49 protein-coding genes (2 of these 49 running past the window's edge) are annotated in these 57,671 nt (G+C 52.4%); 18 read left to right on the forward strand and 31 right to left on the reverse strand.

Annotated features, from left to right (window positions below; genetic code table 11):
* Positions 1-666 carry the end of an ATP-dependent DNA helicase DinG gene (gene dinG / locus Kalk_RS18330; protein ID WP_101895629.1) on the forward strand. The gene continues 1,470 nt to the left of window position 1, outside the view, so 666 of the gene's 2,136 nt are visible here — the last part of the coding sequence; its start codon lies beyond the left edge, outside the window; the stop codon is at positions 664-666.
* Between the two features lie 15 nt (positions 667-681).
* Here the strand turns inward: dinG and Kalk_RS18335 are convergent, their stop codons facing one another.
* Both Kalk_RS18335 and Kalk_RS18340 read right to left on the reverse strand, forming a co-directional pair.
* The gene (locus Kalk_RS18335) at positions 682-1,380 is read right to left on the reverse strand and encodes a hypothetical protein (protein WP_101895630.1); all 699 of its coding nucleotides are present in this window, start codon (positions 1,378-1,380) and stop codon (positions 682-684) included.
* Positions 1,381-1,760: 380 nt separating this feature from the next.
* The gene (locus Kalk_RS18340) at positions 1,761-2,084 is read right to left on the reverse strand and encodes a PilZ domain-containing protein (RefSeq protein WP_101895631.1); all 324 of its coding nucleotides are present in this window, start codon (positions 2,082-2,084) and stop codon (positions 1,761-1,763) included.
* Between the two features lie 134 nt (positions 2,085-2,218).
* Here Kalk_RS18340 and Kalk_RS18345 point away from each other — a divergent pair, with 134 nt between their 5' ends.
* Positions 2,219-4,138 carry a sensor domain-containing diguanylate cyclase gene (locus Kalk_RS18345; protein WP_101895632.1) on the forward strand — a complete coding sequence of 640 codons (1,920 nt, stop codon included), beginning with the start codon at positions 2,219-2,221 and terminating at the stop codon, positions 4,136-4,138.
* A 3-nt stretch (positions 4,139-4,141) separates the two neighbouring features.
* Here the strand turns inward: Kalk_RS18345 and Kalk_RS18350 are convergent, their stop codons facing one another.
* The 9 genes from Kalk_RS18350 to Kalk_RS18390 form a co-directional block, all read right to left on the reverse strand.
* The gene (locus Kalk_RS18350; protein WP_101895633.1) at positions 4,142-4,330 is read right to left on the reverse strand and encodes a hypothetical protein; all 189 of its coding nucleotides are present in this window, start codon (positions 4,328-4,330) and stop codon (positions 4,142-4,144) included.
* 153 nt (positions 4,331-4,483) lie between these two features.
* Entirely contained in the window at positions 4,484-5,065 is a 582-nt protein-coding gene (locus Kalk_RS18355) for a TetR/AcrR family transcriptional regulator (RefSeq protein ID WP_101895634.1), read from the reverse strand.
* Positions 5,062-6,024 carry an alpha-L-glutamate ligase-like protein gene (locus Kalk_RS18360; RefSeq protein WP_101895635.1) on the reverse strand — a complete coding sequence of 321 codons (963 nt, stop codon included), beginning with the start codon at positions 6,022-6,024 and terminating at the stop codon, positions 5,062-5,064. Before Kalk_RS18360 ends, Kalk_RS18355 begins: the two co-directional genes overlap by 4 nt.
* The gene (locus Kalk_RS18365) at positions 6,021-7,559 is read right to left on the reverse strand and encodes an inactive transglutaminase family protein (protein ID WP_101895636.1); all 1,539 of its coding nucleotides are present in this window, start codon (positions 7,557-7,559) and stop codon (positions 6,021-6,023) included. Before Kalk_RS18365 ends, Kalk_RS18360 begins: the two co-directional genes overlap by 4 nt.
* Positions 7,556-8,227 (reverse strand): ATP-dependent zinc protease family protein, encoded by a 672-nt coding sequence (locus tag Kalk_RS18370; protein ID WP_158643574.1) that lies wholly within the window; start codon positions 8,225-8,227, stop codon positions 7,556-7,558. Before Kalk_RS18370 ends, Kalk_RS18365 begins: the two co-directional genes overlap by 4 nt.
* Before the next feature lie 83 nt (positions 8,228-8,310).
* On the reverse strand, positions 8,311-8,955 hold the full coding sequence (locus Kalk_RS18375) for an alpha-ketoglutarate-dependent dioxygenase AlkB family protein (protein WP_101895638.1): 645 nt from the start codon (positions 8,953-8,955) through the stop codon (positions 8,311-8,313).
* A 63-nt stretch (positions 8,956-9,018) separates the two neighbouring features.
* Positions 9,019-9,642, reverse strand: a complete 624-nt coding sequence (locus Kalk_RS18380) for a pseudouridine synthase (RefSeq protein ID WP_101895639.1) — start codon at positions 9,640-9,642, stop codon at positions 9,019-9,021.
* Positions 9,639-12,491, reverse strand: a complete 2,853-nt coding sequence (rapA, locus tag Kalk_RS18385; RefSeq protein WP_101895640.1) for an RNA polymerase-associated protein RapA — start codon at positions 12,489-12,491, stop codon at positions 9,639-9,641. Before rapA ends, Kalk_RS18380 begins: the two co-directional genes overlap by 4 nt.
* Before the next feature lie 74 nt (positions 12,492-12,565).
* Positions 12,566-14,104 carry a carboxylesterase/lipase family protein gene (locus tag Kalk_RS18390; protein ID WP_101895641.1) on the reverse strand — a complete coding sequence of 513 codons (1,539 nt, stop codon included), beginning with the start codon at positions 14,102-14,104 and terminating at the stop codon, positions 12,566-12,568.
* A gap of 163 nt (positions 14,105-14,267) precedes the next feature.
* Here Kalk_RS18390 and Kalk_RS18395 point away from each other — a divergent pair, with 163 nt between their 5' ends.
* Entirely contained in the window at positions 14,268-15,398 is a 1,131-nt protein-coding gene (locus Kalk_RS18395) for an NADH:flavin oxidoreductase (protein ID WP_101895642.1), read from the forward strand.
* Between the two features lie 95 nt (positions 15,399-15,493).
* Here the strand turns inward: Kalk_RS18395 and Kalk_RS18400 are convergent, their stop codons facing one another.
* From Kalk_RS18400 to Kalk_RS18415, 4 genes are all read right to left on the reverse strand, one after another.
* Positions 15,494-17,080, reverse strand: coding sequence for a sensor histidine kinase (locus Kalk_RS18400; protein WP_101895643.1), 1,587 nt, complete (start codon positions 17,078-17,080; stop codon positions 15,494-15,496).
* Entirely contained in the window at positions 17,073-17,585 is a 513-nt protein-coding gene (locus Kalk_RS18405) for a hypothetical protein (protein ID WP_101895644.1), read from the reverse strand. Before Kalk_RS18405 ends, Kalk_RS18400 begins: the two co-directional genes overlap by 8 nt.
* 89 nt (positions 17,586-17,674) lie before the next feature.
* On the reverse strand, positions 17,675-19,747 hold the full coding sequence (locus tag Kalk_RS18410; RefSeq protein ID WP_101895645.1) for a TonB-dependent receptor plug domain-containing protein: 2,073 nt from the start codon (positions 19,745-19,747) through the stop codon (positions 17,675-17,677).
* Between the two features lie 36 nt (positions 19,748-19,783).
* The gene (locus Kalk_RS18415) at positions 19,784-20,728 is read right to left on the reverse strand and encodes a GGDEF domain-containing response regulator (protein ID WP_199767961.1); all 945 of its coding nucleotides are present in this window, start codon (positions 20,726-20,728) and stop codon (positions 19,784-19,786) included.
* Positions 20,729-20,932: 204 nt separating this feature from the next.
* Between Kalk_RS18415 and Kalk_RS18420 the strand changes: the two genes are divergently transcribed.
* From Kalk_RS18420 to Kalk_RS18430, 3 genes are all read left to right on the forward strand, one after another.
* The gene (locus Kalk_RS18420) at positions 20,933-22,504 is read left to right on the forward strand and encodes a sigma-54-dependent transcriptional regulator (RefSeq protein ID WP_101895646.1); all 1,572 of its coding nucleotides are present in this window, start codon (positions 20,933-20,935) and stop codon (positions 22,502-22,504) included.
* Positions 22,505-22,690: 186 nt separating this feature from the next.
* A complete protein-coding gene (locus Kalk_RS18425; protein WP_101895647.1) occupies positions 22,691-24,835 on the forward strand; it encodes a YHYH protein in 2,145 nt (714 codons plus the stop codon).
* A gap of 17 nt (positions 24,836-24,852) precedes the next feature.
* A complete protein-coding gene (locus Kalk_RS18430) occupies positions 24,853-25,338 on the forward strand; it encodes a hypothetical protein (RefSeq protein WP_101895648.1) in 486 nt (161 codons plus the stop codon).
* Positions 25,339-25,389: 51 nt separating this feature from the next.
* Here Kalk_RS18430 and Kalk_RS18435 read toward each other — a convergent pair whose 3' ends face one another.
* Positions 25,390-27,024: a phytoene desaturase family protein gene (locus Kalk_RS18435; RefSeq protein WP_101895649.1), complete on the reverse strand. Its 1,635-nt coding sequence runs from the start codon at positions 27,022-27,024 to the stop codon at positions 25,390-25,392.
* 114 nt (positions 27,025-27,138) lie between these two features.
* Between Kalk_RS18435 and Kalk_RS18440 the strand changes: the two genes are divergently transcribed.
* A complete protein-coding gene (locus tag Kalk_RS18440) occupies positions 27,139-27,696 on the forward strand; it encodes a PadR family transcriptional regulator (protein ID WP_158643575.1) in 558 nt (185 codons plus the stop codon).
* Positions 27,697-27,822: 126 nt separating this feature from the next.
* On the forward strand, positions 27,823-29,097 hold the full coding sequence (locus tag Kalk_RS18445; protein ID WP_101895651.1) for an MORN repeat-containing protein: 1,275 nt from the start codon (positions 27,823-27,825) through the stop codon (positions 29,095-29,097).
* A gap of 86 nt (positions 29,098-29,183) precedes the next feature.
* Here Kalk_RS18445 and Kalk_RS18450 read toward each other — a convergent pair whose 3' ends face one another.
* Together Kalk_RS18450 and Kalk_RS18455 are read right to left on the reverse strand one after the other, a co-directional pair.
* Positions 29,184-30,407 (reverse strand): HDOD domain-containing protein, encoded by a 1,224-nt coding sequence (locus tag Kalk_RS18450; RefSeq protein WP_101895652.1) that lies wholly within the window; start codon positions 30,405-30,407, stop codon positions 29,184-29,186.
* Between the two features lie 228 nt (positions 30,408-30,635).
* Positions 30,636-32,021 (reverse strand): ABC1 kinase family protein, encoded by a 1,386-nt coding sequence (locus tag Kalk_RS18455; protein WP_101895653.1) that lies wholly within the window; start codon positions 32,019-32,021, stop codon positions 30,636-30,638.
* 228 nt (positions 32,022-32,249) lie between these two features.
* Here Kalk_RS18455 and Kalk_RS21275 point away from each other — a divergent pair, with 228 nt between their 5' ends.
* Positions 32,250-32,426 carry a hypothetical protein gene (locus Kalk_RS21275; RefSeq protein ID WP_158643576.1) on the forward strand — a complete coding sequence of 59 codons (177 nt, stop codon included), beginning with the start codon at positions 32,250-32,252 and terminating at the stop codon, positions 32,424-32,426.
* Positions 32,427-32,428: 2 nt separating this feature from the next.
* Here the strand turns inward: Kalk_RS21275 and Kalk_RS18460 are convergent, their stop codons facing one another.
* A complete protein-coding gene (locus Kalk_RS18460; protein ID WP_101895654.1) occupies positions 32,429-33,268 on the reverse strand; it encodes an MBL fold metallo-hydrolase in 840 nt (279 codons plus the stop codon).
* 33 nt (positions 33,269-33,301) lie between these two features.
* Positions 33,302-33,913, reverse strand: coding sequence for an NUDIX hydrolase (locus tag Kalk_RS18465; protein ID WP_233716709.1), 612 nt, complete (start codon positions 33,911-33,913; stop codon positions 33,302-33,304).
* Between the two features lie 27 nt (positions 33,914-33,940).
* Between Kalk_RS18465 and Kalk_RS18470 the strand changes: the two genes are divergently transcribed.
* The 3 genes from Kalk_RS18470 to Kalk_RS18480 all read left to right on the forward strand — a co-directional run bounded on the left by Kalk_RS18470 (position 33,941) and on the right by Kalk_RS18480 (position 38,232).
* On the forward strand, positions 33,941-35,521 hold the full coding sequence (locus Kalk_RS18470) for an ATP-binding protein (RefSeq protein ID WP_158643578.1): 1,581 nt from the start codon (positions 33,941-33,943) through the stop codon (positions 35,519-35,521).
* A gap of 126 nt (positions 35,522-35,647) precedes the next feature.
* Positions 35,648-37,132 carry an ATP-binding protein gene (locus Kalk_RS18475; protein WP_101895657.1) on the forward strand — a complete coding sequence of 495 codons (1,485 nt, stop codon included), beginning with the start codon at positions 35,648-35,650 and terminating at the stop codon, positions 37,130-37,132.
* Between the two features lie 119 nt (positions 37,133-37,251).
* Complete coding sequence (locus Kalk_RS18480) at positions 37,252-38,232, forward strand: GGDEF domain-containing protein (RefSeq protein WP_101895658.1); 981 nt, start codon at positions 37,252-37,254, stop codon at positions 38,230-38,232.
* 46 nt (positions 38,233-38,278) lie between these two features.
* On the opposite strand, the gene Kalk_RS18485 is transcribed toward Kalk_RS18480, so the two are convergent.
* The gene (locus Kalk_RS18485) at positions 38,279-39,064 is read right to left on the reverse strand and encodes an SDR family NAD(P)-dependent oxidoreductase (RefSeq protein WP_101895659.1); all 786 of its coding nucleotides are present in this window, start codon (positions 39,062-39,064) and stop codon (positions 38,279-38,281) included.
* 116 nt (positions 39,065-39,180) lie between these two features.
* On the reverse strand, positions 39,181-39,957 hold the full coding sequence (locus Kalk_RS18490) for a crotonase/enoyl-CoA hydratase family protein (RefSeq protein ID WP_101895660.1): 777 nt from the start codon (positions 39,955-39,957) through the stop codon (positions 39,181-39,183).
* Positions 39,958-40,154: 197 nt separating this feature from the next.
* Here Kalk_RS18490 and Kalk_RS18495 point away from each other — a divergent pair, with 197 nt between their 5' ends.
* The 5 genes from Kalk_RS18495 to Kalk_RS18515 all read left to right on the forward strand — a co-directional run bounded on the left by Kalk_RS18495 (position 40,155) and on the right by Kalk_RS18515 (position 46,263).
* A complete protein-coding gene (locus tag Kalk_RS18495) occupies positions 40,155-40,496 on the forward strand; it encodes a hypothetical protein (protein WP_101895661.1) in 342 nt (113 codons plus the stop codon).
* A gap of 186 nt (positions 40,497-40,682) precedes the next feature.
* Entirely contained in the window at positions 40,683-42,197 is a 1,515-nt protein-coding gene (locus tag Kalk_RS18500) for a 4-hydroxyphenylacetate 3-hydroxylase family protein (RefSeq protein ID WP_233716710.1), read from the forward strand.
* 130 nt (positions 42,198-42,327) lie between these two features.
* Positions 42,328-43,434, forward strand: a complete 1,107-nt coding sequence (locus Kalk_RS18505) for an OmpA family protein (protein ID WP_101895662.1) — start codon at positions 42,328-42,330, stop codon at positions 43,432-43,434.
* Positions 43,435-43,496: 62 nt separating this feature from the next.
* The gene (locus tag Kalk_RS18510; protein ID WP_101895663.1) at positions 43,497-44,240 is read left to right on the forward strand and encodes a DUF481 domain-containing protein; all 744 of its coding nucleotides are present in this window, start codon (positions 43,497-43,499) and stop codon (positions 44,238-44,240) included.
* Positions 44,241-44,544: 304 nt separating this feature from the next.
* Entirely contained in the window at positions 44,545-46,263 is a 1,719-nt protein-coding gene (locus tag Kalk_RS18515) for a 7TMR-DISM family protein (protein WP_101895664.1), read from the forward strand.
* A gap of 14 nt (positions 46,264-46,277) precedes the next feature.
* On the opposite strand, the gene Kalk_RS18520 is transcribed toward Kalk_RS18515, so the two are convergent.
* The 9 genes from Kalk_RS18520 to Kalk_RS18560 all read right to left on the reverse strand — a co-directional run bounded on the left by Kalk_RS18520 (position 46,278) and on the right by Kalk_RS18560 (position 57,087).
* Positions 46,278-46,838, reverse strand: a complete 561-nt coding sequence (locus Kalk_RS18520; protein WP_233716712.1) for an HNH endonuclease — start codon at positions 46,836-46,838, stop codon at positions 46,278-46,280.
* A 207-nt stretch (positions 46,839-47,045) separates the two neighbouring features.
* The gene (locus tag Kalk_RS18525; RefSeq protein WP_101895665.1) at positions 47,046-47,792 is read right to left on the reverse strand and encodes an SIR2 family NAD-dependent protein deacylase; all 747 of its coding nucleotides are present in this window, start codon (positions 47,790-47,792) and stop codon (positions 47,046-47,048) included.
* A gap of 68 nt (positions 47,793-47,860) precedes the next feature.
* Positions 47,861-48,709, reverse strand: coding sequence for a metal-dependent hydrolase (locus Kalk_RS18530; protein WP_158643579.1), 849 nt, complete (start codon positions 48,707-48,709; stop codon positions 47,861-47,863).
* 133 nt (positions 48,710-48,842) lie between these two features.
* Complete coding sequence (locus Kalk_RS18535; protein ID WP_101895667.1) at positions 48,843-50,123, reverse strand: response regulator; 1,281 nt, start codon at positions 50,121-50,123, stop codon at positions 48,843-48,845.
* 56 nt (positions 50,124-50,179) lie between these two features.
* A complete protein-coding gene (gene murI / locus Kalk_RS18540; RefSeq protein WP_158643580.1) occupies positions 50,180-51,022 on the reverse strand; it encodes a glutamate racemase in 843 nt (280 codons plus the stop codon).
* 15 nt (positions 51,023-51,037) lie between these two features.
* Positions 51,038-53,320, reverse strand: a complete 2,283-nt coding sequence (locus Kalk_RS18545; RefSeq protein ID WP_101895669.1) for an ATP-dependent DNA helicase — start codon at positions 53,318-53,320, stop codon at positions 51,038-51,040.
* The gene (locus Kalk_RS18550) at positions 53,317-54,969 is read right to left on the reverse strand and encodes a VRR-NUC domain-containing protein (RefSeq protein WP_101895670.1); all 1,653 of its coding nucleotides are present in this window, start codon (positions 54,967-54,969) and stop codon (positions 53,317-53,319) included. Before Kalk_RS18550 ends, Kalk_RS18545 begins: the two co-directional genes overlap by 4 nt.
* Positions 54,956-56,122: a cation:proton antiporter gene (locus Kalk_RS18555; RefSeq protein WP_101895671.1), complete on the reverse strand. Its 1,167-nt coding sequence runs from the start codon at positions 56,120-56,122 to the stop codon at positions 54,956-54,958. The genes Kalk_RS18550 and Kalk_RS18555 overlap by 14 nt, the downstream gene beginning before the upstream one ends.
* Positions 56,123-56,226: 104 nt before the next feature.
* Positions 56,227-57,087 carry a MaoC family dehydratase gene (locus tag Kalk_RS18560; RefSeq protein WP_233716714.1) on the reverse strand — a complete coding sequence of 287 codons (861 nt, stop codon included), beginning with the start codon at positions 57,085-57,087 and terminating at the stop codon, positions 56,227-56,229.
* Between the two features lie 252 nt (positions 57,088-57,339).
* Here Kalk_RS18560 and Kalk_RS18565 point away from each other — a divergent pair, with 252 nt between their 5' ends.
* Positions 57,340-57,671: the start of an AraC family transcriptional regulator gene (locus Kalk_RS18565; protein WP_101895673.1), read on the forward strand. It continues 667 nt past the right edge of the window; only the first 332 of its 999 coding nucleotides appear in the window; its start codon is at positions 57,340-57,342; its stop codon lies off the right edge, out of view.

Raw genomic sequence — 57,671 nt, forward strand, 5'->3', positions numbered from 1 at the left:
CGTTTCCGTTTTCGTTCCGGCGTATTGCCTACCAGCCATTTCAGCGTGGTGCCGAGCCCCTTTGATTATCAGGCCAGCGGCCGCATTGTGGTGCCTGATCTGGCCTGTGATCCCAGTAATGGCGTACAGCATACGGATCATCTGGTGTCGTATATTCAGCGTATCTGGCAGCAGCAGTTGGGCACTTTGGTGCTGTTCAGCTCCCGTCGCCAGATGGAAGAGGTGTGTGAGCTGTTGCCTGCCGACGTGCAGGATCGAGTGCTGGCACAGGGGCGGCTGGGCAAGGCGGAAATGGTTCGGCGTCATAAAGAGGCTGTGGATGCAGGGGAGCACAGTGTGCTGTTCGGCTTGGCCAGTTTTGCTGAGGGGGTGGATTTACCAGGGGCCTATTGCAGTTGTGTGTTGATTGCCCGGCTGCCGTTCTCGGTGCCGGAAGACCCGGTGGATGCCACATTGGCGGAGTGGATTCAGAAACGGGGTGGCAACCCTTTCATGCAGATTGCGGTGCCCGATGCCGCTATCCGGCTGAAGCAGGCGGCGGGGCGCTTGTTGCGTACGGAGTCCGATCGCGGCGAGATCGTTATATTCGATCGCCGCATTATTGATAAGCGCTACGGCAAGCTCCTGTTGCAGAGCCTGCCGCCATTCCCCTTGATCAAAGAGTGATCTTGGTCGATGGGGTTAGTTCAGTGCCGCGCGCAGATAGAACTGACTGGTGAAGTCGACATAGGTGCCCAGTTGCTGGGGCTCCAGCTTTTTCACAACCTTGTGGATGACGGCATTTGAGGCCTGTTTGACCCCATCGATCCCAAGATGGAGTAGTTTGCGGGTCACTGCACCTAATTTGACCGATTCTGCCGGGCGCAAGAAGAATCCGTCGATAATGGTTTCAATCAAACGTTCATAACGCCGCATTATGCTTTCGATATCTGTGGGGGAGAAGTGAGCCTGATCGCCTTTCTCGCTTAGGATATCGTCCAGATCTTTTGCCAGCGATGAATCAATTGGCTGTGCGAGATACCAATCACCGGAACGATCTGGCTGAGTGTTCTTGATCATGTTCTGCCACAGTGTGGCTACTTTTTGCATATCAGACGTGCTGGCCTTTTTGTAGATCTTGGCAGACAGCATCGCCGAGGCCTTGTTGCTGGTGCTGGCGCACATGTTGATGACTTTCTGACCAACGCTGTTGACCTGGGCTATTTCGGCAGTTTGTACCAGCAGGTAATCAATCACTTCATCCGTTAGCTGTAAGATCACCTTATAGAAGTATTCACCAGACTTGGCGTGACTGTCGGCAGCGGCCTCTAGAAACTGGTTGGAGAGTGATTGCAACTTTGGGCTGAACGGAAAGCCAATATGGGGAGTCACAGAGGTCATTGGGAAGCCTTGTTTTAGTTTTGAATGGTGTTTGTTCTACGGGATTGGAGATTACCTGCGTTTGTTTGGTAGCACAATATTTTCACTTGGCAAGTTTTTTAGTTTTCCACAGATGTTGTGGATAACTTTGTGAATAAACACTTTAAAAGTTCACTCAGAAGGCATGAATTCATGGGTGCCAACATTTTGCATAAGAATTATACAAAAAACACCTATTTATAATAAAAACAACAACTTAATAAAAGTTCGGGGTGGGTAATTTTTTTTTGGCGGCTTTTTGACGTGATGTTTAAGGGGAAAGCGTCAGCTTGTTAGTAAGCGTCTCTGCCCCGCTCTTAAATGGGGCAAAGGCGCACTCAGGCAGGAGTTACAGAGGAGGCTTACTGATATGATTCCAGCATATCGTGCATGCGGGATGAGGGGTTGATCAGGCGGAACCCGGCATCAAACAACTCATCTGAGCCATCACCCTGGCACCAGCGGCACTCTACTTGCACGTCTACGGTGGAAAGATCGTCGAGACTGGAGACATCCTCAATTTCCAGGATGTACTGGCTGTTCTTCTCCATGGGTTTATCGCTGGTAATCAGCAGGCCGTTGGCAGATATATCCACAACGTGACCAAACAGATTATGGGTTTCGGGTTCATATACACGCAGGTAATAGATCAGGTGGGTGCGGTGTTCTTTGCGTTGGTCGTCCATGGCGTTCTCTCCTAACTGGCTTCTTCACTTGCGTCACGGTTGAACTCGAATTGGTTTAAAAATAGCCTTATGTCAGGTTGGGGTCAAATTGTCTTGAAGTGTCTTGTCAGTCAAGGGGAGACTGTATACATTGCTTGGTTCAAATTTTACAACCTATCGCTCAGTGGATTCAGGAGTTTACCGGCTTGAAGAATAATGTGGGCCGTTTTTGGCTGCTCGCATGGATTGGGGTATTTTTGCCCGTGTTGGCCATTGGCGGCCAGCATAGCGCCCGCGTGATGGACGTAGCGGCATTGGACGGTCATGCCACGGTGTCAGACCATTTGGTCTATGTGGAGCAGACGCAGCAGGTTTATACCGTCGAGGATTTGCTGGCCGATCAGGTTGCTGGGGATATTCCCTGGATTGGCAATCATTCAGACACCCCTGGCTTTGGATTCGATACTAATACCTTTTGGTTTCGTCTGCTGGTGAATAACAGTGGTCAGCAGCCCTTATCCCGCCTGTTGGAGATCAATAACCCAGTGCTGGATGAGGTGCTGTTCTATCAGGTGGGCGAAGACGGTTATATCGTCAACGTATCCAAAACCGGAGATCGCAATCCGTCTTCTGACCGGCCTTTCTTTCACCACAACCTGGTATTGCCGTTTCAGATTCCCGCAGGGGAAACCCACTATCTGTATTTTCGCGTCACCACATCCGGTTCGTTGGAGTTTCCCTTGGAAATGTGGGAGCCGGAGGCGTTTCAGAATCGTGATCAGGTAAAGCTGCTGTTTTTTGGTGCCCTGTTTGGCATTTTGGTGGTGATGGGGGTGTACAACTTCTTCATTTATACCCTGTTCCGGGACAAGAGCATGGTGTACTACGCCGCCTTCTCCATTGGTTTGATGCTGTTTCTTTCGACAATGCATGGGTTCACCAACCAGTTCCTCTGGTCGGACAGCCCATGGCTGCGGGAGAACGCGTTGGTGGTCGTGATTCCTTTGACCTTGTTCTTCTCGCTGATGTTCTCCCGGCATTTTTTGCAGCTGGAACAATCCTACCCCCGTTTGAATCAGATGATTATGGTGCTGGCGTCATTGTGTTTGATGCTGGCATTGGCGGCACCGTTCGCCCGATATTCGGAGCTGATCCGGCTTAATGCTGCGATGGTGATTCCGATTTGTCTGGGGGGGATTGTGGTGGGCTTTTCCCGCTGGGTTGGGGGGTACAAGCCAGCCCGATATTTTGTAATTGCCTGGACTGCGTTCCTGTTTGCCATTGCTTTCTATTCCCTGTCCAAGTTTGGGCTGTTCTCCCGCAGCGGGCTCAGTGAATACTCAGTGCAGCTGGGTGCGGTGGCCGAAGCGGTGCTGTTTGCGTTTGCGCTGGCAGATCGCATGAACACCCAGCGTAAGGCCTTTATTAAGGCTCAGGCAAAAGCGCTGGAGCTGCAGAAAATCGCGAATGAACGCCTGGAGGCCCGCGTGACGGAGCGGACTCAAGAGTTGCAGGGGGCGATGTCTGATCTGGAAAATGCCAATCAGCGCTTGCAGGCGCTCACGATGCAGGATGGTTTAACCGGTATTCGCAACCGTCGCTATTTTGATGAAAAGCTGGAGCGGGAATGGCATCGGGCTATTCGCAGCCAGGATTCAATTGCCATGTTGTTAATAGATATTGATTTCTTTAAGGCGTTTAACGATAAGTACGGCCATTTGGCTGGGGATGAGTGCTTAAAAGCCGTGGCCCAGCTGATCGAAAAGACCCTTACCCGTCCTTCGGATTCGGTGGCCCGTTACGGGGGGGAGGAGTTTGCGGTGATTCTGCCGGAAACCGATGTGGATGGCGCAGTGCATGTGGCGGAAAATATTCGGCTGGCTGTGGAGCAGCAGAGTATTCCCGTTGATGGGGGTTCCGTGCACGTGACCGTCAGTATCGGTGCTGCGGCGAAGAAACCCCAGCCCCAGAACGAACAGCAGGAGCTGATTGCCGTGGCAGATCAGTCCCTGTACATCGCTAAGTCAGCAGGCCGTAATTGCACTCGCACGCCTGGTTCAGAGGCGAACAAATAGCAATCAGTTATAGCCCAGCTCGAATGATCGGCTCAGCTCTTTCTCTACCGCTTCCACCGCTCGAATATAACGCTGTTTTGACTTTGCGAAGTGCCCTAAACCATAGCCGTATTTGCGTCGGGCTTGTTCCGGATTGTCGCTTGGTTGCGTTTGATTTGGATGTGATGCTTTGTTCGCAGTTGTGTCTGTCATGTTTGTCTCCTGGACTGGATAGCTCCTTCCCACCCGACCCCTAACTTGATTGCGTTATTATTATTCCCTTGCTTTAAATATCGCGCAAAGCACTCGGGTAGGCAATTAGCTATACGTAACAAGATGCGACAAAACGGTAATATTCGTATCGTTTTACTTTGATTCTGTACCTTTTTTCCACAAATCAAACAGCTGTTCCACTTCACTGCGCAGATCCTGCTCTTTATTCAGTGTCCAGGAATAGACGGTACCAATGGTGAGGTTCATCAGCAGGTTAAGCAAAATCTGATTAGGAATGTTGGGAAGAGCGCCTTCGCTTTTCATGGCGTCGAAGAACGCATCGGCGAAGGCCTGATTGGCGAACACGACTTCCTGATGCAGGCGCTGGATTTCTGGCATGAACTCGCCGGCTTCGCTGATCAGCACTTTGGAGAAGTTGCGATTGTGATCCAGATAATTGGCGATGGCCAGGCAGGTATTTTCGAACCGCTGTAAGGGGTGGCCAGCACCGACCAGGTGGGTGAGAGCGATGTCGCGGATGGCCTGGAGATCGGCCTGCACCACAGACAGCAGTAGATCTTCTTTGCTGTCAAAATGTTTGTAGATGGTGGCCTTGCCCACGCCTGCCAGGGTGGCAATGGTTTTTACTTCGGCGTTGCGGAAGCCTTCTTTGGCGAACACTTCCCGTGCGGCTAACAGAATTCGTTGGCGACGTTCGGCTTTGTGATCGCTCATAAACCCTCTTTGGAAAATTTGCGCCGGATATTTTTGCCGACTTTAACCCGTTTGGCGGCGGAGGCGGGGATACTGCCCAGCAGTTGAGCGTATTTTAGAATCGGCTCCAGCCCTTGGCCGTTGGCGATTTGAATGGCCAGGCCGGGGCGGGCGTTCAGTTCCAGCATCATGGGGCCAAGCTGCTTGTCCAGCACGATATCGACCCCAAGATAACCCAGTGGCGCAAGGTCATAGCAGTTGGCGGCCATTTCCAGAATACGATCCCACTGGGGGATTTGAATGCCTGAGATGGCGCAGCCGGTATCCGGGTGTTGGGTCACGGGGCGTGAGTGCATAACGCCGAAGTTGGTGATGCCGCTGCAGATGTCTATGCCTGCTCCCACCGCTCCTTGATGCAGATTGGCACGGCCATCGGACTGGCGAGTGGGCAGGCGGATCATGCCAAACAGGGGGATCCCCCGAAACACGATCAGCCGCACGTCTGGAACGCCTTTGAAGCAGACGTCTTCGAAGCAGGGATCAAATTGCACCCGGTATTCAATAATGGCGCTGTCGTTGTCTCCACCGAGACTGTACATGCCGCTCAGTATATTGGATATGTGGTGCTTGATTTCGTCCAGGTGCACCACGCTGTCATTGGCTTTGCGGAAGTGGCCATTTGAAGTCTTGCCTGCGATGACCATAATGCCGTTGCCGCCGCTGCCATTGGCGGGTTTGATGACGAACTCGTTGTGGTTTGCCAGCAGTGAGGCCAGGTGGGCGGTCTGGTGCTCCAGCTCAATGTGACCATAGAGCTTGGGGACTGGGATGTGGTGTTCCTGTGCCCGCTGCTTGGTGATGATTTTGTTATCCACCAAGGGGTAAAAGCGGCGTTCGTTATAGGGCATGATGAATTCGGCATTACGCTGGTTCATGCCGACAATGCCCAGTTCCCGCAAACGGGTCCACGGCATTTTCATGGCTTGTCGGCCTCTTTAATCAGGCCGCGGAAGCGCCACAATTCCAGCAGGCGATAGCCTGTGTATCGGCCCAATATCAGCGTGATGGCCAGCACGATAAGCAGGGTTTCGGGAAAGACGAAGATGATGTGACCGAGCCATTCATCGGTCATGACTAAATACCCGAGGATGGCAGCGACCATGCTGCCCGTGCCCAGTTTAAAGGCCTCATGTGAGCCGTTTTCTTCCAGTACGATGGACATGCGCTCTATGGTCATGGCCAGTATGACCACGGGGAACAGGGCTACCGACAGGCCACGCTCCAGCTCCAGTTGCACGCTTATGATGCTGAATACGGCAATCAGCATGATGACGATGGTGAGTACAGCGGCCAGTCGAGGCACCAGCAGTAATTTGAGTTTCTCCAGGTACAGGCGCAAAGCCAGCCCCACAATCACCAGCATGGTGAACATGATGATTCCCCACACCAATGAGGTTTCACGGAACGCCAAGGCGATCAGCACTGGCATGAAGGTGCCGAACGTGGCCAGTCCAACCAGGTTGCGCAACATCACGATGACCAAGGCACCCAACGGCACCATCAGGATGATGCGATACACGTTTTGGGTTTGTACCGGCAGGGCAAATAACGAAAAATCCATCAGGCGGGATTCGGTTTGTCTTGCCCACTGTTCGGCGATTGAAACCTGGGACAAGGCATGACGAGAGATGGAGAAGTCCACTTCTGCGGGTTGGCCACCGGAAATGGTCACCAGTGGGTCATCTCCGGTACGCCATACCAGAACATCCTCACGGAAACCCTGGCGGCCGCTGACGGGATCGAAGGCAATCCATTCAAAATCGTTGTGTACTTCGATCCAGGGGATGAGGGTGCCGTGCTTTACCAGATCCTGCAGCGGCAATACGTAGACGATGCGGGCGGGAATGCGGGCACCTGCCAGTATGTCAACCAGCTGTCGTACCCACTCCACCGAGCCATGGCCGGTTTTATTGATCAGGGATATGTTCTGATCAGGTTTGGGGTCGTTAAGCTCCAGCAAGAGTTCCCGGGTGAAGGTGATGACGTCGGCTGAATGGGAGCGCACTTCTTTAAGCAGCGCTCTGACGGCGGAGCCAAGTGGCTCTTCGTAATCAGGCACCTGCGGATAGCTGGGCTTGGGAGCCGTTCTGGGTTTGGTGCTGCTGTTGTCCCGCGTGAACTCCATGCGGTAGTACAGAACCTGTTTGCCTTTGGCTCTGCGTACGGCCCACAAGGCTTCGCGGTTAACTTCATCCTTTTCTGTGGCGAGGCCATAGTTGCTGGAGATGTAATCTTCATTGAGTTTGATGAAGCCGGGCGGATCGCGGGGTATGTAGAAGTTGGCCTTGGCCGGGCCGCCGTTGGCTTTGAATTGCAGTTTGGCTTCTACGGTCCAGACCTCCGACTGCTCTGCCGGTTTTAGCGGTAAGCCCAGCTTTTCGTGTTTGTAGTATACGGCGCTCAGGGCAATGGCGATCAATATCAACGCGACGACGTTGATTCTTTGGTTTTTCATTGGGCTATGTCGGCCTTTTCATTTTTGTTTTGGGTCGGGCTGGCGGTGCTGTTTTGGCTATTTTGCTCTGGCGCCGGTTCTGCTGTGTCTGATTCCTCTCTAGGAATGGTGCGGGTGCGCAAAAAGGTGTTGCCGGGGTCGACAATGGCAACATTTTTGAGAAAGCGTCTGCCCAGCAGTACGGGGTAGAGGAATTTGCTGCGGTCAGTCAGGGTGAATTCAGCCTCGTATTCGACGTCGTTCAGGGTAAAGGGCAGGGTGACGACCGGGCGTTCTACACTGCTGTGTTTGTGGTGTTTGATCAGCGCGCTGCGGGTAAGTGGTGTCTCGATGGTGATGACTTTTTTGCTTTTGCCAGAGGTGTACGAGCTTGCTTTCAGACGGGTGTTGTTGGCGAATTGAAAGCGCACCCAGCGGTCGCCGTCCTTTTCAAAAAATTCGATGTTTTTGGCGTGGATCGAGCTGGTTTTGGCGCCGGTATCCAGTTTGGCCTTGGCTTTCAGGTTTGACGGCTGCAGATGAACGTTTTCTATCCAGCCAAGAATAACCTTCTCCGACAGCTCTTTGCTGTTGTCGGCTGCTTGTAGCTGGCTTGTGGCCATGAACATAAGGGCCACTAGCAGGCAGCGGGTGAGGGGTTTCATGAGTAAGCAGATAATGTTCGTCATAGTATGGGTGGTCTGGACCTTTGGCAGTGCGTGTCCGAAATAAGAGCTGCACATTGTAATGGGAGCGATGTGGCTGTGCATCTCTATTTGGGGGTGCTGGCCTTATTTATTTTTCTGAATGTGAGGTTGATTCGGGGTAAACAGGCTTGCTTTGATTTGGGTATTTGGTGCAGCCAGTGGTGTTGCATGGCTCCCTTCATAATAAGCAGGTCACCGGAACGCAGTTCCAGCTCCAGCTTGCGTTCGGGGTGCTGCCGGTGTTTGAGCTGAAACGTCCGTTCACCACCCAATGATAAAGATGCAATGACCGGGTTGTTACCCAGTTCCGGCTCGTTGTCCGCATGCCAGCCTACGCTGTCCTGTTCATCCCGGTATAAATTGGCGAGCAGGCTGTTGAATTGGGTGTCGCTGTAACTTTCGATTTGTTCTTTTATGTGCTGAAGGGTGTCGTTCCAGGGCTTGGGTTGCAGGGTGAGGCCGGAATAGGTGTAGCTGATGCCGGGATCACCGAACCAGGCCTGCAGGCGGGGTATCGGTGTTTCTTTGCCGGCTATGCGAATGTTGTCCTGCCGCCAGGGGATTTCTTCCTGCAGGCGTGAATACAGTTGTCGGGCGGTGTCTTCATCGTAGAAACGTCGTGCCCACAGTATTTCACCGTCTTCCAACTCAATCAGTTCGACGCTTTGCAGGGGCACGTCGCCAAATATGAACAGGTCTTCTTGGCTCATGGTTGAGGCCTTTCGCCGGGATGATGCATTGATGCTACAGGGGGGATTGGTGCCCTGCAACCGTCAAAACGGCAGAGTTGCGGTGCAGGTCATGCTGTGTTTGTCCACGGGGTGCTGGAAGGTCAGGGTGTGGGCATGCAGCAACAGGCGCGGGCTCATGGCGATGACGGCCTCTGGTGCGTAGAAGCGATCCCCCAGAATGGGCATGCCCAGGGCCATGGTGTGTACCCGTAGTTGATGGGAGCGGCCGGTGACCGGTATCAGTAGCAGCCGGTTGCGTTGGCCGTCCTGTTCCAGCAGTTGGTAGCGGGTAAGGGAGGGTTTGCCGGTTTCGTAACAGATTTTCTGTTTGGGGCGGTTGGGCCAGTCGGCGATCAGGGGAAAGTCGATGCTGCCCTGCTGGGCGGGGCATTCACCCCAGGTGATGGCGTGGTAGGTTTTTTCGGTTTCCCGATCACGAAACTGACGGCTCAGCTCGCTTTGTGCCTGCTTGGTTTTGGCCAGCACCATGACGCCGGAGGTGGCGCAGTCCAGTCGATGCACCACCAGCGCCTGGGGATATAAGGCGCTGGCGCGGGTGGCGATGGAGTCTTGGTTGTCTGGCCCCCGGCCGGGCACGGAGAGTAGATCTGCCGGTTTGTTGACCACCAGCAGATGCTCATCCTGAAACAGGATATCCAGGCTCAAGAGATGGTGATCATGATGCGAATGCCATCCAGCCGATATTGGCTGTTCTTGGCCAGCAGCTCCTGCCCTTTTTGCAGGCGCTTGTCGACGTCCTGTAGGGCTTTTGCGTTGTCTGCCGGGTTGCCCAGGGCTTGCAGGCGTTGCTTTTCGCTCTCCCAATAGCTCTGGAAGGCGGCTTGGGCTTTCTCCACCATGTCCTGTTTGCGCGCTTCCATGAGTTCGTTGCCTTTGCCGAGCATGGCCAGAACCGGATCTTGAATTTCCTTCAGCATGGGGGTGATCAGGTCGCCTTTGACGCGCTTGAGTTGTTTGTCGAGGGCATCGGTGGTGACGGCGGCGCTGATGTCGCGGCCAGCTTGATCCAGCAGCAGGCGCACTGGGGTTGCCGGCAGCAGTTGACCCAGTTGCAGCTCAGCGGGGGCGGGGCATTCCACGATAAAGAGGGCTTCCAGCAGGAGTGTGCCTTCTTTTATTTGTTTGTTTTTCAGCAGGCTCATGACGGAGCTGCCTTTGCCGCTGGTGATGATCATGTCCATGGCGTTGCGCACCATGGGGTGATCCCAGCTGATGAATTCGATGTCTTCCCGACCCAGTGCCACTGCGCGGTCGTAGGTTGCGCTGAAGCCGTCTTCTGGCAAGTTGGGAAAGCTGCTGTGTTCCAGCGAGGTGCCAGGGCGAATCAGTACGATGTCGTCCGACAGGTCTTCTTCGTCAACGCCGTAGGTGTTGAATACGCCTTCCATGTAATCTTTCAGGTGCGGATCGTTGTCGCTGCCGATCACGGCTTCAATCAGCGGTTCTACGCTGTCGTCACCGCGGGAATGGATTTCCAGCAGGCGATTGCGGCCGTGGACAAAACGCTCATGCAGTTCAGCAATGCGTTGCTGGGTGGTGTCGATCAACGCATCCAGAGCCGCTTCGTCGTCTTGGCTAATGACCGCTTTGAACTCCTGGTTGAGGTTTTCAAACACGACGCTGTGGGAGGATTCGGTTTTGATAAACGCGTTGAAGCCTTCGTCATACCAGGTCAGCAGGTTTTGCTGATGGGTTTCGGCCAGGTAGGGGGTGTAGATCTGGATGTCGTTTTTCTGACCGATACGATCCAGTCGGCCGATGCGCTGCTCCAGCAGGTCGATACTGGCCGGTAGATCGAACATCACCAGGTTATGACAGAATTGGAAGTTGCGGCCTTCGCTGCCAATTTCGGAGCAGATCAGGGCTTGGGCGCCGTCTTCTTCGGATGCGAACCAGGCGGCGCTGCGATCGCGTTCAATCAGGCTCAGGTCTTCGTGGAAGGCGCTGCACTGGATGCCGCCTTTGAAATGCAGGTGAGCCTGTAAGGCGCAGGCGGTGTTCTTGTGATGACAGATCACCAGGAACTTGCTGCTGCGGTTCTTTTTGAGGATGTCCAGCAGCCATTCGACGCGGGTATCCTGGGCGATCCACTCTGCCTCGGGTAGGTGTGTTTCCGGGTACAGCTGATCCTCAAAGCCGCTCAACGCCAGATCCTGATAGGCCTGTGGGCTCTTCAGGCGGACACGGGTCAGCTCTCGCTGGGGGAAGCCGCTGATGCTGGCGCGGGTGTTACGGAACAGGGCGCGTCCGGTGCCGTGTCGATCCAGCAGGCGGGTGGCTAGGGTAGTGGCTGCGTGGCTGTCAGCTTTGTTGTGTTCCAGTTGTTCGATCAGGCTGAGGCTGGAGGCGTCGTTCAGCAGTTGCTTCAACTGGTTGAGCTGGTCGGCCGTGAGGCTTTCGTGGTCGATCAGGTGCTCGGCAATCAGGGCGATGTCGTTAAACTTGGCTTGCTGCTCCATAAAGCGGGGCAGATCCTGATAGCGCAGCGGATCCAGCAGGTGCAGTTGGGCAAAATGGCTTTCGGGGCCTTCTTTTTCTGGTGTTGCCGTCAGCAGCAGGAGGCTCTTTGCCTTAAGGCTGAACTCTTCCACCATGGAATAGGCGGGGCTGGGTGCATCCGGTTGCCATGCAAGGTGGTGGGCTTCGTCCACGATCAGCAGATCCCAGGGGGAATCCATGGCGGCTTCGGCCCAGCGCTGGTTGCTCAGCAGGAACTGGATGGAGCACAGTACCAACTGCTCGTACATAAACGGGTTGTCGGTATCCTGCTGCTCGCAGAGCGCTTCGCATTGATCGTTGTCCAGCACTCGCACCGGCATATTGAAGCGGCGGCGCATTTCCACCAGCCATTGATGCACCAGAGAGTCAGGCACCAGTATGATGATGCGGTTGACCTTGCCGCTGATGAGCAGCTGGTGAGCGATCAGGCCTGCCTCAATGGTTTTGCCCAAGCCCACTTCATCGGCCAGCATGACCCGCGCCTGTGAGTGTTTGGCGACGGTTTGTGCGATGTGGAATTGGTGCGGAATCGGATCGACCCGAGGCCCCATGAAGCCTTTGGCGGGGTGCTGGTCGTATTGTGAGTGAAGCTGCCAGGTTTTCACGCGCATACCGAAGGTTTTGTAGTGCTCAAAGTGCCCTTGTAACAGTCGCTTCAAGGGTTCTGGCATACTGCTGCTGCCCTGTACCTGGCTTTCGCACAGTATTTTAACTTCGCCGTCGTCACTTTGCGCCTCATAGAAGTAGAGGCCTTCTTCTTCATGGCGCGTCAGTACCCGATAGTTGGTGCCGTCATCGGTCTCGATCATGTCTCTCGGGTGAAATTCCAACCGGGTGAGAGGGGCATTGGCCTGGGCGTAATTGCGTAATTCTTCGGTGTTGGGGAAGAATAGGGTGACGATGCGCTCGTCCACCTGGGTGACAATGCCTATCCCCAAGTCGGTTTCAGCGGTGTTGGACCAGCGTTGGCCGACGTGAAAAACCTGTTCGCTCATGGTACTGACTTTCTCCGGTAAATTGCTGCGCGGTATTCTACCAAAGATGATGGTGGATTTCAGAGATTAGGGGGTTACAAAACCCCCTCCCATAAATCGGCCGAGTCTGAAAAGGGATCGGTCTTCAGCTCGCACACCTCATCAAAGCACATCACCACCGGGTTCTCACGGTCAAAGGCCTGCCATTTGCCGACGCCGTCGGTGCTGGGGTCGGATGAGCGTGCGAACGCGATCCAGCAGTTTTGCACGTGGGTACTGAGCTTGGCTGCGGCTTCATGGGTGCCGCACAGGAACTGGCCTGCAGGGTGTTCCGTACAGCCGAAGACGAAGGGGATGTCACTGGCATGACAGGCGCCAAAGCCGCCTTTGTCCCAGTTGAACTGGAACATGTAGACGCTGTCGGTATGATCGCTTTGGGCTTCTGCCATACGCAGGGAGGGAATGCGGAACATGCGGTCGCTTTCAAAGGCGCTATACACATCCGCCAGGGTGCCGTTCTGTTTGTTTTGCTGCACCAGCTTTTCATACAGATTGGCAGCGCGCTCGCCCATGCCGGGCAGGCTTTGTTCCATTTGCTTGATCAGATCCAGCTTTTCGATGTCATTTACGTTGTCCTGGGAGAACAGGCCTTCGGCACCGGGCATTTTGATAAACAGATTCCATTCGTCACGGGTACAGCCCACCATCAGGGGAATGTGCTTGGCATCGCCGTTTTTGATGGCGGATAAGGGCGTCTGCGGCAGGATATTGCCTTCGACCACGGGCAGCAGGGTCATGCCGGTCTGGCGCACTTCCTGATTGTAAATGCCACGATCAAACGACATTTTGGCAAGTTGTCGTTGGGCTTTTACGATCTGATCCGGTGACAGCTGCCACAGTTTCTCGGGGTGGGCGGGGTCAATGTCGGTGACTTCCAGAAACTTGCGGGCCATTTGGGTGGCTTCATCCCGGGTCAGTACCTGGTCGGCTCCGCCGCTTTGCAGGATGGCGCGTTGGAACAGGCCTTGGGCCGTGGGGCAGGCCAGCAGGGTGGCGATGGACATGGCTCCGGCGGATTCTCCGAACAGGGTGATGTCGCCTGGGTCGCCACCGAAGCTGGCAATGTTGTTGCGCACCCAGCGTAAGGCTTCAATCTGATCCAGCAGCCCATTATTGGCGCTGATGCCGTGGTCGGCGCTGATTAAGTCATTCAGGTAGAGAAAGCCCAGTGCCCCCAGACGATAGTTAATGGAGATCACCACCACATCACCACTCATCGCCAGGCTGCGGCCGTTGTAGATCAGCTGCGAGCCGGAGCCGGTCAGGTAGCCGCCGCCATGAATCCACACCATGACCGGGCGCTTTTTGTCGTCGCTGGCCGGGGTCCAGATGTTGAGATAGAGGCAGTCTTCACTGGTGTGGTTGATGCCAAACAGGGGGATTTTGTCCTGGGGGGCCGAATCACCAAAGCGCTCCGCCTTAAAGGGCTCATCGAACGGCAGTAGTGGTTCCGGAGCCTTAAAGCGAGCAACGCCAATCGGCTGTTCCGCATAGGGGATACCGCGAAATTCCTGATAACCTTCACACTGCAATCCGATAATTTCGCCACAAGGCGTGTTCACACTCACCGACATAGACTTTCCTGTTTATCTAATTATTAAGAGGTTGTTTCGGTAATCACCATAATAGGGTGATTTCGGCAGTATCTGCCCTAAAATTGACGCTTATCCCCGTTCTGTCCAGTGGGGTATCCCACCTACAATACTGGCTCTAATCCATTGCAGTTGAGAGTCAGCTATGAGCCTGCAGGCCCCGTCCAAGTCGGTTTCCACCTTATTTAGACCTTTCCAGTGCAAATCATTGGAGCTGCGCAATCGAATCATTATGGCTCCCATGACGCGCAATATGTCGCCGGGCTTCGTACCCAATGACGATGTTGTAGCATACTACCGACGTCGGGCCGAGAACAATGTGGGCCTGATTATTACTGAAGGCACTACGGTTGGCCAGGTTGCCTCTAATGGTTATCCCGGTGTACCTGCTTTTCATGGTGAAGAGGCGTTGGCCGGTTGGAAAAAAGTCGTGGATGCCGTGCATGCTGCCGGTGGCAAAATCGCCCCGCAACTTTGGCATGTCGGGACGGTGCGAAAAGCAGGCGTTGCCCCCAACCCCGATGTGCCGGGCATGGGGCCCTCTGGCATCACCTCGGCAGGCAAGTACAAAGCCCACGCCATGACCGAGCAAGAAGTGCAGGATTGCATCGATGCCTTTGCTCAAGCCGCAGCGGATGCCGAACGCATAGGTTGTGATGCTATTGAGATCCACGGTGCTCACGGCTACCTGATCGACCAGTTCTTTTGGGAGGTCACTAACGAGCGCACCGATCGCTGGGGTGGCTCATTCGAGAAGCGCAGCCAGTTCGCCATCGACATCGTGAAGGCGGTGCGGGCGCGGGTTAGCCCTGACTTTCCGGTGATCTTCCGCTTTTCTCAGTGGAAGCAACAAGACTACACCGCACGCTTGGCGCCAACACCGGAATTGCTGACGCAATTTTTGTTACCCCTGTCAGAAGCCGGTGTGGACATTTTTCACGCCAGCCAGCGTCGCTTTTGGGAGCCTGAATTTGAAGGCTCCGATCTGAACCTGGCAGGTTGGACCAAGGAGATCACCGGTAAGCCTTCTATTTCTGTCGGCAGTGTAGGCCTTAACGTAGACTTTTTGGAAGGCACGCTCTCTGCCACCCCGATGGACAGCATTGGTCAGCGCGGCATCGACGAATTGCTGGCGCGCATGGAAAAAGGTGAGTTTGATCTGATCGGCGTAGGCCGTGCGCTGCTGCAGGATCCTGAATGGGTGGTGAAAGTAGAGCAGGGCCGGTTTGATGAGCTTGCAGACTTTGATCGGGCTTCGATTGGCAAGTTGTATTGATCGGGTAGCGTAACCGGTAATTGAAAAGGCGGGGTTAACCACTCCGCCTTTTTTGTGCCCGTTTGGTGTGATTCATAATGGATAAGCCCAATGCGTCATTGCCCCTGCTGATCCAGCCATTCCAGCAATTGCTTAAAACGGTATTGCTGCACGAAGGGCTGAATCCGATGTAGAAAATCCTCATGCTGACCCTGCTGTTGCAATTCGCTAATGAGGTTACGGATACCCAGGACGTTGTGCCGTTTGGCTTGCTCCTTGAGCTGTTGTATCCAGGCAGGGTCGGGGTAAGTCAGCGGCCTAGTGCCGGTGCCCTCCAGCAGGGCCGTCGTGGATTGCTGCCCCTGCGCGGGAACATCGATGTTAAACCAAAAGGCGCTGCCTTCATCCACTTTACTGGCAACCTGCAGATTGGCATCCATGATGGTGAGAAAACGCTGACTGATGGCCAGCCCCAGCCCGGTACCTTCTGCCCGAGTAATGGCGTTATCCAACTGATGGAAGGGAATAAAGATATCCCGCAGTTGCTTACGGTTGATGCCGATACCGGTATCTTCCACGCTGAAACGCAACCGGGCCAGCCCGTTAGCGCGGTCTGATAGTTTTTGCACGCGAAACGTAATGGAACCCTGTTCGGTGAACTTAACTGCGTTACTGAGTAGATTCAGTAACACCTGCCGGAGCCGTTTTTCGTCGGCTACGATCGTGACTGGCAATACCTCATCAAAGTGATAGTGAAATTCAAGCCCTTGCAGCTGCGCCTTCACTCGGATCATTTCCACCAGCGTGATGAGAAAATTCGCCAGGTCAATTTCGGCGGGGTGAAGCGTCATGGATTCTTCATTGGCGCGAGAGAACTCCAGAATGTCGTTGATCAAAAGCAATAGATGATCCGCGCTGCGATCGATGGTTTCGATGCCTTGTCGATGTTTTTGCATCAACTGGCTATCCTGCTTGTAAAGTTGGGTATAGCCTAAAATCGCATTCAAGGGCGTTCGGAGTTCATGGGTCACATTGGCCATAAAGCGGGTTTTGGCTTGGTCGGATGCCTCCACCACCCGTTTGGCGGCGTGCAGGCGGTGAAAGATCACCGACACCATGACCCAGATGATCAGCACCAGAATCAGCACAGTACTGGATTCGGCAAACAGGCGGGGTTTCATTTCGGCAATCAGTGATTGATAGTAGCCGCCGCTGATGCTGAACCCGGCTACCCCCAGGATATCGCCTGTATCGTTGGTGAGGAGGATATCGGTACGAAAGCAAGCATTGCAGTTGGGCTCACCCTCGATCAGGTCTAAGCTTCCTTCTTCCACGGCAATGGTGCTGTAATCAATTTGCAGGGTAAGCTGACGGATAAAGCGCTCGCCGATAGCGGGGTCTTCCACAATCAGCATTTTTTGCACGGTTTCTCGGAGCGCGGCAGGCAACAATGCCACCGGTGTGCGCTCCAGGGTGGCAACCAGCACAGCGGATTGGGATTCCGCCAAGACCTGGGCCTGGGTTTCGGCGGCTTTATACAGGCGGGGCTGTTGGGTGGTTTCCCAGAAGTGATCGGCAGACCACAGAAACAGCACAATCAGAAGAACGAAAAAAGCACTGATCAACAGTTGGGTGTATAACGCGGCGAACTGTTGTTGGCGTTTATACCAGGCTTTTACCTTGGGTAGGGTTCCATTACTCATGGTGCTTAGCCACCTTCAGGTAAAAGGGTTTGATGTGGAATTTTCCTTTCTGCAATGTGTGCATATTGATCAGGGGGCGCACCGTGGCCTGTACAGAAATACCCGCCAGTATGCCTTGCTCCACATCGCCCTCATACGGCGAAAAAATGATGACGCCTTGTGTAATGCTGTAGTTCACCAGCGTCTTGCGTTCGTCGTCATTGAGAGGTTGACTGATAAAGAGCGCAGCGGGTTTGGGGTTGGTTTGCTTTAGAATCTGTTGAATGTTAGCGGCCCGGACAATAACCGGGATGTTGTTCAGTGACGTGAATGTGCTTTGCAGCTTTTGTTGATGCTCCTGGGCGGTGGACGCGTCATTGGCGTAGGTGAGGATGACCAGCAGTTGGTCTTCCTGTGCCTTGGATTCAATATCCAGATCGGCAGTAACAAAGGTTCGGAACAGCTTCAGCCCCACGTCGGCGCGCCGCTGAATAAACTCATCGGCCAGTACGCTGAAGGATGGCATGCATAGCAACGCCCCAATCAGTAGTCGCCTGATCAGGAGCCGCCTTACGCTGTTCATTCTAAAACCTCGTGTTGAGAGCATGGGCGGAGTTAATTGAAGTCGTACGCCAGTTGCAGCCTGCCTGATCGACCGCCCTGTGGCAGCCCGTAAGGATACTGGGCGGGGTTAGCTAACACTGAATATTCTCGATCGGTCAGGTTATTGATACTGGCTATGAGGGATAACCCTTCCATCCCGGCAACGCGAGTCAGGCTAAAGCAATAATCCACGGTTGTGTAATCATCGAACTCGGTTGCACGGTTTGGTCGGATGCTATCCCAGCCCTCCTGGGTGCCCACATAGTTCACCCAAATAGAGTGCTGCTGCCTTGGTGAGGCACTCCAACGCAGTCCAAGGTTGCCCAGCCATTCCACAGACCCCACCAGTGTTTGGTCTGCTTCGAATTTGTCTTCGGCGTCGGAATAGGACAGGTTAGCCAGCCATTGCCACTCACGATTCAGTTGTTGCTCCCATTCCAGCTCAATGCCCGAACTGTTGACGTCTCCCCGGTTGCGCCATTCCGGTGGCTGCCCCGGTTGCAGATGAAATTCTATAAGGTTATCCACTTGTATATTGAACAGGGTGGAGCGAAAGGTAGTGTTGATTCCGTTGTATAGATAGGAAAGCTCTGTGCTTTTCAGCGTTTCGGCGCTCAACGGATTATACACAACGCCCTGGAATGTGTTGGGCCCTGGGTTTTGATCTGCCAACGTCGGAGGTCGAAACGCCTCCGCATACTGAATTTTGAAAATGTGCTGATCGTTGCTGCGCCATACAGCGGCCAAGCGTGGGGAGGTGGCATCGCCCCAGTCGTCATAATCATCATGACGTATGCCCAGCGTCAATTCTAGATCTTCCAGTATTTGCCATTGATCCTGCAGCGTTGCACTGGTGAGTTGGCGTTTGGCTCCCTCCAGTACCAGGGATTCGTCTGGCCCTGGGTAGATTGGATCCTGGCCATCCGGGTAGAGCGTGAGGGAGGAATCGGTTACTTCACTGTGAACCTGGCTTGCTTCGAAAAAAACCTGGTGATGCTCGAATCCATTCCAGTGTAAGTATAATTTTGCTCGCTTGGACTCGTCGCTGTTTTTGTCCTGCCGGAATCGATCGGCTGGAATCGGATTGCCGCCAGGGCCGGAGACGCCCGCTGGTATCGGCAGATAAGTGGCGTAATCCAGATCAGTTTGCAAGGCGTTCAGATTGATGCCCAGACTCAAGTCCGGGGTCAGTGACCAGGATTTGTCGAAATCCAGGTTAATCACGGTTTCTTTGCGGGGTTCTTTGTCTTCCGGCAGCGCGGCATTGCGTCCGTACCAGCCACCCCGTTCCACATCCGTGTAATGCAGTTGCAGGCGATAGCCCTGATATTCACTGTCGACAAACACCACGTCACCCTGTTCGTGATCGTAGATGTCCCCCGGTGAATGGCCCAGGCCCTGACGGTAAAAATTATCCACGCCGGTTTGATCTCCGCTGTTATCCCGCTCCCGATGGTTCAGGTTGGCCGAGAGCGTCAGCCCTGACCCAAATCGGTGATGCATCATGCCGTCGATTTGAGTGTGCTGGTCGTTCCCGGCAGACAGGGCGGCCCGGTTGGCTTTTTTGGTAAGTACGTTAATGACACCGGAAAACGCAAATTCGCCATACAGAGTTGAACCCGGACCACGGATGATTTCGATGCGCTCCACCTGAGTCAGGGGTAGCCGCATCACCCAGTCGGCAGAGCCGTCCACCGGACGGTTAACGGGCACGCCGTTGATCATCACTTTGAGGTTGTTGGCCGTTAAACTGGCACCGATTCCCCGTACAGTGGTGACATAATCACCGGTGTTGTTGTTGGTGATATAAAACCCCGCCACATTGTTGAGCGCCTGAGCAACGGTGGTGGCACCATAGGCTTCCATTTGGCTGCCATGAAGAATGGTGATCATGCCGGGTACGTAATCGGCGTTCATTTTGCTTTGAGTGGCCAGTTCGGTTTCCTGATCCAGCAAGGTTAGCAACGCAAGTAGTTCACCTTCTTCGGAAAGTGAATCGGCGGGGGTTGCAGTAGAAAGAAGGGTCGCCGACAGGGCGGCAGCAGACAAGGTGAAGAACCGGTTGGATTTGATGGCTTGCTTCATAAGCGAGGTGTGCTCCCAAACACAGGCGCATTCATTCTAGTTATGGTGAGTTGAGTGGCAGGCGGCGGTGAACCGGTTACGGCCATGAGTTTTCGCCTGATAGAGCGCCTTATCTGCTGATTCTAGCAAGTCTTCTACGATTTGTGATTCTTTCGGTCGGCAGGTTGCTACCCCCAGGCTGATGGTGACGCGATCATCAGAATCGGAATTCTGATGGGGGATCGATAAAGAGAACACGGCCTGACGTAATTTTTCAGCGATATCGGCGGCACCGTCAGCGTCGGTCTCTGGCAGTAGTACGATGAATTCCTCGCCTCCATAACGGGCCAATAAGTCAGCGGGGCGATGCAAGACACTGCTGAGCGCACGGGATACCTGTTTCAGGCAGCGATCCCCTTCGGGGTGACCGTAGTGGTCGTTGAATAGCTTGAAGTGATCCACATCAATCATGATGACAGACAGATCAGTCTGATTGCGTTGTGCCCGTGATAGCTCGCGCTCGATGACGTAATCAAAGTGGCGTCGGTTGGCGACGCGGGTCAGTTCGTCGGTGCAGGCCAACTGTACCAGCAGGTTGCTCTTATGCTTGAGCGCAAGATGATTGCGCAGGCGAGCCTTCAGAATCGGCATGGAGAACGGTTTGCTGATGTAATCCACAGCCCCCAGGCACAGCCCTTGTTCGATGTCGCGCTCGTTATCCTTTGCGGTGAGGAACACAACAGGAATGTCGGTGGTTTCCCGAGTGGCTTTCAGGCGGCGGCAGGTTTCGTAGCCGTCCACGCCGGGCATCATGATGTCCAACAGAATCAGGTCAGGTTTGATTTCGTTGGCCAGCCGATAACCTTCCTCGCCGGACAACGCCACGACCAGCTCTATGTTTTCCTGTTGCAAGTTCTCCACCAGTACGTCCAGATTGGCCGGTACATCGTCCACAATCAGAACGGTTGGGGTTTTATAGCTATTTTCGTAGGGAATCATCATGAGTACTGCCACCTTGGTTTACACCATTTACGGTTCGTTATGAGGTTATTATCAAGTTTCGAGCCAAGTGTAGAACCCATTTGGTTTCAGTGGGTTAGTTGGGCCAAGTTTTGCAATAGCAGGCTGTTTCTTATAGAAAATTGGGTAAATCGCTTATAGTCGCTTATATTTGTATAGGTAATCTTTGCTTATAAGGAATCACGAATGCCTGTTAACCCAACCGTGCTGATGGTGGATGATCAACCCGACAACCTGGATGTCTTGGTGAACTATCTGGCCGACAGCGGGTTGGAACTGGTGGTGGCAACCGATGGCGAGCAGGCATTGCAACTGGCGGCGCAGTGCCGCCCTGATCTGGTTTTGCTGGATGTGATGATGCCGGGACTGGATGGATTCAGTGTATGCGAACGTTTGAAGTCCCAGCCACACACACAGGATGTGGTGGTGATTTTCATGAGTGCACTGACGGACACCCAAAGTAAGGTGAAGGGCTTTGCGGTGGGGGCGATCGATTACGTAAGCAAACCCCTGCAGCGGGAGGAGGTTCTGGCCCGTATTCAGGCGCACCTTACCATCCGGCAGCAGCAGGCGGAGTTACAGCAGAAGAACCAACAACTGGAAGCGTTGAACCGCGATCTGCAGGATCAGATGGAGCAACGTCAACGGGCCGAAGCGGCGTTGCATCTGGCCGATCAAAAACTGTCGGCACTTACTCGACAGGAGGCGGAGCGCTGGGGTATTGATGCCTTTGTTGGGCAGAGTCAAATGACCAAGGCGCTGTTGGACGAAGTGCGCAGTTTGCAGCAGGCGCCCCGTACCAATGTGCTGGTGCTGGGTGAAAGTGGAACAGGCAAAGAGCTGATCTCCCGTGCGATTCACTTCGGTAGCCCGCGCCGTGACAAACCCTTTGTGGCGGTGAACTGCTCGGCCATTCCATCCGAGCTGGCGGATGCTGAATTTTTTGGTCACACCAAGGGGGCGTACACAGGTGCGACCCATGATCGCCATGGCTATTTCATGCAGGCGGATGGCGGTACATTGTTTCTGGATGAAATCGGGGACATGCCGTTGCCGTTACAGGCCAAACTATTACGAGTGCTGGAAGACGGATTGGTGACCCCCATTGGCGGCCGTCACAGTCGCAAAGCGGATGTGCGGGTGGTGGCGGCTACAAACGTGAATCTGGCGGAGAAAGTTCGCGATAAAGCCTTCCGTCAGGATCTGTTTTTTCGGTTGTCCGGGTATCAGATCGCTGTGCCGGCGCTACGCAATCGGGTGAGTGATATCCCCCCGCTGGTAGAGCACTTTCTGATACGGCTGGGCAGTCAGATGGGGCGTGAACGACCCACTATCAGCCCTGATGCGATGAGCGCTCTGAGCCGTTATGCCTATCCGGGCAATGTGCGGGAGCTGCGCAACCTGGTGGAATATGCGCTGATCGCCAGTCGTGGTAAAACCATCGATGTAGACCATCTGCATTTTCTGCACAGCCAGCCCCCACAATCTGAACCTGCAGTGGCCACTGTGGTTGCGGCGGAACCCGAAGATGAACCGTTGCCGCAATTGGAATTTCTGGCGGCGACCGCGAGTAACCCCAATCAAGAGGCCATGTTGTTAGCATTTGTGCGTGAACACGGGCGGATCGATAACACTGCGGCTCAGACCTTGTTGGATGTTAGCCACAGTCGAGCATCGTATCTGTTGAAAAAACTTTATAAAGACGGACATCTGTTGAAGCAAGGCGAGCGGCGCTGGAGTTACTACGTGGCGCAATAAGAGAAGTGTTCCTATAGCGCTTATAGTTTTTCGTTTAGATCCCTTATACGAATGCCTGCCTTTCTATTAATCTATTGAAACCTAAACCTTAAATTGGATTGGTACAGTTTCTGCTCTGTATGCCTGCGTTAATGCTGTAGCGGCCGTGTTGCTTATAGCGGCCATAACACAACGGGTAGGCATAATATGAAAATAATGAACGTTACACCTTCTGTTTTACTGGCTTGCACTTCGCTTGTCATCGTGTCCTGTGGTGGCGGTGGCGGCAGTTCGGGATCAGACAGCTCCACCACGGAACCCACTCGTTACACCATTACCGCCAGTGTAATGAAAGGGCCAGTGGATGGCGCAGACTGCGAACTGTATTCGATTACCGCCGCAGGCGAGGCTGGCACGCTGCTGGACAGTGGAACCAGTGCGGACGGTGTGGTGAGCTTTAGTACAACAACCACAGGGAGTCGGTTTGTGGTGTGTTCTGGCGGTACGTATACCGATGAATCGACGGGCACAACGCTGACCGCGCCACAATTGAGAGCGGTTGTGTCCGGCTCGGGCAATGCAGACATTACCGTCAGCCCCCTGACGGAACTGGCGGTGGCATTGGCGGCAGACCTGAATCAGGTGGATAACGATGCCGTGGCCGATGCGTTCGGTTTGGATGGGGTGGACATTACCGACACGGTTCCCACCGATTTGAATCAAGAAGCGGCGGCCGATGATGCTGCCGGTAATTATGGCACTGTGCTGGCCATCGTATCCCAGTACCAGAATGATCGGGGGGCAACGCTGGAGCAAGTAATGGCAACCCTGACCACAGATCTGGCCGACGGCGAGTTTTCTGCAAGTCAGAAAACGGATCTGTCTTCTGCTGCGTCGAACCTGAGTAGCTCAGCCGTGAGCGCCAGCGTAAACGGAACCGTAGTCACGGATCTGGTGGCGGCCATTCAAGCTAATGAGGGAAACACCGCGCCGGTGGCTGAGGCTGGTGATAATTTTACCGCACCTACCGGTTCCAATGTGGTGGTGGATGGTAGCGCCAGTTCTGATTCCGATGGCGACCAGCTTACCTATTTTTGGGAATTCAGCTCCGCACCGGGTGGCAGTGCCGCCACCTTCAGCAACAGCGCATCAGTTAGCCCCAGCTTTGTGCCGGATGCGGCCGGTAGCTATGTGTTGCAATTGACCGTGAGCGATGGATCGGAGACTCACAGTGACACTGTAACCATCACGGCGGAAACCAAAGACTGGATCATCAACAACAGCGAGTCCGGCGCGTATATTAATGCGTTGGTGAACGTACAATCGGTGACCGACACCTCCATAGGGCCCTATGACTTTCTCTTGGTATCGGCCTCCGGTATTCCCAATTACAGTGTAGTGATGACACAGGCCGACATTGATGCGCTGAACAGTCGCCCGGAAGCGGCAGCCGATTTTGATAACGGTCAAACCTCCGCGCAGGCAGGTGACACCATCGCCTTTGGCCAGGACATCGGCTACAACATCATTCATGTCGGCTGTGCGTTGGGGTATTGGCCTCCTGGGCCCGCTTGCCCATCCGATCAACAGCGTGAAGCCCGCATCCCCGCCAACCCAACGCCTGCCTCCACCGAGTGTGCCACCAGCACCAATACCATGGGGCTAATGCTGAATGGCACATCGATCTACAATTGGTCCGACGGGGTGAGTTACGACAATGAAAATGTCTGGCGTCAATTGGCTCCGGAGTTTGAAATTTACGATGTGGACATCTGCAGCGGTCACGCTCAGACCCAGGGCGATTACCATCACCACATGTTTTCGCCCTGTCTTGCGGATTTGTTTGGCGATACAGGTCAATCCCACTCGCCGATTTATGGCTATGCGGCCGATGGCTACCCCGTCTATGGCCCTTATTACGCCAAAGGCGTGCTGGCTAAAAGTGCCTGGGTAGAACGGGACTACACCGATACTAATGCGGGAGGTTGCGGAGATGGTGCGCGATCCTGCCTGCTGGTGGACCAGTACGATTTATCACAGGGAACGGTGTCCACCAATTACCCGGGGCCTGCAATCAACGAAACTGTGACCTCCAACTCGGGTAATTCATTTGTGGCGGAATCGGGTTATTACTTTGAAGATTATTATTACGATGCCAGTTTGACCGCGCAAGGTAATGAATATCTGGATGAGCATAACGGCCATAGTCACGATGATCTGGGTTATCACTACCACACCACTGTGGTGGACAATAACGGCAGCCTGGAGCCCGTGTTCCCATACAACATCGGCCCAACCTTCTACGGTGATACACCCGGCGGCTCGATTTACACCTGTATGCAGTTGCCATGAGCTGAGAGGATCATATTATGAACAAGATATTGCTGCTGTTGGTTGGATGTTTGGGCTGTATGAAACTGGCGAATGCTCAAACCGTTATGCCGATGGAACATGAGCACAAAATGGTGCAGATGCCGACCGCTGCATTAGAGCCCAAACTGTACATCCAGCTTAATCAGGATGAGAAGTCGGGGTTCAACTTGGTAATCAATACGGAAAATTTTCAATTGGAACCGCCGGAAGAGGGCGACAATGCACCGGACAACCTGTTGGAAGGTCATGCGCACATTTACATCAACGGCGAGAAAATCTATCGGGCCTATGGACGCTACACTCACCTGCCGGGCTCGCTGTTCAAGCCCGGTGTTAATCAGATCATGGTGTCACTGAACGACCATGATCACAACACTTGGTCGAGAGGGGCCAGAATGGTGATGTCGACATTGGTGATCGACACCAGCAAGCCAGAGTTTTTGCAGCACGAGTTTTCAACGTTTGGCTTAACTTCCCGGTAACGGTGTTCAGCCGATATTGGTGTATGGCTCCGTTATGACCCAGCCGACGTTTTAAGATGTCGGCTGGGGTTCCCCTTCCATCATGATATGAGGCGCTGCTTGATGTTGTTCGGCCCAGCGCCCTGCCTGTTTGGCTGCATTGGCCCCTGACAATATTGCCCCCACAAACCCACCTCCGTGACTGCCAAAGGCCGACGCCAGAAACAACCCCGGCACCGCTGTGCGGGTGGTGGGTGGTTTGGATTTGATAAAGGGAGCGTTCTGGGAGAAACCATAGGTGGCACCCATGGGGGTGTTCAGGTATTCGTTCATGGTGCGGGCGGTGCCCATTTCATGAAACACGATATGTTGGCCGATGCCGGGGAACTGTTTGTCCAGATCTTTCAGCAGAGCGGTTTCCCAGGCTTCTTTGCGGGCGTAGTAATCTTGTTCCGATAAATCTTCCCAGTTGTTCATGTCATCGATGCCGCAGAGCACCGCAAAGTGTCGGCTTTTCTCATTCAAGCCAGTGTTGAGCTTACTGTAATCGGTGAACACGTAACCGGGCATGGTGTCGCCAGGGGCGTTGGCAAAAGCCGTTTTGAAACTGGCGTAATCGTCAAAGTTGTTGCAGTGCTCAGGAACCACAAAGGTCGCGTATTCGGAAACGCCGAATGCTTTGGGATCATGATCCATACCCACAAACAGTACCCACAGTGCCGGGGACAGGGGCAGGCCAGTGTAGGGGGCCATAAACGCCTGCTGTTTATCGGCTGGGAGCATGTTCTGCAGAATATTGGGTGCAGCGTTGCCGAATATCAGCGGTGCATGGGCGGTGCGGGGTAGTTTGTCCTTGGGATCGCGGCGTTTGCCGATGGTGAGGTTTTTTTCGTGGGTTACGCCACAGGCCCGGCCCTGGTCATCCAGCAGGATGTCGGTAACGGTGCGACGGATCAGGGCTTCGCCACCGGCTTCGCGAATAATGTCCATCAAGGCGTCGCTCAGCTTTTGCGATCCACCTTTGATGTAGTAACCACCCCCTTCGTGATAGGAGCCCTGGGCAATGGCATAGAATACGGCAGACAGTTCCTGGGGGCGATCACTGTAGTAGCCGATGTTGGCGGCCAGAAAGAATTTGATCTCTTCGTCGTCGCCAAACAGATCCTGGAACAGCTGGGATACGGTCATTTTGTTGTATTTGAACATGGCTCGGAAACGCAGGGGCATCAGCGGTGCATTGCGCAGCCACCACCATTTGGTCTTTTTTGCATTAACAAAGTGGAAAATATTGCTGCGAATTGCCTGCATGATTTGAAAATAACGCAGGATGCCATGCTTCTGGTGAGGAAAGTGACGCAGGGCCGCCGCTTTCGCTTCGTTCCAGCCTTCAGGCATCACCTTTTGCTGTGCTTGGCCGCTTTTGCGCACGCCAAAAAAACTGGGTACTGGCAGGCGCTGGATGCGGTCATCCAGTTTTAACTGGTTCCAGATCTGAGGCATAAGATCCAAATGGCCAAACCCGCAGAGTTCATGCAGGCCCACTTCAATATCCAGATGCTTGCGCTGATACACTGTGGCGGCCCCGCCGAGCTTGTCGTGGCGCTCGATCACCAGAACCCGTTTACCCTGTTGGGCCCACAAGGCTCCGGCGGTCAGCCCACCCAGTCCTGATCCGATCACAATGGCGTCGTAATGTTGGTTTTCCATGGGCTGTCCTCTGCTTGTAAATCAATATGCATCATGAGTCATATTAAGCTAGCATGAGTGGCAGTCATATGCAACATGATGCATAATGCGCCGTCGTTAACAGCGAGGTCGTTCATGTCGTTAAAGCATGTATTACTGATGGTGCTGAAAAAGCAGAGTGCCACCGGTTACGGTATCACCAAGTGGTTTGATGGCCCCTTAGGCTATTTTTGGGATACCAGCCACCAGCGGGTGTATCGGGCACTGGCTAAGCTGCACGAGGATGGCTGGGTGCGATTTGATGTTGTGCCTCAACAGGGCAAGCCTGATAAGAAGGTGTATGAGGTCACCCCCTTGGGCGAGAAAGCACTCAACGACTGGATGCTGAAACCGTTGCCGTTGCCTCAGGTAAACGAGCCCTATTTGGTTAAGCTGTTTTCTGCCGACTTGCGTTACATTGACGCACTGATCGCTGAGGCACGAGCGCGCCTGGCGGATCATGAGGCACTATTGGCGGATTATCAGAAGGTTGAGCAGATGTATTTTGCCGACTCAGAGCAGACTCCGGAGCAGCGCATAATGTATCTGACCCTGAAGAGGGGGTTGATCTATGAGGAAGGCAATATTCGCTGGGCCTCGGAAGCGCTCGCCACACTGACGAAAATAGATGAAGAATTGAAGAAAAACGGCTGAATGCCAAGCGAATATTTCAAAAAAGCGGGTTAGTCTGCTATAAACTAATGATTAATTGAACATTCTTGTTTAGCGGAATTTCCCTTTTTAAATCAAATTACTTCAGCCTGATTGGATATAGACACGATGAATTTTCGAAAGCTTCTGATCACAGGATGTGTGTCCCTTTTGTTGAGCTCCACGGTATTCGCTGCGGGTGAGTACGTCGGTGAACGCAATGCCTTTAATCGGTTTCATGGGCAAGGCACCTACAAATACACCAACGGTAACGTGTATCAGGGCGAATGGGTCGATGGCCGAAAAAATGGGCAAGGCACGCAAACCTGGGGCAACGGTGAGAAGTATGAGGGTGGCTGGAGCAATAACCGCGAGCACGGTGAGGGTACCAAGACCTGGCCATCCGGTGATTCATACACCGGCGAGTGGCTGCAAGGCAAAATGAGCGGCCAAGGCACTTATAAATGGGCCAATGGCGATGTTTATACCGGCGGTTTTATCGGCGATCAGAAGCAGGGTGCGGGTGTTTTAACCCGCGCTGATACCAGTGTGAAATATGAAGGTAACTGGAATGATGACCTCAAAGAGGGTGAGTTTACCGTCACCATGAAGAACGGCAATGTTGCCCGTGGGGTTTGGAAAGCGGATAAGCCACCCACCCAGGCATCGGTGGTGTTAGCGGGGGGTGACCTGTATTCCGGCCCGGTGCGGGGCGGTTATCTGCCTAATGGCAAAGGCACCTGTACCAGCGCCGGAAAATCAGCACCTTGCGAGTTTAGTTCCGGTAACAAAGTGGCCGTAGCGGTGGTAGCCAAGCCTGCTCCAAAACCTGCACCCAAGCCTGAACCAGTTAAGCCAAAGCCTGAGGTGGCCAAACCGGTGCAACCGAAAGCCATTCCATTTGAAGCTGTGGCCGGGGCCGCAGCCGCTGGTGCGGCGGTGGCAGCAAAACCGGCAGTGGCTGACAAGCCAGCGGAGCCAGAGAAGCCCAAGGATCCTCGCACATTACGCGGAGTGCGTCCGGATGGCAGTCAGTTCTATTTCAAACACGGCTGGGGCGGCGTTAGCGATAACCTGACCAGTCTGACGGTGGAAAAAGACATCAACGAGTTTGGTGCGATGCAGATTTCAGCCAGTGGTGGTGATTTTGAGTTGAAGTTCACCATCGATGAATATGTTGGCAAGAGCACCTATGAGCTGAAGTACTTCAAAGCATCGATTCAGAAGTCTGGTGAGAGCGTAAGCTATCGCACGTCCAGTTCTGATCCCGGTACGCTGACTATTCTGAAGGATAGCGATGGTATGCTGATCGGAACTTTCTCCTTTAACGGCTACCCCTACGGCAATATGGGCGCGGATAAGAAGGTGGTTTCCGAAGGCGAGTTCGCCATTCCGCTGAAATAGTAAACTATTCGATCATTCAGACATTCAAGCATTAAAAAGGCACCTATCCGGTGCCTTTTTTGCCTTATAGGGGGCGTGCTGCTTAGTCAGGCCACCAGCAGCTGGCGGGTGTCCTCCAGCTGGGACTTGGCCTGTTCCATAATGGCGCTAAGAATGGCCGGATCGCTTTCACCAGGGAACAGCCGTTTGAATGCCGGCACTTTTGCCAGCTTCTTCATGCGCTCCTCATCCAGCATCATATGATGCAAGTGGGCCACGATCACCAGATCCGCAATATCGGCTTCTCCGTCATGCTGGTAGCGCCAGTCTTCAGAGTGAACAGAGGATGCAACCATCTCCTCGTTGAAACCCCAGCGTTTTAGAATCACGCTGCCCAGCTCCGGTTTCAGCTCCTTTATGGTTTTTTCCAGTTGTTGGGCATCTCCTGCCAGGGTTGGGTACTGATCTGCATACATCAGAATAGGAACCACACCAATGTCATGGAGCAACCCTGCCAACAGGCCTTGATCGGGGTCCAGGCCCCGGATATTGTTCGCCAGCACATAGGATATGGCCGCGATCTCAATACTGTGTTGCCAAAGCGTGTCCATACGTTGCTTGAGCAGGGGGGCCTCTGCCTTGAACAGCTCCTTTACCGTAAAACTGGTAACCAGTTGCTTGGTGGTTTGCATCCCCAGCCGTACTATTGCCTGAGCGCTGGTTTCGAATTCCTTGGTGCCCCGAAACAATGGGCTATTGGCAGCCCGGATCAGCTTGGCTGCGATGGACGGATCCGTGTTGACCGCCTGAGAAATCTTTTTCGCACTGTTGGTGCCTTCATCAATCATACGACGAATTCGTACGGCCACTTCTGGCAGGCTGGGCAGCACCAGTTTGTTGTTGCGCAGGTCGCTGTAGATGTCCAGCAGTAGCTGCTTGTCTTCCGGCTGATCTTCCCGCAGAGCTTGTCTGACGGCGTAACTGTCGCCCGGTGCCTGTTTCAACAGTTCTTTCAAGGCTGTCAAATCCACTTTTAAAACCGCAGCATTGGAATGGGCGTTGACGCCCACTTCACGGGGTCGTTTATGGGCGATGGGGCCCAGCGCATCGGTTCCGCCAGCCACAATGGTTTTCACGCTGTGATCATGGGGGTTCAGCAGATCCAGCTCACCTGCCAGCAGGAAATATTCAAACGGATCGGACGAGCCGACCTCTGCCAGTACATCACCCGGCCCCAGGCGCAGAGTGATGCTGTTATTGGCCAGCATAATGAGCTGTTCATCGCTAAGGTGGCGCAGCAGGTCAAACTGTTTCAGTTTTTCGGTATTCATGGGGTTCTGTCACTGGGCATGTTGTGCGAATGCCATCGCGGTGAATGAAGGTTATGGCGCGCCATAACGTGATCTTCATTAAGTATAGAAAGGGATTGGGAAAATGGAGGATTTGATGGGCGAACTTTGTGACGGCGGTCTACTCGGCGGCGGGCTAAGGCCAAATACAATTAGGTGAAGGCGGCTGGAGCGGGGCCAGAGCAATAGCTTCTGGCCCCGTAAACAGTCTTACACGTAGGGTATCAACACGTCATAGCCTTTTATTTCTGCTTTCAACACCGACATGAAGGTATAGGCCCCCATGATTTTGCGCACCAGGAACATCAGTTCCCTGGGGGGGATGCTGAAGTGTCGGTTGGCACCGGCTGCAGACAGTCCGGCCTGCACACTGAGGCGGGCGGGCAGGTTGCTTTCGCCCCATTTGTATTCGTTTTGCTCATTCAGCAGGTAGGACGGCGGCGGAAAGCGCTCAGGGTCGGCGAAAGGCTCAATTGCCATAAAGCACAATTTCATCAGGCCGCGCTTTGCCTCCAACGGGGTGTTTTCGCTGAACAGATTCAGGGTTTCCAGCCCATCCAGCAGCAAATCTTCATCGTGCAGGAATGCGGCTTTAACGATCTTGCGGCCCGGTGTCAGGGTCTTATCAGAAAACTCGCGTACTGCGCCGAAATCCAGTAGTACAATTTTGTCCGGGTCGCCTTCATGTTCCGCCAGGCGGACAAAGTAATTACCAAAATTGGGGTCGGTCTGCATTTCACCCCACTTGAACACTTCCATCCAGCACAGATCCAGCGCGGTGCGACAGATTGCATTACGACGTGCCTGAGGTAGAGCTTTGGTTTCCGGCGCGTCGATGTCCAGGCCGGGTTCGAACGAGGTGGCAATGATCCGTTTGCTGCAGAACTGGTCAAACACTTTCGGCACAACAAAGCGGGGGTCGCCTTGCAGCCGTTCCCGGAACAATTTGGTTTTTTCCCGCTCGTGGTCGTAATCCACTTCCCGGTACATCATCTCGCGGATTTCCTGAAACCAGGATTGGAATTCCTCGGTGATGGGAACGATTTTCAGCATGCGCAATAACGTTTCCACTGCACCTAGATCGCTATCTACCGCCTCTGCTACGCCAGGGTATTGAATTTTAAGGCAAATTTGTTCACCTGTGGACTTGATGGTAGCCCTATGAACCTGGCCGATGGAGGCCGCGCCGATGGGCTCTTCTTCAATTTCCAGCAGCGACAGCTTCTCGGCACCCAGTTCATCTTCCAGCTCTTCGTAGATGGTGGTCCATTCCAGGGCTGCCGTGTCGTCCTCCAAGGTGTGCAGGGCTTCGGTGACCTCTATGGGTAAAAAATGCTCACCGTAGAGTGCCATCATTTGTCCAATCTTAACGATGCTGCCTTTCAGCTTGCCGATTTCGTCTGCCAGATAGTGCGCCTGACGGGACAGAATTTCTTTCTGCTTATCCGCTCGGTCTTCTTTACGGGTGAACATGTTGCCGGCGGACTGGGCTGCAAGCATGGTGCCTGCCACCAGGCCGGCTCTGGCCATACTGAAGCGTCGCTCAAACGCGCCGGTCTTGACGCGTTTCAGCGTGGTCTTGGATTTATCTGACATTTAACACCTTAAATCATCGGATACAGTGCGTATCCTTCCCCCGAAACTGGCCCTGATAACCGTAAAGGCTCAACCACAATGGCGCCAAATATTACCTTAATTCTATATTGATTACAGTTGCCAATCCGATCAAGGCTGTGGCCGAAGGTGTCAGTCTGACGCTCTTGCCCAGGTTTAAAACTGGGGGTACATTTAGATCCTGTGACCGGTGTGCGGGAGGAATATTAAGTGTCGGACGACAATGTGGTGGAATTTGGCAGCGCCAAGGAGCGGGTGGTGCATGAGCGCAAGGAGCAGGCGGCCAAGGATCTGCGTAAACAGTTCCAGAACGCCATGGGCTGGAAGAACAAGCCTAAGGCCAAAACCCGAGGCAGCAAGGGCCCTAAGCCAAAAAAAGGCAAGTAACCCTATATTTTCCCCCAAGTACCATCGTTTTCACTGACGATGCCGTCTTTTTGCAGTTTGCCAAGATGTGCCAGCAGGGAATAACGCGCAATCATGTGCAGGAATGGCGGCACATCGTCGTACACCACGGGGGTGAGCGTATCCAGATCGGCCGGTCCGGTTTTCGTCATACCTTCCAGCACTTTGGCTTCGCGCATCAGGCGGTGCTGGATCAGTCCCTCCACAACGTCCTTAGGATGATTCATCAGGTTGCCGTGGGCCGGTGCCAGGCGGGTGATGGCCAGGCTTTTCAGCTTCTCCAGCGATGCCAGATAGTCCTTCATGTCTCCGTCTGGTGGTGCAATCACAACGGTGGAGCCTTCCATGATGTGATCTCCGGTAAACAGGATCTGCTCCTGTTCCAAGTGAAAACACAAATGATTACTGGCGTGGCCCGGTGTGTGAACTGCCGTTAAGGTCCAGTCTTCGGTGTTGATAAAATCGCCTTCTTGCCAAGCCTGATCCGGTGCAAAAGCTGGATCCTGCGCTTGTGGGTTCGCAGGCGGCATGCCCGCTACGATGGCTCCGGTGGCGTCCCGCAACGCGTTGGCAGCTGGGGAGTGATCCATATGAGTGTGTGTGCACAGAATCCAGCCAATGGTGGCATGGGCGTCTGCGGCCGCTTGCAGGATCGCGTCCACGTGGGACTCGATGGCGGGGCCGGGGTCGATCACGGCCCATTCCCCTTTACCCACCAGATAAGTATTGGTGCCCGGCCCGGTCATAATGCCAGGGTTAGGGGCGGTAATGCGCCTGATCAGGGGGGTGAGAACGACGGTTTCTCCGTGTACCAGCTTGCTCATGAGGTAGCCTTGTGCGTTTTAATGAGAGTAATTTTACTGGTTTTTTCGATCCGGTGCCTGCCCCAGCGCGCTCAGTAACGCATTTACAGAGTCAAACCCGCTGAGTTGGCGTAGCGTCATGATGGTGGGCAGGATCAGCAGCCACTCATCCTGTTCAAAATGAGACAGGGCTTCTTGCGGAGTCACCCAACGGGTATTGATAGCTTCGTGATCGTCCTGGCGCGGCTCCTGACCTTGGGGCCAAGGGCATAAAAAGAAGCGGGTATCGTAGCGTTTTGGGTTGCCTTGCGGGGTAATCCAGCGGCTCAGGTACTTAAGCTGTCCCGTTTGCAGTTGCAGGCCATGGGCGTCACAGAACTCGATAAACCCCGAAGGCTGCTGCTGCAGGTGCATCTGGGCTGCTTGCGCCAGTTTGCCGTTTGCGCCCTCTGCGACCAGAATGCCTGCTTCTTCCACCAGCTCTCTGATGGCGGCGATCCAATAGGCGTGAGCGTGCTGATCCAGCTCCAGCATCCGGTTGGCACCTTCGGGGCACAAATCACAGCGTTGCATCCAGCGATCATCCCGATCATGAGGGTCCAGCTTGCCACCGGGGAACACCCACGCCCCACCCACAAAGGCTGCATCTGGATTTCTCTGTTGCATCAAAACCTTAGGGCCCTGGGGGCTGTCTTGCAGCACGACAATCGTGGCTGCGGGCTCAATGGGAACGCTCTGATTCGTCAAAAGAAAGGCCTCATATCCCGTCATACGGTAAAACTGGGGCTACACTTTACCAGAGTAGGTGATCAGTATCAGGGTGAATGGATGGAAAAAATATTGCTGGTGGAGGATAGCAAGTCTTTCTCAGCGGTACTCTCCCGTACGATAGCGGTGGAATGGAATCTCGAGGTCGTTACAGCCTACAGCCTGAAGGAAACCCGTCAGGCCCTGCAACAACATCGCGGAACCCTCGTGCTCGCCATTATCGACCTTAACCTGCCCGATGCGCCGGATGGTGAGGCTGTTGATGTGGTGCTGGCGGAGGGTATTCCTGGGATAGTATTTACCGCTCAGCTGAACGACGCGTTGCGGGACACCATCTTGCGCAAGGGCGTGGCAGATTACGTGCTAAAGCAGGGCGCGTATAACATTGCCTACGTGGTTAACATCGTTGGACGTCTGTTGAAGAATCGTCAGATCTACACCTTGGTTGTGTCCGGCGATGAAGAGAAACGCAATCAGATCGGACGCTGGCTTAGAGTGCAAAATCTTCAGGTTCTGGATGCCGCAACGGGCAGCGATGGCTTGGCGTTGCTAAAGCGTGAGCCGCGCATAGAAGTGGTTATTGTTGATTATGGCATTGAGGACATCCCCAGCTTTCCATTGATTTCTCGTATTCGTGAGAGCTACAGCGCGGAGGAGCTGGCTATTATCGGCATTTCCGATGTTAACGACCGTAATGTAGGTGTCCATTTCGTTAAAAGTGGTGCCAATGACGTCCTAGTGTATCCGTTTCCCCCTGAAGAAATGCACTGTCGTGTAAATCGCTCGCTGGAGCTGATCGAGCACTTTTATCGCCTGAAAGAACTCAATGAGCAGAAAAACAAGCTTATGGGGATGGCTGCCCACGATATTCGTGGCCCGGTGGGGAATATGTCCGTTGCCAGCCGGATGTTGCGCTCTGACAAAATCAGCGCAGAAAAGCGTGAAGAGTTATTCGACATCATCAATCATGCCAGTGAAGATTTAATGCGGCTTTTGAGTGAGCTGCTGGATGTGTCAGCCATTGAAAGTGGTAAATTAAGGCTAAACAAAACTGATTTTGATATGGGCGAGCTTATCGAGAAAAGGGTCAGGTTTTATCAGACGGCGGCAGAGCAAAAAGATATTGTCTTGAACACCGCGCTGATCGACCAATGTGAAGTGCATGGCGATGCGGGGCGGCTGGCGCAGGTTATCGACAACCTGATCAGTAACGCCATCAAATACTCTGGGCGCGATACGGCGGTGACCATCTCCCTTGCCCGTGAGGAGGGGCGTGTCACTGTGTCGATAGAAGATGAGGGTGTCGGCATTCCCGATGTCGAGGCCAATAAGTTGTTTGATGCCTACAGCCATATCAGTTCCGTTCCAACGGCAGGTGAAAGCAGTACTGGCTTAGGGTTGGCAATCTGCAAAAGTATTATTCATGAACATCAAGGTGTTATTGGGCTGAAATCACCGCGGGCCCAAGGTTGTCATTTCTTCTTTTCTCTGTCTGTGGCTGTTTAGATCCTACAGTTCACAACAAACCGGTTTTAAGAAGGCTGAGTTATGGATAGACGTGCAATTTGCTGGATCTTCATTCCGTTGTTACGCTTATAAGTAAGCAGTTGCAGTTGAGCGATAACTCCGTCTATGTCTATTTGGTCCAAGCTGGTTAAAACGCACCTCAAAAAGTTGGAGGAATCCTGTACTCCAGAGGTCATCAATTTCATGTTGCTGGAAAGTGGCTTGAGTCGCACTGCCGACGGACAGGTCGCGGTAGAAAGCATAGCGGATCTGGGCCGTTATCTTGATACATTGGAAAACTATCTTGGAGTACTATACAGGGATCGAGCAGAGGTCATTTTCAACAATATTATAGAGTCCGGTTGGCAGGATCAAAGTGTCGGCGCTCAACTGGATCAGGATCTTGCGGTTAAACTCGAAGAGCAAGCGCGGCTGACCAAAAAATTGGAAAGCCTGAACAAGCATCTAATTCATGCGAAAGAGTCGGCTGAAGTCGCCTCCCGTGCCAAATCCGTATTTCTGGCTAATATGAGCCACGAGATACGAACACCAATGAACGGGGTCATTGCCAGTGTGCAATTGTTACAGGACACCGATCTCAATAAAGAGCAGGATGAGCTGGTCAGCCTGATCAATCGTTCATCCAATTCACTTCTCAATATTATCAACGATATCCTTGATCTTTCTAAAATTGAAGCAGGTTATCTGGAGCTGGTGAGAGAGCCGTTCAACTTGCATCAACTGATTAATGACGTGTGTGAATTGAATCGAGCATTTGCAACGGACAAGCAAGTCACCATCAATATACAGATGGAGGCGGATACCCCGAAGTACATGTTTGGGGATGCCATGCGCATCCGCCAGATACTGATGAATTTGGTTACCAACGCCATCAAATTCACGCGCGCTGGGTGTGTTGATATCGAAGTTGGTTATGACCAAATTGATGGTGAGCGTTATAACCTGATTATGGAAGTTCACGATACAGGCATTGGTATTCCAAAAGATCGCATCGACAAAATTTTTGAATCGTTCGAACAGGCAGATGTGTCTATAGGTCGAAGCTATGGAGGCACAGGTCTGGGCCTGACGATCTCGAAAAACCTGGTGGATCTGATGGATGGCTTTCTGGAAGTGGAGAGCGAAAAAGATAAAGGCGCTTCGTTTATTATCACGTTGCCCCTGAAAAAAGCCGACGCAATTCAGGATGAAAGTGACGACGATGCGCTTTCCAAGAATTACTGCAAAAAGGTGCTGCTGGCGGAAGATAATGTAGTCAATCAGCGCGTGGCGCAGAAGCTGTTCAGCAAAATAGGCCTTGATGTGGACATCGTTTTTGACGGTGAGGCTGCCGTAGCTGCCGCCAATGCACAGCCTTACGACCTGATCGTGATGGACATTGAAATGCCGGTACTGGATGGCCTGGAGGCTTCCAGAAGTATCATTGCCGGTGCCGGACCGAATTCTGCTACTCCCATCATCGCAATGACCGCCAGCGTATTGGATGAAGATCGCCAACGTATCTTGGATGCGGGCATGAAAGGTGTTGTTGGAAAGCCAGTTAGGCTAAAGCAATTAACTCAGGAACTGGATCGTTTGCTTATAAATTGATCTGGTTATCACAAGCTGTGCTGACTTTTACGTAAAAAACAACATTGATCTGCAATTTGGGTTGCGTTGTGAGTGATTGGGGACAACTCTTTTAATGTTCCCGTTATAATGTGGTCATTATGGCACTTACTTCAAAATTACAAATGGGTGATTCTGTATCCGATGCCCAATTCCGGCAGTTCCGCATATTCAATGAGGTGGATCTTAAGCGGATTCGCCCACTGTTGAATCAATGTCGCAAGGAGCAACTGAAAGCTGGCGACGTTATGTTGCGTCCGGAATTCGGTAACAGCTGCATGTATCTTCTGCTGTCTGGCAGAGTTGCGGTATCGCTCGAAAGTCTGGATGCCAGCCCATTGCTGGAGTTGGGCAGCGGCGAGTGCATTGGTGAGATGTCAGTATTCGATGGCCGTAACCCTTCTGCTTATGTAAAAGCAGTTGAGCCCTGCGAAGTCCTCGTGATTGAGAGCGATACTTTATGGCTGCTGATTGATTCATCCCACAGCCTGTGTCGCAACCTTTTGTATTTCCTGTCTAATCGTTTGCGTTCCGGAAACGACATCGTCGTCGTCTCCAAGTCCAGAGAGAAAGAACAGGAGCATGCTGCAAATGTAGATGCATTGACCGGCGTGAACAATCGGCGCTGGCTGCTGGACATGATTGAAACGTTACATGGTCAGGCGCTGTTGGAGCAAATGCCAATGGCCGTGCTGATGCTGGATGTGGATCATTTTAAACGCTTTAACGACACCTACGGACATAAGTCGGGTGATCTGGTTTTACAGATGGTAGCGCGCACCATGCGCAAAAGCTTACGCCCCAGCGATATGTTGGCACGGTATGGCGGTGAAGAATTTGTGGTGCTGTTGCCGCGAACACCTGCAAAGCAGGCGCGGGCCGTGGCCGAGCGTCTGCGCAAAGCGGTAGAACGTTGCCAGATAACCGCAGAACAAGGGCAAGAGCTGCCTTCGGTTACCATCTCGGTTGGTGTTTCACCGCTGGCAGATAATGAAACTATTGAAACAGCGATAGAGTTGGCGGATCAGGCTTTGTATCAGGCCAAACACAATGGGCGTAACCGGATCGAAATACGGCCTTGACCATCTCAAGCTGCGCCTGAGCCACTGAGCTTTTTGCCGTTCAGAGTTACCTTCGTGGCTTCATCAATGTTTTAAGAATAAACAGTAAGATGGCGCGGGGTGTGATCCTGGGTGAGAGCGTCATCAGTTTATTCAGGGTGCCTGGCACCACCAGAACCTTGCGTTTCTGCATTGCGCTCACTGATATACGTGCCACCTGGGCTGAATTCATCGTAGGTAATATCTTTAAAAACAGCGAGCCCGCTGTACCGGCCAGCTGATGAAACTCAGAGGAGGTCGGCCCCGGGCAACTGACTGTTACGCTGACGCCGGTACCTTTTAATTCAACTCTGAGCGCTTCACTGAAGGATATGACATAAGCCTTGGATGCGTTGTACACCGCCATATAGGGCCCAGGCATAAACCCGGAAACAGAGGCAATGTTCAGTATTTTGCCCAAGCCGCGCTTCACCATGTCAGTAGCAAACAGTTTGGTGAGGTATGTCAGTGCTACAACATTAAGCTGGATTTCCTGCAGAACATCGGCGGCGTCGGTTGCGGTAAAGGGGCCTGAATGGCCGAGCCCCGCATTGTTCACCAGAATGTCCACCGGAATGTTTTCTTGCTCAAGGGTTCGGTACAGCTGCTTGATTTGACTGATCTGGGTGAGATCCATGGCCACCACCCGCACTGATATTTTGTATTCCCGCTGCAGAAATTCCGCCAGCTGTTTGAGGCGGTCTTCCCGTCGCGCTACCAGCACCAAATCATGGCCTTGCTCCGCCAGAAGCTTACTGATCTCGTATCCAATTCCGCTGGAGGCACCGGTCACCAGGGCTGTGGTTAATGCCATTTTTCTGTTCCCGAACAATCTAATATTAGCACTATGTTATCCGCTTTATTGGTAATAGCAATTGCAACGCCAAAATACTTAAGCTTAAACAGCCCAAGGTTTATGATGAGGCTGTTTTATGAATCACCATTATTAAACTTTCCATGCCTGCCGGTGCCTTGTTTAAAACGCTTGGCTCCGGCCACCGTTTCTCCGCTGCGCACTACATCCATGCCCAGCTCGAATTCGTTGCCCAGAGCCTCCTGCAAGGGCAGTTGCCACTGCTGATATGCGCTGAGTCGATCCTGTTGCATGCAGAAGCTGGGGAACGCGCTGATTTCCAGTGCCAGTTGTTCTGCGGTGTGGCGTGCGTTACCTTGAGCGCAGATTCTGTTTACCAGTCCAATGTCAAAGGCCTCTTGAGCGGACACGGGTCTGCCGGTAAGAATCAAATCCATTGCACGGCTCATACCGATTAGCCTAGGCAGTCGTACTGTTCCGCCATCAATTAAGGGCACTCCAAAACGGCGACAGAATACGCCCAGGGTGGCATCATCGGCGGCAACGCGCAGATCACACCAAAGCGCCAGTTCCAGGCCGCCAGCCACGGCGTGTCCTTCAATGGCCGCAATAACCGGCTTGGATAGCAGCATACGGCTTGGCCCCATGGGGCCATCGCCTTCCGCTTCCAGGCGGTTGCGATTTTCTCCACTGGCAACGGCCCCCAGATCTGCGCCGGCACAGAAAGTTTGTTCGCCATATAAAACGGCAACCTTTGCTGTGCTGTCTTGTTCGAACGCGCGAAACGCATCAGCTAACGCCTGAGCTGTGGGGCCGTCGACGGCGTTGCGTACCTGAGGGCGATTAATGATGATGGTAGTGATAGCACCGTTCTTTTCAATTTTGATGGGCATGGAAACTCCGGGCAGGAAAAACGCTGCAAAAATGCATTATTTATGGGCGATCCTTTGCGTGTTATTGAGTTTGCGCACAAACAAGCAGCATCTTGGTTTGGTTTTAGTTTTTTAACAAATTTACCTGATCAGGAGCTTTTTTTCGAGCTAAACTGAGGAGGTGTAAAATTAAAGTAGAGTAGGTTCGGGAGACTAACATGCGCATTCAAGAATTGGTTGCTCATTGGGAAAAAGCCAACAAAGGTGAGCGTACCCGTCAACAGTTTTCAATCAATCTGCCAATGAAAGAAGCCGCTCAGGTTTTGGCTCTGAAAGAGATGTACCCCGATTGCACCGAGGAGCAGATCTTAACGGATTTGTTGTGCTTCGCTTTAAATGAGCTGAGCCAGTCGTTCCCCTATGAGGCTGGGCAAGAGGTGACAACTGACGAGTGCGGTGATCCCATTTACGAAGATGCTGGCCTTACGCCTAAGTTTATTCGTCTGGCGCAAAAATATCGCCATACCTTGGAATCACAGCGGGTGGGAGAACCCAATTAGGGCATTAGCCCCCAGCTGTTTTTAATCATTCCGACTGATTGCCCCATCACTCAAATGGGGCGACATCTTTTCGCTGCAATGCTAATATCCCTGACTGTTCGGTCATAATTTGGGTCAGATAGGCCCCCGATCGACCCCACAACAATATCAATTTTGACAAAAGTCAGTTAGAGAGGGATGTAGCCCATGAATGATATGGTGCAGCAAAAATTACGATCACAGTACACGGCCGACGACGTGTGGAGCCAGTTCAAGCCCATCGTGACCGGCGATGACTATGTGGAAAGCCTGCGTGGGCGTAATCTCACGGTCTACCTTTTTGGTGAGCAGATCAAAGAGCCCGTTGACCATCCTATGATCTGGCCCTCTATTAATGCCTTGAAAGCAACCTATGATCTGGCCACCGATGAGCCTGAACTTGCCTCCGCCACCAGCCATCTGAACGGTGAGAAAGTAAATCGGTTCCTGCACATTCCCCACAGTGCCCAGGATCTGGTAATGAAAAATCGCATGCAGCGTAAACTGGGGCAGATTACCGGTACGTGTTTTCAGCGTTGCGCGGGTCTGGATTCGATCAGCGTCATGCACTCCATTACTTATGACATCGATCAGGCTCACGGTACTGAGTATCATCCACGCTTTATTCGGTTTCTGGAGCGCTTGCAGAAGCATAACCAAATCATTGCTGCCGGGATGACGGATCCGAAAGGGGATCGCAGTAAAGCGCCCCATGAGCAGGCTGATCAGGATCTGTTTATGCGGATCACCGACCGCAACGAAAACGGTGTGTTTGTCAGCGGTGCCAAGGCACATATGACCGGTGGTTTGAACTCCCACTGGATGATGGTGCTGCCCACTATGCGTTTGAGTGAGCATGACAAAGATTTTGCCATCATTGGTGTTGTTCCCCTGCAAGCAGAAGGATTGACGTATATCTACGGCCGCCAATCCTGTGACACGCGCGCTATGGAAGCCGGTGATGTGGATAAGGGCAACGCTCAATACGCCGGTCAGGAAGTGCTGGCGGTATTTGACAATGTATTTATCCCCTGGGAACACATTTTCATGGATGGTGAATATGAATTTGCCGCCCCCATGGTGGAGCGATTCACTTCTTATCATCGTGCCAGTTATGTATGTAAAACGGGTCTGGGTGATGTCATGGTGGGTGCCGCTGCCACCATCGCGGAGTACAACGGACTGGAAAAGGTTTCCCACATTCGTGACAAACTGGTGGAAATGACCCACCTGAACGAGACAATCTATTCTTCCAGTATCGCCTCTGCACATGAATCCAAGCCATTGCCGTCCGGTGCCTGGATCAATGATTCCATGCTCGCCAATGTGTGCAAACACAACGTTACCCGGTTCCCCTATGAGATCTCGCGTTTGGCTCAGGATCTAGCCGGTGGCTTGATGGTAACTTTGCCATCCCAGCAGGATTTTGAATCAGAAGAAACCGGAGCGTTACTGGATAAATACTTCAAAGGCCGTGAGGACATACCCACAGCAGATAGAGTAAAAATCCTCCGTTTAATTGAAAACATGACTCTGGGCCGTAATGCTGTGGGTTATCTCACCGAGTCCATGCATGGTGCCGGGTCACCCCAGGCTCAACGCATTCAAATTCTGCGTGGAATGAATGTGGATCAGAAGAAATGGCATGCGAAAAAACTCGCTGGTATACAGCAGGTTGATTAAGGTTTAGCTAATTAACGTTCACCCTGAAGGGCTGCGAGTTAAATCGCAGCCTTTTTTGGTTATACAGGGTGGAGAATTAAAAAAAACCCCGATAGTATGCGCTTCATCATTAGGACAAAGGGGATAAACCATGAAACGCATAATACTACCTATTTCCATTTCTCTGTTGGCTGCTTCTGCTGTTGCCGAGAACAAGGAAGGCCAAATCGTAATCAACCCTGCGGTTTCCTATATCAAATTCGATAATGACCGCTTACCGGATGAGGCAGATGGCTTTGGTCTGGGTGTGGAATACCGCTTTGGCCCAAACTGGGCTGCCGAAGTGGCTGCTTTCCGTAACGACGGTGATCAGCAAACCGATGTTACTCAGTTGAAGCTGGACGGTTTGTACTACTTCACTAAAGATGGCACTGTTCAGCCATACGTGGGTGCTGGTATCGGCCATGCCGATTTTGATAGCCCCAGCGCTGCTCTTGACGGTGGTGAAACCCAAGTAAATCTGGGCGGTGGTTTGCGCTTTAACTTTAACGAAGCCTGGTCAGCACGCTGGGATCTGCGCGGCATTTACGGAATCGACGATAACGATACCGATATGATGACCACCTTGGGCGTAAGCTATGCATTCGGCGGCGAAAGCCAGCCCAAGCCGGTAGAGAAAGCACCGGTTGTGGTGGCTGCACCGGCTGATACCGATGGCGATGGCGTGATTGACTCGAAAGATAAGTGCCCTGGCACGGCTGCTGGTGTGAAAGTTGATGCTAATGGTTGTGCATTGGATAGCGACGGTGACGGCGTAACTGATAATAACGATCAGTGCCCTGACACTGAGGCTGGTGCGGCCGTTGACGAAAAAGGCTGTGTTGGTGTGGTTCAAACAGTAACCGTTGAAAGCATCGAGCTGAAATTGCAGTTCCCATCCAACTCGGATGTCATTCAGGATCAGTATCAGCCTGAGTTGAAAGTAGTTGCTGATTTCCTTAAAAAGCATACTGATCTGGAAGTTGAAATCGAAGGCCATACTGACAGCCAGGGCGCAGCAGCATACAACAAAAAATTGTCTCAGAAGCGCGCTGACTCTGTGAAGAACGAGCTGGTTGGTCGTTACGGTGTTGCTGCAGAGCGTATCAAGGCGGTTGGATACGGTGAAGAAAAGCCAGTTGCCAGTAACGATACTGCGGATGGCCGTAAAGAAAACCGCCGTGTTGTAGCGGTCATGCAGAAAGAAGTAATGAAGTAACAGCTAAAGTGTTACCGTGCCGGCGCTATGCGCCGGCATTCGTATTTTAGGGGATATTGAATATGAAACATAAGATCACAATACTGGCTTTGGCCATCTCACCTTGTGTTGCATTTGCAGCCGATGAAACCGAAAACAAACTGTGGACCGGTGAAGCCAACCTGGCTTATATCGATAACTCTGGCAATACCGAGAGCACTAATATCGATTTTCGCAGCAAGGCTACCCGTGAAGGCGAACAGTGGCGTAACCTGTTCAAGCTGGAAGCCAGCAATGAGACCGCTGAACAGGTCGATGCCAACGGCGATAAAAGTGAAGTACGTACCGCCGAGAAGTACTTTGCATCAGGCAAGGCAGAATACAAAATAGGTGAGAAATCCTACTTGTTCGGCTTGGCTGAGTATACGGACGATCGTTTTAGTGGCTACGATTACGAAGCCTCCCTTACCTTCGGTTATGGTCGCGACCTGCTGAGAACCGATAAACACGAACTTTCAGCTGACGCCGGTGTTGGTTATCGTGAATCCAAGCTCTCGGAAACGGGTGATGTAGAAGAAGAGGCCGTGCTGCGTTTGGGTGCACTCTATCTTTGGAAGATTTCAGAAACTGCCACCTTTGATGAAGATTTCAGTACTGAAATTGGTGAAGATAAAACGGTAACCAAATCTTTTACCCGTTTGCGTTTGAAAATTAACGGTAGTCTGAACGCATCGATTGCTTATGAAATCAAGCACACCGACGAAGTGCCGGAAGGCGTTAAGAACTCGGATCGCAAGTTGTTAGTGGGTTTGAACTATACCTTCTAGTGTAACTGTGTGATGGATAGCTGGGCTGACAGATAGGCCCCACAAAAAGGCCGCTTCCTTTTCAAATGGAAGCGGCCTTTTTGTGTTCAGGGTGAGCCAGTTCTTCCATAAACGTTAACTACACCACAACCTAATGTAATTTGTTTATCAGGAGTGGGGGTTAATTGTTTGTAATTGTTGTGAAAATTGAAGTTCGGGTATATAACTTAATAACAGTCGAATTAAAATTGATCTAATTCATGAACACCACTATGCGGGAAATACGGTTCTCCAGCTTGCTGGCCGGAATTGCAGGAGTTTGTCCATGCGATGGCTAGTTGTGTTGTTTTCATGCCTGATTGTCTTTCCTGTGGTGCTGGCGAAACACCATGGCCACACCGATGCCTCATTTTCCCTTGATATCCGCCATGCGTTGGACAGCGACCATCTGACAACGATTGAAGATGCCATTGCCTATGACTGGGGCAGCGCCGATCCTTCCAAGGTCAACTATGGTTCCTCCAGCTCGGGACACTGGTTTTACTTTGAGATGCCGCTGGTTCAGCTGGCAGACGGCGAGAGCGTGGTGGTGGAGGTGCATTACCCCACCGTGGACTATTTAGCGTTCTATGTCGTAGATGAGCGTGGGCAGATTACCCAGAACTACGTTACTGGAACCGACTTTCCGTTTGATTCACGCCCCATATGGGATGATGACTACAGCTTTCCGGTGAACCCAGCCCTGGATGGCCGCCGCGTATTTATTCACGCTAAAACCTCGAACTCTCTGCAAATGCCTATTCGTATTTATTCCGAACAGGATTTTTATGAGAAAGAAGAGTGGAATCTGATTTTGTGGGGGGCGTACTACGGCACCATGCTGGTGATGGCTGTTTACAGCCTGATGAATGGCTTGATTATCAGGGAACGGCTCTACTTTTACTATTCAATCTATGTGGCTTCCACCGCGTTATTTGAGTCGTCCTTGAATGGTCATGGTTTTGCCTATCTATGGCCCGATGCTCCCGCCTTTAATAACGCATCGATCACGCTGTTTTTCTGTCTTTATAGTTGCTTTGGAACGGCATTCGCGCTGACGTTGCTGGATGCCAGGCGCTATAGCCCCCGATTGTATGTTCTGGGGCAAGGCGTCATTGCCGGTGGCATTGTGCTGGGGATGATCTCTATTGTGTCGTTGAATGACTATGCTTTTTATGCAACGTATTTAGCGTTGGCTTTTGCGTCAGTCATGATGGCGTTGGGTATCAAGTCCGTGGCAGATGGCCATTTTCTGGGGTGGTACTTTGTGGTGGGTTGGTCCGTCCTATTGATTTCCATCGGTATTTTCTCTTTGAATCTGCTGGGTTACCTTCCTTCTAATGTTTTGATCTATCACAGCAAGGAGATCGGCTCGGTTTTCGAGATCATCGTATTCTCACTGGCGATGTCGGCGATTTATCGTCATGAAAAAGCTGAGCGCAGCCGTATTAATATTACGTTGGACATGATGAAGCAGCGTCTGCAGAAGCGTATCAACATTGTGAATAATAAAAGCGGTTTTCTGGAAATTCCCCAGCTGGAAAAGCACCTGAAAGATATTCGTGATCTTGATCGTCGAATTCATTCTGAGTTAGGGCGGGTGCTGGTTATTTCGGTGATGGTTATCGATAAAACCACTCACCGGCCTGATTACATTGCACTGGGTGACTGTTTAAAGGCGTTGTTTAACAGTCGCATTACGGTGTTTCCTTTCAAGACAGCAACGGAAGGCCTGCCCGGCGAGGTTACCGTTTTGCTGTTTCCGTTGCATAATAAGTTCGAGGCGGAGGGGGTGATAGAGCGAGTGGAGCAGTGGAATTTTGCGTTAGGTGAGCAATACGATTTGCATTTTGGCTATGCGATATCCCATCTTACCGACAAGTATGATGTGGATTACATCGAAGAATCCTTCCACTATCTGGAAGAGGCGGTACACAAAAAGTCCATGTCCTATTCCATCGACGACACACTCACCTTCGTGCATCGCAACGGTGTCACTGCCTGATGCTGCTTTGGTTTTTAGTTTATGCGCATATGCTTGGAAAAGCCTGAGCGCAAAAAACTCATTTGATCGCTCAGTATATTGCGGTTTGCCAGCGCCAGATACTCCATCTTATTGGGTTTAAATGGGATCGCCAGCAGAGGCATGCAGGCCTCTTCGGGTGTCTTATCGCTTTTGCGCTGATTGCAGCGTCGGCACGCCGCTACCAGGTTGGTCCAGCTTTCACTGCCCCCCCGTGAGCGAGGGATGATGTGGTCCCGAGTAAGCCGTTCCTGATTGAACTGATCACCGCAGTACATGCAGGTATTGCGATCGCGTCGGAACAGTAGGCGGTTGCACACGGCGGGTACGTGATGATCGTTGTAGTGAACATCTCCGTTCGTGGCAATGATGGTTGGGATATTCAAAATTGAGCGCAATCCGTGGCAGTTGATGCCCCCACGGATAGTGACGGTGGTGTCACCCAGCGACCACACAACGAGCCCTTTAACCAGCAGGGTCGCTGCGTCTTCACGGTCCAGCCATTGTAGTGGCACACCGGCCTTGTTAAGCCGCAAAATGCGGGTATTCATCTGCATATACGTAAACCTGTCTTTAATTTGCATGCTTTTGGAATGCACTTAGTGGTTGGATGCTTGCTGCTTGTGGCTACTGCGCATCAAACCGACTTGGATAACGAGTATATTAGGTTATCCCTGATGTTAATATTGAGCCAGAATACCTAGCTTTTCCAGACAGTTATCAATTTTAATCAGGGATTATGACAATTTAGCCCCTTTACGAAATTAACTCAACAATTCAGGTAGCCATTCACCGCAGGGGCCGATTAGTTCCATGTCGGCCAGTGTGCTTGCACCGCTCGGATGGGTGTTTATCACAATTACCTTGCCTCCCTGGGCTTTGGTTAACTCAATCAGACTGGCGGCAGGATAGACGCTGGCACTGGTTCCAATAACCAGCATACAGTCCGCCAGTTGGCAGTGTTGCTCCGCCTGTTGCCAGGCCCATGCAGGCAGTGTTTCACCAAACCACACTACGGCTGGCCGCAGAGGCGCGTCGCACATGGGGCAGTTGCGCAGTGGTGGGGGGTTGGCAAGGTCGATTTTTTGTTGGAATCCGCAGCGTTGGTGACAGCGATCGTGGGTAATGTTGCCATGGAGGTGAATAACGGATTCCTGCTTGCAGCCAGCTCGCTCTAGTAAGTCGTCCACATTCTGGGTGATCTGAATAATGTCCGGGCGCTGGGCTAACGCCAGATGTGCCGGGTTGGGGTTAGCCTGGGCAATGGCATCGCGACGCCAGTTATACCAGTCAATGACCAGTTTGGGGTCAGCGGCAAAACCTTCCGGCGAGGCCAGTTGGGTGGGATCATATCGGCTCCACAGTGCGTCGGTTTCGCTATCACGAAACGTTGAAATGCCTGATTCTGCACTCAATCCGGCTCCGGAAAAGCAGACGATTTTTTCACATTGCTGCAGTAGCGTTCTGGCGGAAAGGATTGCGGTTTTGCGATCTGTAATAGGCTGATTCATGGCTACACTGCGTTGGTAAGTTTCAATCGCAGTGTAGGCGAATCAGCGCGCTATTTTAAGGCCGGGGCTCAAGACTTTACTTGATTGGCGAGATCTGAAAACTGGGTTTTCCAGTTGGCAATCAGATCACGGTTGTCATGCTGCCAGGGATGAAAGTCTGATTTGTAATAATCCAGGTAGTCGCGCGCCACTTTGCGCAACAGGCCCGGTTTTCCAATCAGAAAGTTGACGGCATCAAAAAACTTTATGGGGCGTATTGGCATGCCATCCCGCCATAGCAAGATTGCCTGCAGCGAAAAAATATGAACCCAGAAAAACACACTAACCCGCATCATGGTGCCTTTGCGAATAGCGTTGTCGCCGCATACCGTTTGAAATACATCGTAGGCCACGGCTTTGTGTTCGGTTTCTTCAATGGCGTGCCACAGGATCAGGTTTTTAAACGGCTGGGGTGCTTTGGCGGTAAACGTCGGATCGGCTAGTGCCTGATGGGCGAGTATGGCGGTGAAATGTTCCAGCGCGATGGTGATGCCCAGTCGTTGGGCCGGGCTGAGAAAGTCGCGGGTGGCCGCCAGTCGTTTTTTAACAAAGCGGCCGAATGCACCAAGGGGGTAGCCCTGCTTTTCAATCAGTTGGTTGAATGCTTCATGCTGTTTGCCATGGTGAGCTTCTTGTCCGATGAAGCCGCGAATGTCTTTCAGTAGCTGCGGGTCATCAATCTGATTTTGATAGTGGCGGACAGTTTCTATAAAGAAGCGTTCACCTTCAGGAAAGACAGACGACAAAGCATTCAGGAAATGAGTAATGTAAGGGTTATCGTCAAACCAGTACCGAGGAATTTCATCGGGGAAATTGAAGTCCATCTGCCGTGGTTTTACTTCCACCCCGACGGCCACCTGTGCCTGATAGCTACCCATATGCTGCTCCTGCTGCGTTGTATCGCTTATCTTTATGTTAGTCGAGGTTTGACTATGCCTGGGTTGCAGAGGTGCAAACAGGTGAGCCTGAGACATTAAAATGTCATATCAGGCCATGAGGGTGGGCTATCAGTCAGTAGGGGTTTATGGATATTTCGATACGTTGATTACGTGAGGCTGCGCTGTTCCAACGCTGGGCGCTAACATCGGGATCCTGGCTGGGATAACGGGCCACCGGACGCCTGTCACCAGCGGTAGACAGGCTAAGTTCTATGTCTTCACCGTATTCGGACTGAAAGGCAACGATGAAGCGTTCGAAGCCTGGGGTTTGATCGTTGCCGAGGCTTTCGGCCAGGCTGGGTGAAAGCTGGATGATTTCGCAATTGGCCAGAGTCATCTCTGTATCTGGTAGCGCGGGCTCGCCATTGCTGTCAGTGAGCAGGCAGAAACGCCCCAGGTGGCTACGGATGCTGATTTCACCCACGAAACCTACGCTGCGCAGGTTTTGGGCCAGCTGTGAAAGAGTGGCTGCAAGCCTGTCGTTAAAAGGCTTTTCATCCCAAGCGAACTGGCCGTCCTCATTCAAGGCCCACTCAATACTTTCATAGAAACGTCGGTTGTGAGCATCACTTTGCTGAACCTGAGTGTCGATCTGGGAGCTGAGCTGTTCGCGCATGTCTTCATTTTGCTGGGTTTGCAGCTGCAGGGTGTCTTCCAGCTTGCGCTTGTCGGTCTGCATCATGGTCATTTCTTGCATGAGGCGGTTATTGCTCATCAGCAGCCACCCAATCAATGCGATGCATAGGCCTAATCCCAGGTACTGGTATCGAGCACTGCGGTTGCTTCGGGCATCATTCTGACTGTTCATGCCCTGCAATTGATTGGTGAGTTGTTCGATGCGGTTTTCCAGTGCCTCCAGCTCGGGATGATCCTCTTTAACGGCTGGGGCGGCAGGTTCGGCAACCGGCTCGTTATCGACAATAACGACATCATTGGCAGCTCGGCCCACAGATTGCGCTACTGGTACGGATGAGGTCTGATGAGGTAATAAGTTTTGCCGTTCCAGCATCTTGGCCAGCATCAGCGGTTTCAGGGTTTTGGGTAGTACATCCACCGCACCCAATGCCCGCGCCTGGCTCTCATATACTTCACCCTCTTTGGAGGTGTACATGATGATGGGGATCATTGCCGTATGAGGATCATTTTTGATGGCCCGCAGACATTGGAAACCGTCCATGCCGGGCATGGTGTGATCCATGAATATCATGCTGGGTTTCTTACCGCAAAGGTAACCCAGGGCCTCTTCCCCAGACTCAACGGAATCCACGTCAATACCCTGCTCAGACAGCATTTTGCTGAGAACGTGACGGGCCATACGGGAATCGTCGACTACCAGAGCCAGCTTATTCGACATGAACGACTGCTCGATCCATTGTTATCATTATGCTTACAAACTTATATCAAAGCGATTTAGGATGCACCAGATTTTTGTTCGTTTTGTGTTGTGCTTTTGGTAAGAAACTGAATTTTATCGAAGCCAAAGTGCAGTATTCCCGGCTCCAGATTGTGTGCCTCGCCGCTTTCAGCAGTGAATAGAAAGGTGTTGGTTGTGAGATGTGTTTCATGACCCGTAGTGGCCGCCAGGTTGTCTAACAGCTGTTGGGCGCGGCGAGCAATGGCGTTACCGCTGTCAATTACGCGTATACCAGCGGGTATCAACTGGCTGATTTCATCCTTTAAAAAGGGGAAATGTGTACAGCCCAGTATAAGTACATCGGTGTTGTTGTTGGGTTGAATCAGCGGTGCTAATTCTTGTCTGATGGTGTCCATATTGACCGGCAGTCCACGCAGTTTTCGTTCTGCCTCATGAACCAGCTCATGGGAGCCTATGCGGGTGAAAGCGCAGCCTTTACCGAACTCCTGTATCAGGCGGTCGGTGTACTGTCGTTTGATGGTACCTGGTGTGGCCAGCAATGTGACCTGGCGACTGACACTTAGCTCGGCGGCGGGCTTGATGGCAGGCACCACGCCGATAATCGGAGTGCTGATCTGCGCTCTCAAGTGATCCAGCACCACTGTGCTGGCGGTGTTGCAGGCGATGACGATGATGTCAGGTTGGTAACGTTGTTCCAGTTCAGGCAGCAGGCTCAGTAAGCGTTCCACCAGGACCTGCTCTGCCAGAGCGCCATAAGGGTAGGCCCCATTGTCGGCCACATAGCAAGCGTGAGCATGGGGAATGCGTTGTTGGATTTCATGCCAGATGGACAGGCCGCCCACTCCGGAATCGATAATAAGAAATGTTGGATTCTGCATGATGTGCATTATACGTCAGTTCGGGGCGAAAGCGCTCAGTGCCTGCTTTAATTCAATTGAACTTTTCACCGTGTGGGGTTGCCAGTGGGAGGGGAGCAGGTTGCGATATACCGGTTGTGTGAAGCGGTCGTCTACCAACAGTACTACGCCTCGATCCCGTTCGCTGCGAATCACCCTGCCAGCGGTTTGGATTACTCGATTAATGCCTGGATAACGATAGGCAAAATCAAAGCCGCTTTGTCCCTGTTGATCAAACTGAGCCTTTATCTGCTCGATCTCGGTGGAGGGGGGCGGTAGGCAGGTTCCAATAATGATAACGCCATCCAGTTTGTTGTTCAGGTCGATGCTCTCGGCAAACAGGCCTCCGGTAATGACTCCGGCTAGGTAGTGCTCTTTCTGTAGTTGCTGGTGAAATGTCTGGTGTGTTTCCGGCGAGCTGGTTTGCGATTGGCAGAGCAGGGGGATGCCTGGATATTGCTCCAGCTCAGTCATGATGCTGCGAAGATATTCATAGGATGGCAATGCCATCAGGTAGCGTCCGGGTCGACACTGCCATAGGGTTTGAATCAACTCTACGATTTGATGCATGGAACGGACACGATTGTGAAAGCGGGTGTTCACCGGTGCCACTAATGTAAGCAGGTTTTCGGGTGGAAATGGGCTGGCCAATACCAGTTGCGATGGCAGCGGTTGGGTGCTGATGCTGCGCTGGAAGAAGTTTAAGGGCAAAAGGCTGCCGGAAAAATAGTGACAGGAATGAAAGCCGGAGCTGATGCGTTCAAGCTGAGGGGCTGGATCGGTGCAAAAAATCTGTATCCGTGCAGGTTGTTGGCTACACAGGATGGTGTCTTCGGCTTCTATTTTTGTCGCTCGTTGGGCAAAACGCCACAGTGCCATGATGTTTTCGAAAATATCATTGGGGAACAGTAGCCAGTTTTGTTGAGCAAACCATTCGTTGAGTTGGTCTGCGGTGAACTGCAGCGTGTTGATAAGGTTTGAGGGCAGGGTGGTTACGCCATCATCTACATCCTTTAACAGTGTCTGAAGTGTTCTGCCTATGCTCCTTAAGCGTTTCTGTAAATCAGTGTCGGTGATGGCTTTCTGCAGTTGATTGATGCAGGGTACCGACAACTCTGCACTGAACATGGATCGTGCCCGTTGCGGTAGATTATGTGCTTCGTCTATTAAAAGACATATTGATTTGCTGCCAGTCAACGGGTCGGTGAGGCGGGTGTAGGGGTCAAATACATAGTTGTAGTCTGCCACCACCACATCTACCCAGGGCAGTAGGTCGCGGGTCAGTTGATGGGGGCAGAGTTGATGTTCTTGCGCAAGCTTTAATAAGTCCTGCTCGTTAAAATGGCTAGAGCTTTGGAACGCATCTCGAGCAGCGGGCAGGCGGTCATAGTGGTTGGTTAGGTGCTTGCAGCCGCTTTGACCGGCTGCGATGCAACCAGAGCAGGTTTTTTCTCGGGCCTGCAAGTAAAGTATCCTCAGGGGTAATGGACTGTTCATGTGCGCAAGCGCTTGTCTGACACTGTTATGGCCACTGTTTTTGGCAGTCAGATACCAAATCTTTGCAATGTTGCCTGCAGCCAGATGTTTCAGTGCTGGGAAGAGAAGGCCTATGGTTTTACCCAGGCCGGTGGGTGCGTGATAAATGCCGGGGTTGCAATCACGAATATCCCGGTAAAGCGTGGCGCTTAAGCTGCGTTGCCCCGCGCGGTAATCATCGAACGGGAAAGGCTGTTCTTGCAAGGCACTGTTTCGTGTATCCAGAAAAATACAGTAGTGGTTAAGCCAGTTGCTGTATTGGGCTATGCAATGGTTGAGGAATGCCTCTAACTCTTGATGGGAATAGAGCTGCTCGCGGTAATAGATATGTGCATCATCCAGCTTAAGGTAGGTAATACGAAGCAGAACCTCGGTTAGATTCTGCTGTTGGCAAATGAGTGCACCGTACAGTTGCGCTTGTGCCAGATGGATCTGATGCTGGTCGTCGGGCAATTCGGTTTCGCTGCAGTAGGTGGTTTTTATTTCCTCCAGAATCGTTACGTTTTCGTGCTGTAACCCATCTATTCTGCCCGCCAGAATCCAATGGCATCGGTCTGTGGTGATGGATTTCTTGATACTGACTTCGCGTTGATAGTGCTGAGGGCGTTGCTGCTGTATAAACTGGTGGCCTTGTATCCCTTGCTGGGCGCTAGGTTTGCGTTCGTTACCGGAAACAACACCGCCCTTTCGGCAGCAGAAATGAGCCAAATCCGTAGCGGAAACTCGAAACTCACGAAGTTTCACCGTGTATCACCGTCCAGCCAGCTTACCCAGACAACGCTGCTGGGAATGCCTTTTTTTTGAAAGTATTTCAACCAGCGTGTTTGATTTGCCTGAAGTTTGTCGCCCGGGCCTTTTACTTCAATGAGTTCATAGCCGGTGTTGGAGAAGCGAATCAGATCAGGAAAGCCGTTCCGAAACAGGCCAGGATGCTGCAGTATTCGAATAAATATACAGTGCAGGTCTGCCGCCGGTATGCTGGTTATGGCAAGTTCCAGCAGATCCAACGGCAATTGTTCCCAGTAGACGAAAGGATTCGCCAACCCCTCTTTGTTATGGAAGTGATCAAGAATAAGCTGCTGCCACGGGAGGAGGGCAGCCGGCGGCTGCTTCAGGGGTTGATTAAGTGCCGGTTGAAGAAGAGCCAGGCGATTGTTAATGGCCTGCTGCCTGCGCTCGTAGAACGCTTCGCTAAAGAGGTCGAGCGGCGCTCGCTGAAAGGGATTGATAAAGGCACCGTTGACGGCGGAGAAAATAATGTCCCAAAACATCAACCCGAACAGTCCATTTATCAGGCTGTTTTCCACGTAGTAGCATTTATGTTGTTGATCCGAGAGCGCGCAGGCCGCTTGTATTTCTACCGATGCACCACTATTTGGCAGATGTAAGTTGTGGTTTTGCCAAGTTTGAGCTTGTTGGCGTTTACCCTGAAAACGTAAGGCGAATTCGAGTTCTTCCGGGTGTTTGCTTTGCTCAACGATTTGAGAACAAATGTGCAGAGATTCATCTTCGAGCCCCTGTTTCCTCAGAATGCGAGCGCTACGTTCCCTACATGGGTGGAGATTGCACTGGCGGTAAAGCGCTAGCGCTGCATCCAGATGGGTTAGGCGTTCCAGTTGACGGGCGATGGTGATGATTACTCTTTGGTAACGCCGGTTTATATGAGCGTGTTGATCCGGCAATGGCAGTGAGTTTGCAAGCGCTATTAGCGCGTTTTTATCCTGCAGTAGTGATGAGTCTTCCAATTGTTGCTTCGCATTGGAATAGCTGATTTGGGTTTCAATTTGTTGTCGTGTTTGAAAGTAGCGGGTTGCCTTGCACAAGGAGTAGCGTTCATATTGAACATGGCCTAAATCGTTAACTACGAATTCGGTAAGATCCTGATGGCTGTTGCCAAAAAAACACACTTTGAAGGTTTCAAATGCAGGTTGAAACAGGGCCTCTGCGTAAGGATAGTGTTGCCCTATCTCTGATTGCAGTATTTCTGCTTTATGGTGTTGGTTGATATGCTCAATTAACGAGTGTTTGGCAAGTTTGGAGTGGCCTGCAATCGGAAACAGTTTGACCAGTTCTTGTCGTGTCAATAGGTTGAGCAGGGCGTCCGGCTCCAGATGGCTGTTGATGGTAGCCATGTCGCTTCTGCACAGCTCCTGCATGGTCGAGTGGAGGTCATCTATATCAGCGTAATTCAGTTTGTCGATACGAATGGCCTGGCCGCGGCGGGTGAGCAAACGATAGTACAAGCTCTTTCCTTGAGCACTCAAACACTGGAACCCTGAAAACAATTTGTGTTCGTTTTCTTCCAGCAGGTCTGCGTACTGATCCATGACCGAATTCAGCAACCTGGAGAGGTTTTCCACGTGGTAACCGCGGGGTAGTTCAGGGGCGCTCATCTACTCGGTCCAATGCTAAATTAATAAACACCGGCCCTGTTACCTCAAAAATAACTGTTGCAGCAATTGCGACGGATAATAATATGTTGGCGTGCTGTGGATAAGCGTGGGCCCCCACCAAAGCCATACCCATGGCTACGCCAGCCTGAGGCAACAAGGAAACGCCCAGCCAGCGACGATGCCCCTGCAATTCAGGATTGCTAGGACACAGGCATCCACCCAGGTAACGTCCCAGCGCACGCAGCACAATGAACAGCAGGCCTGCTACTCCAACAGCTGCACCTGCATCCAAATTCAGGGTGGCGCCGGCCATTACAAAAAAAAGCAGCAGGAACGGTTGCTCTATATCCTCGATTTCGTGCAAATGATCCGCGGTGGCATCTGCCGTGTTGACCACCACGAGCCCCATGGTCATGGCTGCAAGTAAGAACGAAACCTCCAGATGAATAGATAGCCCCCCACACAGAAAAATAAACCCCAATGATTCAACAATGACAGATTGTTCCGGGTCACGTTTATTTAGCAGGAATGCCAGCAGGCCGCCAACGATGCCTCCTAATAACAGGGCTCCACCAATGTCCCACAGCATGGTTAGCACCGGGGTCAGTGGTGCGTCGTTCTGATTGATAAGCCCCAGAGCCGCCAAGGCCAAACTAAAAATCAACAACCCCAATACGTCATCCAAGGCAACAATGCCTTGCAGAAGGTTGCTGAAATAGCTGTTGGCTTTTCGCTGATGAAGAACATCCAGGGTGGCGGCTGGGTCGGTAGCGGCGGCGATACTGCCCAGCAATACGGCTACTTCCAGCGAAAAACCTGCCAACAGCAAACCAGTGATGACCATTGCTACCGTAGTAAGGGTAATGACCAATGAGGCATTGAGTACACCACCAATGTATTTGTTCAGGTAGCTCTTGGTAAGGCGGGCACCCAGCAGGTAACCAATGATCAGCAGAGTAATGTCTGCTAAGAGCGGGAACCATGTTTCGCTGACCCCGTTAAGCAGTCCGGCACCATGTGGGCCCAACGCAACACCACTTAAAATCAGCAGAGTCACTCTGGGAACGTGCAGAATTTTGGCGATGGGGGTGACCACCAAGCTGATTAAAAACAATCCGCCAAACAATGTCAGAACGTGACTGATTTGTTCCATAAGCTCCCGTAGCTCAATCCAACACTGGGGAAGATGCACATGGTACAGGTGGCTTGCTGGGGAGGGAAGAGGCCCGAGCTTTCGCCCAGGCCAGATGTTGCAGGCTAGAGGATCTGGATTTGGCCAGCCAGATGAGGCTTTTCGCCGTTCTGATCTTTTACGCGGAATTCAATAGTGTCGCCGGTGTTGGCGTACTGAAACTGAACCTTGGCGGGCAGCAGTACGGGCAGTTTGAATGCCACGGATACCTTGAAGGGGCCTGTTGGCAGTTGGTTTTCCAGGGTACCCAAAGCGTGGGCCTTACTCCACATGCCATGGGCGATGTGACGCTTGAAACCAAACAGCTTGGCGGTCATGGCATACAAGTGTATCGGATTGGAATCGCCGGACACCTTAGCGTATCGGCGGCCGGTGTCGCTGGGCAGGCTCCAATAATCCATGTGCTCAGCCGAGAAGGTATCTTCTTTCTTGTCTTTTTTGTCTTCTACATCGGTTTTGGTGCGGAACAGGTTGGTGCTGATGCTTTCCCACACCAGTTTACCTTCCACGGTAACGCGGGTAACTACACTGAATTCCAGGCCTTTGGAGACCGCTTCCGGGCCCACCAGCTCGCATTCAATGTCCATTGCTTCCTGGTTGCCAATGGCTCGATACTGGGTAATCTCGTTGCGCACGTGAACCAGGCCCAGCAGAGGGAATGGGAACAACGGATTCACCAGAATTTCCATATGCAGGGGGAACGCCAATATATGTGGATAGGTTACTGGCAGGCTGCCAGATACCGGAAAACCACAGACTTTGCGATATTCCGCCAGTTTGCCCAGGTCAGCAGAGACATTGCGTAAGTGTGCCTTGATGGTGGGCAGTTTATCGCCATGCATCTTACCGGGCTTTTTAGAGGTAACGGCGCGGTAGTACAGACTCATTGTGGAAGGGGACTTTTCTAATTCTATGGTTGCCATCATCTGCATTTCCTGTAAATCGGTGGAGGGCCATGGGTGCCCTGATGTCCTTGATGTAGATTTCCGAGATTTTAGCGCCTTGATTGTACAGCGTAATTGCCCTGTCAGGCATCTTTGCAGGTCAATCGAGTCAATTGGCCGTAGCGTCGCTATTGTCAATGGTGGTCATGGTGTCTATCATAAACACCACATTTTCGGTTTTATCCGAATTTTCATACAGTTAATTTCCTAAATTTTCCTAATAGAAGGTAAAGCATGGGCGGTTTCACAGATTCTGGAGTGCTGGTTCGGCTCGCGTACCAAGCTATGCAGGATTTGGGCATTGATACCGCCGTTGTACTGCAGCGCATCGGCCTGAAGCATGAGCAACTGGACGAGAAAGACCTGCGTACACCTCATTCTGCCCAAAACCTGTTCTGGACGGTGATCGAAGAGGTCAGCAATGATCGGGATATCGGCCTGCATTTGGGGGAGAAAATACCGGTTTTCAAAGGGCAGGTGCTGGAATACCTGTTTTTGAGCAGCGAAACCTTTGGTGAGGGGCTGAAACGGGCCTTAAACTATCAGCGCCTACTGAGCGATGCCGT

The sequence above is a fragment of the Ketobacter alkanivorans genome, assembly GCF_002863865.1.
Taxonomy (GTDB): Bacteria; Pseudomonadota; Gammaproteobacteria; order Pseudomonadales; family Ketobacteraceae; genus Ketobacter; species Ketobacter alkanivorans.

Coding starts and splice junctions, on each gene's coding strand:
- Kalk_RS18335 (WP_101895630.1), bottom strand. CDS start 1,380: ATGACCTCTGTGACTCCCCATATTGGCTTTCCGTTCAGCCCAAAGTTG.
- Kalk_RS18340 (WP_101895631.1), bottom strand. CDS start 2,084: ATGGACGACCAACGCAAAGAACACCGCACCCACCTGATCTATTACCTG.
- Kalk_RS18350 (WP_101895633.1), bottom strand. CDS start 4,330: ATGACAGACACAACTGCGAACAAAGCATCACATCCAAATCAAACGCAA.
- Kalk_RS18355 (WP_101895634.1), bottom strand. CDS start 5,065: ATGAGCGATCACAAAGCCGAACGTCGCCAACGAATTCTGTTAGCCGCA.
- Kalk_RS18360 (WP_101895635.1), bottom strand. CDS start 6,024: ATGAAAATGCCGTGGACCCGTTTGCGGGAACTGGGCATTGTCGGCATG.
- Kalk_RS18365 (WP_101895636.1), bottom strand. CDS start 7,559: ATGAAAAACCAAAGAATCAACGTCGTCGCGTTGATATTGATCGCCATT.
- Kalk_RS18370 (WP_158643574.1), bottom strand. CDS start 8,227: ATGACGAACATTATCTGCTTACTCATGAAACCCCTCACCCGCTGCCTG.
- Kalk_RS18375 (WP_101895638.1), bottom strand. CDS start 8,955: ATGAGCCAAGAAGACCTGTTCATATTTGGCGACGTGCCCCTGCAAAGC.
- rapA (WP_101895640.1), bottom strand. CDS start 12,491: ATGAGCGAACAGGTTTTTCACGTCGGCCAACGCTGGTCCAACACCGCT.
- Kalk_RS18390 (WP_101895641.1), bottom strand. CDS start 14,104: ATGTCGGTGAGTGTGAACACGCCTTGTGGCGAAATTATCGGATTGCAG.
- Kalk_RS18395 (WP_101895642.1), top strand. CDS start 14,268: ATGAGCCTGCAGGCCCCGTCCAAGTCGGTTTCCACCTTATTTAGACCT.
- Kalk_RS18400 (WP_101895643.1), bottom strand. CDS start 17,080: ATGAGTAATGGAACCCTACCCAAGGTAAAAGCCTGGTATAAACGCCAA.
- Kalk_RS18405 (WP_101895644.1), bottom strand. CDS start 17,585: ATGCCATCCTTCAGCGTACTGGCCGATGAGTTTATTCAGCGGCGCGCC.
- Kalk_RS18410 (WP_101895645.1), bottom strand. CDS start 19,747: ATGAAGCAAGCCATCAAATCCAACCGGTTCTTCACCTTGTCTGCTGCC.
- Kalk_RS18415 (WP_199767961.1), bottom strand. CDS start 20,728: ATGATGATTCCCTACGAAAATAGCTATAAAACCCCAACCGTTCTGATT.
- Kalk_RS18420 (WP_101895646.1), top strand. CDS start 20,933: ATGCCTGTTAACCCAACCGTGCTGATGGTGGATGATCAACCCGACAAC.
- Kalk_RS18425 (WP_101895647.1), top strand. CDS start 22,691: ATGAAAATAATGAACGTTACACCTTCTGTTTTACTGGCTTGCACTTCG.
- Kalk_RS18430 (WP_101895648.1), top strand. CDS start 24,853: ATGAACAAGATATTGCTGCTGTTGGTTGGATGTTTGGGCTGTATGAAA.
- Kalk_RS18435 (WP_101895649.1), bottom strand. CDS start 27,024: ATGGAAAACCAACATTACGACGCCATTGTGATCGGATCAGGACTGGGT.
- Kalk_RS18440 (WP_158643575.1), top strand. CDS start 27,139: ATGTCGTTAAAGCATGTATTACTGATGGTGCTGAAAAAGCAGAGTGCC.
- Kalk_RS18445 (WP_101895651.1), top strand. CDS start 27,823: ATGAATTTTCGAAAGCTTCTGATCACAGGATGTGTGTCCCTTTTGTTG.
- Kalk_RS18450 (WP_101895652.1), bottom strand. CDS start 30,407: ATGAATACCGAAAAACTGAAACAGTTTGACCTGCTGCGCCACCTTAGC.
- Kalk_RS18455 (WP_101895653.1), bottom strand. CDS start 32,021: ATGTCAGATAAATCCAAGACCACGCTGAAACGCGTCAAGACCGGCGCG.
- Kalk_RS18460 (WP_101895654.1), bottom strand. CDS start 33,268: ATGAGCAAGCTGGTACACGGAGAAACCGTCGTTCTCACCCCCCTGATC.
- Kalk_RS18465 (WP_233716709.1), bottom strand. CDS start 33,913: ATGCAACAGAGAAATCCAGATGCAGCCTTTGTGGGTGGGGCGTGGGTG.
- Kalk_RS18475 (WP_101895657.1), top strand. CDS start 35,648: ATGTCTATTTGGTCCAAGCTGGTTAAAACGCACCTCAAAAAGTTGGAG.
- Kalk_RS18480 (WP_101895658.1), top strand. CDS start 37,252: ATGGCACTTACTTCAAAATTACAAATGGGTGATTCTGTATCCGATGCC.
- Kalk_RS18485 (WP_101895659.1), bottom strand. CDS start 39,064: ATGGCATTAACCACAGCCCTGGTGACCGGTGCCTCCAGCGGAATTGGA.
- Kalk_RS18490 (WP_101895660.1), bottom strand. CDS start 39,957: ATGCCCATCAAAATTGAAAAGAACGGTGCTATCACTACCATCATCATT.
- Kalk_RS18495 (WP_101895661.1), top strand. CDS start 40,155: ATGCGCATTCAAGAATTGGTTGCTCATTGGGAAAAAGCCAACAAAGGT.
- Kalk_RS18500 (WP_233716710.1), top strand. CDS start 40,683: ATGAATGATATGGTGCAGCAAAAATTACGATCACAGTACACGGCCGAC.
- Kalk_RS18505 (WP_101895662.1), top strand. CDS start 42,328: ATGAAACGCATAATACTACCTATTTCCATTTCTCTGTTGGCTGCTTCT.
- Kalk_RS18510 (WP_101895663.1), top strand. CDS start 43,497: ATGAAACATAAGATCACAATACTGGCTTTGGCCATCTCACCTTGTGTT.
- Kalk_RS18515 (WP_101895664.1), top strand. CDS start 44,545: ATGCGATGGCTAGTTGTGTTGTTTTCATGCCTGATTGTCTTTCCTGTG.
- Kalk_RS18520 (WP_233716712.1), bottom strand. CDS start 46,838: ATGCAGATGAATACCCGCATTTTGCGGCTTAACAAGGCCGGTGTGCCA.
- Kalk_RS18525 (WP_101895665.1), bottom strand. CDS start 47,792: ATGAATCAGCCTATTACAGATCGCAAAACCGCAATCCTTTCCGCCAGA.
- Kalk_RS18530 (WP_158643579.1), bottom strand. CDS start 48,709: ATGGGTAGCTATCAGGCACAGGTGGCCGTCGGGGTGGAAGTAAAACCA.
- Kalk_RS18535 (WP_101895667.1), bottom strand. CDS start 50,123: ATGTCGAATAAGCTGGCTCTGGTAGTCGACGATTCCCGTATGGCCCGT.
- murI (WP_158643580.1), bottom strand. CDS start 51,022: ATGCAGAATCCAACATTTCTTATTATCGATTCCGGAGTGGGCGGCCTG.
- Kalk_RS18550 (WP_101895670.1), bottom strand. CDS start 54,969: ATGAGCGCCCCTGAACTACCCCGCGGTTACCACGTGGAAAACCTCTCC.
- Kalk_RS18555 (WP_101895671.1), bottom strand. CDS start 56,122: ATGGAACAAATCAGTCACGTTCTGACATTGTTTGGCGGATTGTTTTTA.
- Kalk_RS18560 (WP_233716714.1), bottom strand. CDS start 57,087: ATGATGGCAACCATAGAATTAGAAAAGTCCCCTTCCACAATGAGTCTG.